The sequence below is a fragment of the Pseudoalteromonas sp. C8 genome (assembly GCF_011378685.1).
GTDB lineage: Bacteria > Pseudomonadota > Gammaproteobacteria > Enterobacterales > Alteromonadaceae > Pseudoalteromonas > Pseudoalteromonas arctica.
The window spans coordinates 1-57,671 of sequence record NZ_WTKT01000007.1; the positions used below are offsets into that span (position 1 = coordinate 1).

A 57,671-nucleotide genomic window follows, 5' to 3' on the forward strand; every position below is an offset into this window, starting at 1 on the left:
TAGGTTACAAACCTCGCGTCGCGATTTAATCGCCCCTAGATTGAACAAATTTCAATCCACAAAGATCAACACGCCCTGTTAATATATTCATGACTAAAGTAAAAAACGAGCCAAATTTGGCTCGTTTTTTTATTATTTTTTTAATAACTATACTTGGCGATAGTCTTTAAAAAAGCGCTTCATTTTTAACATCGCATCGGATAAATCATCTTTGCTTGGTAAAAATACCAACCTAAAATGATCCGGCTCGGGCCAATTAAACGCCCTGCCATGTACAAGTAATATTTTTTCGGCTTTTAGCAAATCGTACATCATCTTTTCATCATCTTTAACGTTAAAAAGTGCTGTATCAACTTTAGCAAACGCATAGAGCGCGCCTTTAGGTTTTTTACAACTAATGCCTTCAATAGCATTTAATCCACGCCATGCAATATCACGCTGCTCATATAAGCGCCCACCCGGGTTTATTAGACTATCAATTGATTGCACGCCACCCAACGCCTGTTGAATTGCATATTGTGCAGGTACATTTGCGCACAAACGCATAGATGAAAGTATTTCTAGGCCTTTGCGTAAATCATCCATTACCGAGGTACGACCGCTCAAAACCATCCACCCCATTCTCAGCCCCGCTGCACGGTATGTTTTTGCTAAACCATTAAAAGTAATAATAGGCACATCGTCGCAAAGTGAGCCGATTGAAGTATGCGTTATACCATCGTATAAAATCTTCTCGTAAATTTCATCGCTCAATAACAGTAATTTGTGTTCGCGTGCGATATCGATTAATTGCATTAACAAGTCGTCGCTATAAACCGCACCGGTTGGATTATTAGGGTTAATTAATACCAATGCTTTTGTTTTTGAAGTGATTTTACTTTTTATATCTGCAATGTCCGGAAACCAATCTTGCTCTTCATCACATAAATAATGTACCGGATTACCACCCGATAACGTGACCGAAGCAGTCCAAAGTGGATAATCTGGAGCAGGAATAAGCACTTCGTCACCATTATTTAATAGCGCTTGAGTGATCATTTGAATGAGTTCGCTTACGCCATTACCAATATAAATGTTATCTACATCTAAATTATGTAATCCACGTTGTTGGTAATGCTGATAAATAGCCACGCGGGCTGAATAGAGGCCTTTAGAGTCACAGTAACCTTGGGCTGAATATAAGTTGCGGATAATATCGCGGTGCATGTCCTCTGGCATATCAAAACCAAAAGCAGCCGGATTACCTATATTCAATTTTAATACTTTTTGACCTTCGTCTTCCATTTTTTTAGCTTGCGCTAAAACCGGCCCACGAATGTCATAACATACACCTTCTAATTTGTGACTCTTTTTAATATCAGACATTTTTACCTCTTCAGGGCGTATTGGCTTTATGGATTAAATTTGTTCAACCTAGGGGCGATTTAATCGCGGCGCGAGATTTGTAACCTAGTGGGCTAAGTAAAAATTGAGTAACAAAGAGAAAATAGCCCCTAGGAAGAACCCTCTGGGCAATGCGTGTTTGGATTTTATGTGTTGTTATCGCCTATTTATGTGGAAAAACCACACTGCATAGGCTCTGCCTAACCTAAAAACCAGACACTCGTTGCAAATTCAATCCCGAAAGATCAACACGCCCTAGTGAGTCTTTAGACTAACCTAGTAAAGGCGCAAAATGCCAGTGTATTTGATTACTTAGTACTGAAATAAATTCACGTTTCAGTTTCAATAATTAACGAGATGCTAACCATTCATTTAGCTTAGCTTGAGAGCCTGTTACTTGAGCCATTAAGCTATTAGATGCGTCGATGGCTTCAGCTAAGTTATCTAGGTTTAAATTTTGTTCAATAACGCGAGATACTTCAGCAAGGCTTGAAGCACCAAACTGCGCAGCGTTAGATTTTAAGCTATGAGAATGACGAATCGCCGCTTCTCTGTCTTTTCCAATGGTTGCTAAAACTTCAGAGCCTAAACGCTCAAACTCCGAGCAGCAAAAATCAAGTGTATCAGCAAACTGCTCACCCAATAACGATTCCATACTCTCTAATGCTGATGTATCAATATTTATTTCTGTCATATTTTAAGCCCTTAAAACAATCCATGTAAATTACAGTTTAATAGTACTACTTTATATTGATGCGTAAAAAAAACCAACTTAATTACCTTATAAATGTATAATTGTGAGGATCATACTGGCAACAAAAAGTTTATTAAATGGCACGCACACTTTGTAATCATTGTAACTTTGCACTTAACACTTGTATTTGCAGCGCAATTACAAATATAAACAACAAAGTTAAGGTTATTATTCTACAGCACCCAAGCGAAGAAAAAATAGCAAAAAATACCGCTAAACTACTCAATTTATGCCTAACTGATTGCCAAATAGTCAAAGGCGAAAATAATGACGACTTTTCTATTCTTAAATCACTGCCAGTAAGCTCAACTGTTTTGCTCTACCCTAACGAACATGCTGTAAATTTAGACGATAGCGCTGAGCAATCTAATATAAAAAACATCACCCATTTAATCGTGGTTGATGGTACATGGAAAAAAGCCTACAAAATTTTGCAGCTCACCACATTGCTAAATCAATTCAAAACGGTCAGTTTTAAACAGTTACCTAAAAATCGTTATGCTATTCGTAAAGCCCCTAGGGCCGACAGCCTATCCACACTTGAAGCCGTAGCGCATAGTTTGTTTTTAATAGAGCAGTTAAATCCTGCACCACTTTATAATGTGCTTGATGAATTAATACAAAAACAAACCCAACACATGCCCGAGCACGTAAAAGCACGTTACTTAGATTAAATTCGTTACTATATGAAACTTGCAATGCGTAACTACCCTAACAGGCTAAAACGTGGCTTTACTCGCCAAGGCCCCGACTATCGCTTTGACGACCAAGTCGACTTTAGCGATATAAGAGATACCTTTGGCTTTAGGTCAATGGTCGTCGGTAAATGGGTAACTAAAGAAGAGCGCTACATTAGCGCTAATTTAATTTACGATGCACTGGCCGACCTTGCACAAATACTGCATTTACCGCCCAAAGCTATTGGTCTTCGTGGCAAACTTAACTTTGCATTTGGTCATGGTGGTCAAAAAGGTGTGCAAGCGCATTATAATGCAGCCTCTCAAACACTTGCTCTTGCAAAAAATGCAGGCGGTGGTGCACTTGCTCACGAATGGTTTCATGCGTTTGATCATCATATAAGCGAGCATTTATTTGCAGCAAAACCGCGATTTGGTTTTGCCTCAAAATTATGGCTTTCAAACACGCCTAATTTATCGCATCCACTTAATAATGCTTTGAACACTTTTTATAAAAATGTATTTTTAGATGAAGATGGTATTGATGCAAATAGCTTTGTACAAACGTGTATAGAACACGATAAGGCTCACAATATGAATTATATGAGCATGCCAGAAGAACTTGCAGCACGTTGTTTTGAAGCCTGTATTGAGCAGCATTCAAATATAAAAAATAGCTTTTTAGTGGGGGGCTTACAAAGTAGTAATTTAATATACCCAAATGTTGAGCATATTAATAAAGCAAATGAAGCGCTTAACCAGTATTTTGAATTACTGGGCTATGCGCTTCATAAAATAGACGAGTAATGTCTATATTTGGTGATTACTTATCGTCACTAATACGACTTGCTACTGCACTGTTTTGATCTTTATATTTTGCATCTTTACGGATGTTGTATGGGTTTTCACACGGGCCCGATAGCATTTCAAAGCTCATAGCCCCAATTTTCATCAGTGGGCGAAGCGCCAGTGGTAATTTACCTGAGTTGTAAAACTCTAAAACAATATTACCGCTCCAGCCTGGGTCGATTCGGTGCGCAGTTACATGCACCATTAAACCTAAACGTGCTAGCGATGAGCGCCCATCTAACCACCCTACTATGTCTGCTGGCAGAGTTACTTTTTCGTGTGTTATAGCAAGTGCAAGTTCACCTGGGTGTAAAAAGAATGCTTCACCTTCATCAAGCACTATTTCTTCACTCATGATTGATTCCATGGCTTTATTTAGCTGATCTTTTGGACCGCTTAAATCGACGTATGCCGCGTTGTGTGCATTAAAAGTTCTGAATTTATTACCTAATCGCAAATCGGCAGTTACACCTGAAATCATGTCACTTGTTGGCGCAGGCTCAATAACAATGCGACCATCGCTTAGGTATTCATTAATATGTGTGTCTGAAAGTCTCATTATTTATTAATCTTCTGTAATCACAATTTCAATTGCATTGTGATGCTGTTGATAATAGAGCGTGCTGGCTATAAGCCTCGCTGCTGCGCTGTATGTTTTGCTTATCGCCGCGTCGTTATCGTTGGCAATAAGTTTTCCTTGCTCAGAATACTCACGTATATCTATTGCAAGTGGAATATGGCTAAGTACAGGTACGCCGTGCTTGTGCGCCAGTTTTTGTGCACCGTCTTTACCAAATACGTGGTTAGCTTCACCGCAGTGGCTGCAAATGTAATAACTCATGTTTTCAATTAAGCCCAGCACTGGCACGTTTACTTTATTAAACATAGCAATGCCTTTTTGCGCATCGGCTAGGGCTAAGTCTTGCGGTGTAGTGACAATAACAGTACCGCTCGCTGGTACTTTTTGGCTCATTGTTAGTTGAATATCACCGGTGCCCGGTGGCATATCCACAATTAAGTAATCAAGCTCACCCCAATCAGTCTCGTTAAGCAACTGGCTAAGTGCGCCTGACGCCATTGGTCCGCGCCATACAGTGGCGTCATCGCTTGGGACTAAAAAGCCAATTGACTGCGCTTTAATGCCGTTTGCATCAAAAGGCTGTAGCTGTTTGTTATCTTTAGTTACGGGCTCTGCGCCTACCAAGCCTAAAAGCATTGGAATAGATGGGCCATAAATATCAGCGTCTAAAATACCCACCTTTGCGCCTTCGTTTTTAAGGGCGCCCGCCAAGTTAACGGCAGTAGTCGACTTACCTACTCCGCCTTTGCCTGAGGCAATAAGCACAATATGTTTAATCGCCTTAAACTTAGCTGCCTCTTTAATGATAACCTTGGCGCTAATTGTTACAGGCACATTTAAGCTTTCACTTACGTGTTGCTCAACTAAAGGCATTTCTGATTGCCCAGCAAATGGCAGGGTTAATTTAATGTGTAGTGATTTATCGTCATTTTGAGTAATAGTATCAATGAAGCTTTCGTCAATACCGACGGCAAAAGCCGCACTACGATATGCCGCTAAGGCAGTAATAATCGGTTGTTTTTGCACCGATTTAGAAGAGAATAGTTTCGACAGTCCAAACATAGCAATTAAATAGCGTTTCTTTGATGAAAAGTGCCACGGAATTATGTAACATTCAGGGCATTAACACCAGTCAATTAATAAAAATCCATAAGCTGTGCGCACTCTAAGCAGATAGCTTGTAGATAAATTAATGATAATTGCCGTTTGTATAATAAAAACGGCGTTTTATCCTCAATTCGGAATGATTATGACGCAGCGAAAGATCCTGATTACCAGCGCATTACCTTATGCAAATGGCCCTACTCACTTAGGTCATTTATTGGAATATATTCAAACTGATATTTGGTCACGTTTTCAAAAACTACAGGGCCACGAGGCTTATTATGTTTGCGCAGACGATGCCCACGGCACGCCAATTATGCTTAATGCGCAAAAGCAAGGGATCACGCCTGAAGAAATGGTAAAACAAGTGAGCATAGAGCGCCAACGCGACTTCGCTGACTTTAATATCAAATTTGATAACTACCACAGTACGCATAGCCAAGAAAACAAAGAATTAAGCGAACTTATTTATAACCGCCTAAACGATGCCGGTCATATTAAAAAGCACACTATTTCGCAATTATTCGATCCAGAAAAAGGTATTTTCTTACCCGATCGTTTTGTAACTGGTACTTGCCCAACGTGTAAATCTGAAAACCAAAACGGCGACAGTTGTGATTCGTGTGGTGCTACATACAGCCCTACCGAACTCATTAATCCGCGTTCTGTAATGTCAGGTGCAGAGCCTGTACTTAAAGATTCTGAACATTACTTTTTTGACCTGCCAGCATTTGAAGGCATGCTAAAAGAGTGGTTACACTCGGGCACTATTCAACAAGAAATGGCTAACAAGCTAGACGAATGGTTTACCGATGGCCTGCAGCAGTGGGATATTAGCCGTGATGCGCCTTACTTTGGTTTTGAAATTCCAAATGCACCGGGCAAATATTTTTACGTTTGGTTAGATGCACCTATTGGTTACATGGCGAGCTTTAAAAACCTATGTGATAAAAAAGGCATCAACTTTGATGAGTTTTGGGCTGAAGGTTCAGACGCTGAGCTTTATCACTTTATTGGTAAAGACATCATTTATTTCCACAGCTTATTTTGGCCAGCAATGTTAGAAGGCGCTAATTTTAGAAAGCCAACTAACGTATTCGCTCATGGTTTTGTTACTGTAAATGGCGAAAAAATGTCTAAATCAAAGGGTACGTTTATTAAAGCGCGTACTTATTTAGATAACTTAAACCCAGAGTACTTACGTTACTACTACGCAGCAAAATTAAGCAGCGGTATTGTTGATCTTGATTTAAACCTAGAAGACTTTGCACAACGCGTAAATTCGGACCTAGTAGGTAAAGTAGTAAACATAGCGAGCCGTTGTGCTGGCTTTATTACTAAAAAGTTTGATGGCAAGCTAAGCAGCACTATTATGCAACCAGAGCTGTTAGCAGAGTTTCAAGCGGCTGCACCTAGCATTACAACACACTATGAGAACCGCGATTACAGCCGCGCAATTCGCGAAATAATGGCGCTTGCCGACAAAGCAAACCAATTTATTGATGGCGCAGCACCTTGGGTATTAATTAAAGACGAAACTAAGCAACAAGAAGCACACGAAGTGTGTTCTCTTGGTCTTAACTTGTTCCGCGTTTTAATTACTTACTTAAAACCAGTGCTACCAGAAATGGCCGACAACGTACAAGCATTTTTAAATGACGACCTTGCATGGGACGGCGTTCAAAATGCTCTCGTAAGCCACCCTATCAATAAATTTAAACCGTTAATGCAGCGTGTTGAAATGGATAAAGTAAATAAAATGGTTGAAGAATCTAAAGAAAGCTTAGCGCCAAAAGTAACTATTGACCCTAACAGCCCACTTGCAAAAGAGCCGATTAGCGACGAAATAGAATTTGATGACTTTGCAAAAGTAGACTTACGCGTAGCTAAAATTGCTAAAGCAGAGCACGTAGAAGGCGCTGATAAACTACTTAAGCTAACACTTGATTTAGGCGGCGAAACTCGCCAAGTGTTTGCAGGTATTAAATCAGCTTACGCACCAGAGGATCTCGAAGGTAAGTTAACCGTTATGGTCGCTAACCTTAAGCCTCGTAAAATGCGCTTTGGTATGTCTGAGGGCATGGTATTAGCAGCAGGTCCTGGCGGAAAAGAAATTTATATTCTTAACCCAGATGACGGCTCAGAGCCTGGTATGCGCGTAATGTAATATTACTCATACAATAAAAACCGCTGATACATCAGCGGTTTTTTTATGGGCAAAAGCAATGTTTAGTCGTATATTCAATACGAATGCCTCTGTATTAAATAAAGTGAATTGTAATTATGACCCAAATTTTAGATGCCAACAGAATAAAAGTAAGTAGCCAAATAAAACAACACAAATTAGTCGCCATACTGCGCTTAAAGCAACAAGGTGATGTAGCACCATTAATTGATTGTTTCGGGCCTGTTTATCTTTCGAGGTTAAATTTGCAGCAGACTGTTTGGTGTTTAGGCAAGGCAGAGCCTATGTAGTGTGGTTATTCCCCATAAATAGGCGATAACGCAGCATAAATGCCAAACATGCGCTGCCCGAAGGGTTCTGTCTAGGGGCAATTTACTCTTTGTTGCTCGGTTTTTACTTAGCCCACTAGGTTACAAACCTCGCGCCGCGATTAAATACCCCCTAGATTGAACAAATTTTAATCCTGAAAGGTCAACAGGCCCTAGTAATGCAGGCATAAACGCACTCGAAATCACTTCAAACACGCCGGGCTTTGAGCAAGAAATAGCAAAAGCTCGTGCAGCTCATAAAAACGCACTTATTGGTGCAGGCACAATAATTAACACCACCCTTGCTCAGCAAGCAATTGATGCAGGCGCGCAGTTTATTGTAACGCCAAATACCAACAAATCGGTTGTCGAACTTGCCCACCAGCACGGGTTACCAGTATTAATGGGCGCGCTAACACCTACCGATGTAGCAAATGCAATTGAATATAAGGCAGATATTATTAAGGTATTTCCTGCGGGCAGTATGGGCGTTGGTTACTTTAAAGCATTAACAGGTCCATTTTCAGAAGCACAATTAATACCTGTTGGTGGTGTGAATTTAGATAATTTATCACAATGGTTTGAAGCAGGTGCTTGTGGCGCGGCAGTAAGTGGCGATTTTTGTAAGGTATTAAATACCGAACAAGAGCGTAGCCACCTTACCAAGCTTGTAAAAAACTATATAAGTAAACTGCCTAAATAGGCAGTTTATTTTATTTATAAAATAGCCAAATGTGTGCTCATAAAATTTGATTGGGCGCTATACAAAATTAATTACTACTAATTAATTCAGCTTTTTCAATACGCGATCTTTTCTTGGTAGGTAATAATTATCGTAATCAAGTGACACTATAACGCGCTCTGCTTTTCCTAATAACTCGTTACGCGGAATTAAACCTATTACACGCGAGTCAGCGCTATTGTCGCGGTTATCGCCCATTGCTAAATAATAATCATCAGGAATTGTAATTGCATCAAACCCCGATAAACGTGAAGGAATATTTGCCACTCTTATCGAATGCTCTAATCCGTTTAAATCTTCAATTTTATCAAGCGAGTCTATGTTGCTTCGCTGATCTGCATAATTAAGTTTTTTACCATTAATAATGAGCTCATTATTTTCAAGCGCAACGGTGTCTCCTGGCACACCAATTACACGTTTAATTAAACGGTTATCGGCAGCTTGTGAGTCAAAAACAATAATATCACCAGCTTGTGGATCCGCTAATTTAAGTAATTTTATGTGCGTAAATGGGACGCGAATATCGTAGGCCATTTTATCGGTAAGTATTCTGTCACCTTCTTGAATGGTCGGTTTCATTGAGCCTGTTGGCACTTCGTACCAATCGGCAACAGCGCTTCTAAATACGCTCATCAGTGCAATAAATACGATAAGAGAGCGGTTATTTTTCCAAAACTTATAAACTAATTTCATGCCTATTCCCTTCAATTGAACAAGTCTTTAATTGAGTAACTATTTATATGACTTTGCTAATTAGCTGCAGTTCAATCAATGATGTAACAAAACATGTTGACTACTAATTTTAATTGATCGATTAAATTTAGAGCGTCGTAACATTTAACGAAACCAACGGGTATTAACTTAAAGGAAAATAAAATGTTTAAGAAAATTACTACTGCATTATTGTTTACAACTGCAAGCCTTGGATTTACTACAATGGCTTATGCTGATCATCATGGTATGAAAAAAGACGTTGTTGAAGTAGCCGTTGAAAATGGTTCGTTCACTACTCTTGTTGCTGCTGTTAAAGCCGCAGGTTTAGTTGAAACACTGCAAGGTAAAGGACCGTTTACTATTTTTGCACCAACAGATGCTGCATTTTCTAAATTACCTGAAGGCACTGTTGAAATGCTACTCAAGCCTGAAAACAAAGACAAGCTAACGGCGGTATTAACTTATCACGTAGTGTCTGGAAAAGTGATGGCAGCCGACGTAATGAAGGTAGATAGTGCGAAAACACTACAAGGCCAATCAGTTATGGTTAAAGCCGACAGCATGGGCGTAATGATAAATGACGCTAAAGTTGTAAAAGCTGATGTAAAAGCAAGCAACGGCGTAATTCATGTTATCGACACCGTACTACTTCCAAAAGAGTAGTCATAAAAGAATAAGCCAAATAAAAAAGCATAAGTAAATACTTATGCTCTTTTATTTATTTTTGTTTCATCACATAAAAAATTATTGATTTAGTTTTTCTTTCGCTTCTTTTACTTTTTCAAAATCTAAACCAAGTTCATCAGTCGCTTCTTTAATAAGGTGCGGTTGAGTCATTACGACTGCCATTAGCTGCTGTAGTTTTTCTGGCGGAATACCAAGCTCTTGAACAAGCGCCATTGCCATCATTGGGTTTTGAGTAAACGCTTCAAACAATGCTTTTACTTTTTCGTCGCTTACATTGTGCTCTTTAAGTATTGCTAGTATTGGATTCATTATTAAACCTTAAGTGTTTTTTATAGGGCTTAGTATATGGGCTAAACCCTAAAATTAAAGAGTTACTCTACAAGTAAAACAACTTTACCAGCATTTTCATTACGCTCTAAAATAGCATGAGCTTCGTTTGCGTCGCTCCAAGGCAATGTTTTATACAGGTTAAAGTCATACTTTTTAGTGGCAATATCATTGTAAAAACGCGCTACAAAGTCGTCGCGCACCTGGCGTTTAAACTCAATACTACGATTTCTAAGCGTTGAGGCATGAAACGAAATACGTTTGCGTAAAAGCGCGGCAAAATCAACTTCTGCAAAACGTCCATCTAAAAATGCAAGCATTACAATTTGGCAATCCATCGCTGCAATAGCGGCATTTTTATTTAAGTAACTCCCCGAAACAGGATCTACAATTGCATTTGCTGTTAACTCATTTGCTTTCATATATTCTACAAAGTCGGTGGTTTTGTAGTTAATTGCATGATCGGCACCGAGTTCTTTTGCGTGTCGGCATTTGTCATCCGTACCTGCGGTAATAACCACGGTAGCACCTGCGCTTTTAGCCATTTGAATTGCTGCACCGCCCACACCACTAGCACCTGCATGAATAAGCGCTGTTTGCCCTTTTTGCAATTTACCAAGCTCAAATAACGCGCCAAATGCTGTTAGGTACACTTCGCTTATTGCTGCGCCTTCAGCCATTGTTACATCATCGGGTAATTCCATAAGCTGCTTTGCATCAACGGCTACATATTCACTGTAAGCGCCACCAGAACACAAAGCAAAAACACGTTTATTAAGCCAAACTCTATCAACTTTACCACCAATATCGCTAACAACACCGGCACATTCTAAACCTAAAATAGGGCTATCTCCCGCAGGGGCCGGGTATTTACCTTGGCGCTGCATACTGTCTGCACGGTTTACACCTATTGCTGCAACTTTAACAAGTACTTCATGGCTCTTTAAAACCGGTTTTTCGGTTTCACTAAATGCAAGATTACCATCTTCATGAGAAATATATTTCATTGTTGCTCCAAGTTTAAAAACTGTAATAACATATAGATGGGGATGAACACAGATTCAAACAACCTCAAAAGCGCCAACTTTGTTTGTAAGGATAAACATCGGGTAGATAACCATTGTGTACTTGTTGCTGACTACCTTGCCAAAACGTCGCTAAAAACAAGTTACTGTGCTCATTATTAAAATAATTAAACGCAATCTCGTTGGCGCTAAAAAACACCTTAAATTGGCTCGGAAATATATCGTTTTCAGCTATATCAAAATACGAGTTACTACTTAGCTCTTCAAGTGCATTTTGGGTTTGTGGCACCTCTCTAAAGTTGCAATCGGTTAGTGGGCAAATTTCGTCAAAGTCGTAAAACACCACTCGCCCCCATCGCGTTACGCCAAAGTTTTTCATTAGCATGTCGCCCGGAAATATATTAGCACCGGCTAATTCTTTAATTGCTTTACCGTAATCATGCATAACTCTCTCTAAGGTTTTGTTATCGCATCGGGTAATATATAAATTAAGCGGGGTCATTTTACGCTCAACATAAACGTGCTTTAAAATAAGTGCCTTGCCAGATATAACCATGCTGCTACCAATTTGGCTTTTCATCTGCTCAAGCAGTTCGTCGCTAAAACGGCTTAAATCAAACGCTAAATATCTAAATTCGTGTGTGTCTACCAAACGACCAACCCTATCGGCTTGTTTTACAAAGTTATACTTTTCTTTCACTTGTGCTTTGGTGGCTGTTTTTGGCGCACTAAATTTGTCTTTAATTACTTTATAAACGTAATCTAGCCCTTCAATAGTAAATACCAGCATTACCATACCTGGCGTCCCTGGTGCTGTGACATACTTAAAGTTGGCTGGACTATTTTTAGTCGTATCAACCTTGTGTCGATAAAACTCAGTTTTGGCGTGCTTTATAAAACCAATGGCGTTAAATAACTCAAAGCGTTGTTTATGTGGCATTAACACACTTAAGTAATCTACATAACGAGCGGGCTTATCGGTATCAACCATAAAATAGGTGCGTGCAAAACCAAATAATAAACTTAATTGATCGGCGCCCATCATTACAGCATCAAGCTTTAGTCCCTCATCGGTATTTAAAATAGCGATAGCAAAAGGCATATTGTCGCCATTTTTAGCAATGCAGCGCCCAATTAAATAACAGGCTTTGTTTCTAAAAAATAATGAGTTGGCGTATTCAATATACCCGTCGTTTAAATTTATAAGTTCGTACACCTGTTTGCATTGCTGCTTAGCGCCTTGCATTAACGTACTTTGTAATGTGGCTACATCGCGTTCTAAATGACTAAACGGCACTCTAAATACTTGATTAGTGATAAGCGTTTTAACGGCGTTATTAAACCCATTATGTAGCGATACCCTGCTCACTAAGCTTTCATAAGAGCGCGGCTCACTACGATACTTTGCTTTTAATACAAACAAATGCACAGTACGAATTTTTTTATCGTCCCAAATTGCGCCAAACGTTGAGTTAAAAAAGGTATGCGCAATGGGTTTATTTTCGTGATTTTCTACCATATCGCCGTAAATATTTTTAGCTAACTGCCACGTTTGCGGGCAAGTAAGTTCAGCATAAGCAATAATTCTCACGGCTTCACTCACGTTTTTAACTTCGCGCTCATACACCTGTAAACGTTCACGCATAGCACTTTGTACACTGTGATACTGTCGTTGTTCAAAACGGCTTTGTGCACCCAGTGTAATATTTAAAAATTGCGAAAACATCGCCTCAAATCCAGCAAAAACAGATCGTGCAAGCTTACTGGCTACAACGTGTTGTAGCGCATTATTAGATTGATTTGTTAGCTTATTTTGCATAAATACAGCACTTATATTGATGCCAGTTATGGCGGTTATTTTTTATTAATTGTTTACACCTTAGCAAGCAGGCTTTAATTTAGATAATTAATAAAGCATATAAATAGAATTGATTCTATGAATATAAGAAATGTCGATCTTAACCTTCTCGTTTATTTAAATGTGTTAATAGATGAAAAAAGTGTTTCAAAGGCTGCCAATAAACTCGCGCTTACGCAACCTGCTATGAGTAACGCATTAAAACGTTTGCGCGATTTATTTGACGATCCGCTACTGGTGCGTGCCGCAGACTCTATGACGCCAACGGCAAAGGCACTTGCATTAAAGCCTGAAGTTGAGGCCCTATTAAAAATGGCTGAAGCTATTACGCAGCCTAGTGAGCAGTTTAACCCTGCAACTGCTGAAGTTACGTTTAGAATAATGGCAAACGACTATATAGAGTCGACCTTAATAGCCCCTTTTATAACGGCGCAGCTTAGTAAAAACCCCGGTATTAATTTTGATGTATTGAGCCCAAGCGACGTAAACCTACAAGATATGGAAAAAGGCACTATTGATTTAGCAATAAACCGCTTTAATGGCCTACCACGCTCGTTTCATCAAGCCAGTGTATGGCGCGATAACTACTGTTGTTTAACCCATCCTAAAAATACATTTTTACAACAATCAGGGTTAGACGACTACTTACAAAAAGAACATATTTGGGTAAACCGTGCAGGTTGGGGGCCGGAGGCCGCTGTTACTAATAAATCGGGAAAGCAAAAATTAGGCTGGGTAGACGAAGCGCTTTGGCAACTAGAGCAAACCCGTAAAATACGTGTTTTTACTCGCCACTACATGGTCGCAAGCCTGCTTTGCCAATCAGAGCAACTTATTGCCACCCTACCGCGCAGGCAGGCTAAATTGTTAACCTCTCATACTGATTTAGTAATCAGCCCTGTACCATTTCAAATAGTGCCTATTGAGGTAAAAATGATATGGAGCCCGCTACTACACCACGCGCCTGCACACCAATGGTTAAGGCGTGAATTATTAGCGTTTGCTAAAACGATTGCAGATAGGTAATTAAGAGCAAACCTTTGATTATTACTCAAGAGCCTAATGCGAGTGCCTGTGCTATGTAATGAATCATCTTATTTTGAGCTAATAGCTTGGTTAGCATTTTAAATACATTGAGTTAAAAACTACCTAATGAAATAGCTAGAACTCAAATACAATGTTCGCTAAAGAATTGAATCAAAATAGGTACTGCGTTATTCTTAATTAGTAATGTCAAGTCAATAACTTTAGATCCTCGTTATCAATAACCTAAGACATATTAAAAAATGGAATTTTATGTACCAATACCTATATTTGAAGTGTTCACTTATAATGAGCAAGGCCACTAAAATTAGCTTTCTTCCTTTCTCTAAAGTTGAAACTGATAATTTAAAAACCCTCTTATTTACTGCACGACTTTTTGTTTATATAGCTCTTGCATACTTTTTGAATGGGTTAGGTACTTTTTTATATGATGTTCATGAAGTTGTTAATTTATACAACTTTGAACAAACTTGGAGCGTAATATTTACAAATATTCATCAGACTCTACTATTGAAAAAATTATTATGGGAGATGTTATTTAGCGCTGCTATATTAGCGACTGGAGGTATATTGGCTGCAATAGTTTCATTCGAGTTTAAATATAAAAGTAAAAGTGACTAACCTCAAGTCTTTGCTACATTAAAATAAACTTAATCGGATTATAAAAATACCATTAAATAAAAACAACTTAAAAATCTTGCTGTGTAAATGTTATTTAAGAGCCTTTTAAGGAAGATTATTATAAATATTGATTACTCTGCTTATTCACTTAGTGAATTAAACGAAGCACTTGAAAGTATTGACTCACATAAATATCCAGAGAACTATAAACGACTTAAAGATGAATTAGCTAAACCAAATCGTAACGAGCCGAAATCTGCGCAACAAATAGTAATAGCTGAAAATAACACTAAGAAAATAAGTAAAGCGCTCCTGTGTATTGTTTTAGGTTTGTTTATTCTTTTACGCAGCTATTTTAATTACGAAAGTGGTGTCATTTATAAGAGATACAATGAGCCGGCAGTGGCATCTTTAGAAAGTAACCCGAAAAAGTTTTATTTATTTCTTTTTTTCACAATTGGTGCCGGAGGTTTTATTACGGCATATGGTATTCATACTTTATTTTCTAAAAAAGAATATAATGATAAACAAACTTAATAATAAGAATACTGCAAATATAATTTTTGCTGTCTTTCAAAAATCCTATGCTATTGAGGCTAAACTGATCGGCGCGCATAACTTTCCTCCTTTAACACGTAATACTGAAGATATTAAAAAGTCAGAAACAACCTTTTATGGCTACAGCGAAAATGAATGCTTAGCAGCAGTTATAGAAGTAGATATAAACAACGAGTTTTTAGATATTTGTAGTTTAACCGTTGATCCTAGCTATTTTAAAAAAGGTATCGCAAGTAAGCTAATAAATTATGTTCTAGCAATGGGTGATTTATCTCATGCAAGAGTTGAGACTGCAGTTGCTAATACTCCTGCAATAAATTTATATAAAAAGCATGGTTTCGTGGAATTCAAAAGATGGACTCCTTCACATGGTATTGAAAAACTGGCTATGTCGGTTGTAATTTAAATCAGTATTTCAAAATAGGTAATTTATAAATGGATAGTGCATCAATAATTGCGTGGAGTGTTGTGTTTGGCGGCATAGGTATTGGCTACCTTACTTACGGGCGAAGAAAAAAAGCCGTAGTGCCACTTTGTATTGGTTTGTCATTATTGGTTTTTCCGTACTTTATGACCAGTGTTAGCATGCTGTTGATTGTAGGCGGTATTTTAGTAGCTATTCCCTACTTTATTAAAATTTAACATTACTATTGTTATTGCTATTGTGACGGATAAATAAAATACACGCGAAAAATAAAAAAGCGCCACGGTATTCAACTTTGGGAAAATACCGTGGCGCTTTTGGAAATCGTCGATATAGGAATCTACCTACAGCGTATTATTAGCAAGCTTAGTACCAACTTCATAAAATAATTAAAATTCAATAAAAACAATTAACTAAAATTCCTTCTTTATTCCTTAACTCCTCCCCTTGTTCCAGTTTTGTGCACACTTTCACCGCATTGCACCAAATTAATTAGTATTATTTAGATATGTTTTCTATTTTTTATTTAGTTTTAAAACTTACTATTGATAAAATCAATATCAGTTATTGAAAACAACAATTTTATTAATAATACACTTAGCGCTAGAGTGAAGTTAAGCCAACAAACTAAGAGTAATTATTATGACAACAGCTTCTTTCACACGCCAAGACGGATTATTCATCGATGCTAACTTGCATCAGTTCATTGAAGAGCAGTTATGCACTAAGGCTAAAACCACTGAAACTTACCAAGCGTTAGCTACTTTAGTTGACGAGTTTGGTTGTAAATGCCGTAAAACAAAGCATCAACCAGATGATGTATTAGAAGTTGATACATTATTAAATGCATACCAACTTAAAAATCATCCACTTTGCCATGTTGATGCACAAACTACGGAAGCCGTTTTAGACGAGTATTGCTGCCAGGTTCCTGCAATTATTGTTGTTGCGTTAATGGATACGCTTAGTGGTACACAGTGCGATGAACCCCAAGCACATGAGATTTACCATCGTGCAGCGCAGTTAACCAACCGCCCTTGTATGCACAGAGTAAAAACTGCCTCAGCAGCTTAATAATGGATGTATTTAAAAGTGCTCGATAACCTTCTTTGCAAAGCCAGTACAAGTTAAGGTTGTCGAGTTATGAATACTTGAGTTATCGCTCTGCTCTTGCGCTAAATCAAAGGTTACTTCACCGCTTTTAAATGTTTGCTCTAACGCATTTTCTATGAGTAATGCGCCCTCGTCCCACCCCATAAATTTAAGCATTAATACCGCACTTAAAATACTACTACTGGGGTTTGCTTTATTTTGCCCTGCTATACGTTCAAACGTGCCATGTGTAGGCTCAAAAAATGCGACATCGTTATTTAAATTTGCAGCGGGCATTATGCCAACACCACCAACTTGTGCACTGAGCATATCTGCTAAAAAGTCGCCATTTTGGTTAGTCGTCACCACTACATCAAATTGCTCTGGATGCATTAAACATTGTTGCAGCATGTTGTCAGCTATGACTTCTTTAATAATTAAGGGCGCTTGGTGTGCTCGCTCTATTTGCAACCAACGCCCATTTTCATGTGCAGTGGCATTAAACTCGTTTTGTGCAAGTGCAAACCCCCAACGCTTAAATGCACCATCGGTAAATTTAAGTACATTACCTTTGTGCACTAGCGTTAATGATTCACTATTGTTTTTAAGTGCATAGTTAATTGCAAAGCGCATTAGTCGCTCAGAGCCTTCTTTAGATATATTTTTAATACCAATTCCGCACTCTTGTGAAAACCTTAGGCGGGTTACGCCCATTTCCTCACATAAAAAATCGAGCATTTTTTCGCTCTCTACACTGCCTGCTTCCCACTCAATACCTGAGTACACGTCTTCGCTACTATCACGAAGCACTGTTATGTTTGTTAAAAAAGGGTTTTTTAAAGGAGAAGGGAGTGCACTAAAACCTTTTATAGTGCGCATATTTACAAACAAATCCATTTCTTGCCTGAGTGCAACATTAAGAGATCGAAAACCACCACCTAGTGGTGTGGTTAACGGCCCTTTTATGGCAATTTTACAGGCACGTACCGCGTTAATTGTTTCTTGTGGAAACCAATCACCGTCATACAGCTTTGCGGCCTGCTCGCCATTATAAACCTGCATCCAATGAATTTTCCGTGCGCTTTTATAACAATGCTCAATTGCACTATCAACAACATGGCGCATTACCGGCATAACATCTAGACCCACGCCATCGCCATCAATAAAAGCAATGATAGGTTCTAACGGTATTTGCCAGTGTCCTTGTGCATCAATAGTGATATTTTGGCCGTGCTCAGGAACTTGAATATGCTGATACGTCATGGCTAAACCTAACTTAAAATAACGATTAATTGATTAAACCATGCTTAGCTAGGAGTGTCTGTATTTGTACTTTTATAGTTACTATCATTTTAAAAAATAAAGAATTAGGCGTGATTATTTATCCATTTAGTTGGTCTTGTATATTAGAATTTTCGTACCAATTATTAAATTACAGTGGAGCATTTTAATGAAATTCTTTTTTGTACTGCTACTATTAATCAGCTCTTTTAACGCATTAGCCGTTGAAGTAGTCATACATAACCTTAGCTCGCTCTCAAGTAATGCTCAAAATACGGTGTCTACATGGGTTAATCAAAGTGTTGAAAAAACACAAAATACACTGGGACCTTTAAAACAAACCACATTGCCTATTTATTTAAAACCGCAATACTTTGCTTTTGAGCCTGTACCTTGGGCTACAGTTAAGCGCAATAACCCCGATGGGCTTGAACTACATATAGATCGCTATGCCAGTTTAAATGCATTCACTAAAGATTGGACGCTATACCATGAACTTTCGCATTTATATTTGCCGCTACTTCCTTACTCCGGTTTTTGGCTAAGCGAGGGTTTTGCCAGTTATATGCAAAACGTAATAATGCGTAACAGCGGTATAATTACCCAGCCGCAATTTGTACAACGTTTAAATGCAGGATTTGATCGTGCCCGCATGCAAACTAAAACTAAAACACAGCCACTTAATAAGCTCTCTGCCGATATGTGGAAACAACGAGCCCAGCAACGTGTTTATTGGACGGGCGCAGCTTTTTTTGCACAGGCCGATTTGGAGCTACAAAAACAAGGTTTATCTGTCGCGGGTATAATAAAACAGTATCAAGTATGCTGTAGACCCGCTCGATCTAGTGCGAAAACCTTTATAAAAGAGTTAGATAAGCTATCCGGTAGTAGCGTTTTTACAACGCTATATGCAAAATATAATACCCGCACCGATTTTCCTGATATTAGTAAAGAGCAGCTAAACACGCTTTAACGGCTGCTCTGCTTTATATAGTTACTATATTCAACAAGCCCTTGCGCATTAAAATTGGTTGAGTACTCGTTCATAAAACCATGAAAAAAATTGGTTTTATAGCACTTAACATCCGCTTTGGTGCTTAAAGCTTTAATAACTTCATCAACATTAAAGTGACTCTCATTTGCTGGAAATATGAACTCACAGGGTACTTTTGCACTTAAATTTAAGTTGTGTCTAATTTGCGACGGATAAAAGCCAATTAACTTTTTAAGGTGTGTATTGCCTGTTAATAACTGTGCCCGCCATGCTGCACTTGCCCCTGCACTAAACGCAATACACGTCGTTGGCAGTTTTAAACTCTCAAAGCATTTTTGAAGTTTGTCGGTGTATTTATCATGGCCACACTGCTGTATAAAATTGTTGTAACTATCTTGTTCACTTTCAATAGCTTGAAACTTGTTATTATAAGGGTCAACAATAACTAAATTTGAACTAATTGCCTGTGATAACCTCCTTAAAGCAGGGGTTAAACCATAAATATCACTCACTATTAGGTAATTCATACTTATCCTTTGGTAACTAAAAATGGGCTTTGTAAGCAGTTGATAAGATTTATTATAAATATTTTTACAAAAATAGCTTGCACACAATTTATATATAAGTTACCTTCCCTCTCTGGTTTAAAGAAACCGCCGCGGTTAACCATTTACCCTGATCCAGTAAGCCCCGCAAAACGTATATTTGAAAGCTAAGTTATTGTACGGCGAGAACCCCTTGAATAATACCGAGATGATTTTTTACTATCATCGCAAAAGTGTCATAAAGATCGTCAACACTGTAATGAAGCTAAACACAACATCGTTAATTTATTAACTGCAATTTGCTATAAAAATATAGCGCAGAATAAATAACAAGAATAAAGTGAGTTTTATTATGTCTTATAAATATAATGGGTCTATGATCCAAATCGCACATCCAGTGCAATCAATTTCAGTAAACAAACATCGTGTAATCTTTAGTGATACACAAGGTTTAAAAAATGCATTGTTCCAAAAAGCGAGTGATGCACGCCAGTTTGTTAAGTGGCTAAAAGCTAACTAAGCAACACATAACTTTAATTGCCCTTTTATTATTGCAATTATTGATAAGATATTATGCCAGCCTCGTTGCTGGCATTTTACTTTTTAGCTCTTTATTGGTTACAATAGTTTTACAATAATAATTACTGGCAGCTGTTGTAATGCTCCGTATATTTTTAACTTTCTTACTTTTTTTCGGTCTGACCTCAATAGGCAATGCTAGAACCATAAACTGGCTAGCGCACGACTTTGCACCCTATTATATTTTAAATGGTCAATATCAACACCAAGGCCGTGACGAAAGCATAATTTCATTACTTGAAAAACAACTTCCTAATATTACCTTTAACCGCATGCTTATCCCCTCAGGTAAAGTAATCCAAGAGCTATCTAATACTTCAAATAATGTTTGTGCGTTATCGCTTTATAAAAATGATTACAGAAAAGAGCATATTTATTTTACAGAGGAGAGCTCAACAACGGGCCTCTCGCCTTCAATAGCAATGCACAAAAGACTCGCCAAAGCGCTAAATATAGCGGAATCAAAAGAAGTATCACTATTAGATTTAATACAAGATAAAAAACTAACTCTTGGGATCTCTATGAGCCGCTCTTATGGCCAAGAGATAGATACATTGATAAACAGTACGCCTAATATAGATTTAGTAATTAGACCCACTCGCGATAGCCTAGCGAGCCTCACATATATGCTTAACCTAAAACGAATTGATATTTTGCTGGGTTACCCAAGCGAGCATTACTATTTAGCTAAATCAATGCACTTTGAAGAGAACTTAACGCAGCGTCCATTAACCGAATCCCCAGCGCTCAGTTATGGCTTTATTGGTTGTACTAAAAACGAGCAAGGCGCAAAAGACATTGCTATTCTTAATGAGCAGCTTAAAGTTATTAAAAAAATGCAGGCTTATAATGATTTACTCATGCGCTGGTTGCCCGAGCATTTAAGGCCGCTATTACAGTCACGTATTAATAGCGCAAAATAAGCAAATTCGAAGTCGCTTAATTTGAGTTTCTGTTAAGCAAAAAAAACGCCACAGTAAGTGGCGTTTTTATATTTAATAATGGTATTACTGACGAACGCCTTCTATTGATAAAATAATATCAACATGGGTAGATGCAGGTCCTAAGTTGTAATCAATACCGTAATCGGTAAGTTTAAGGCTGGTTTCGCCCTCAAAACCTACGCGGTAGCCGCCCCACGGATCTTTACCTTCGCCCACTTTATCTATTTCAAAAGTAATAGTGTTTGTTACGCCGTGCAGCGTAAACTCACCGGTTACATCAGCCTCTTCGCCGTCTTCATCAAATTTAATACTCGTGCTTTTAAATGTCGCTTTTGGGTATTTATCTACATTTAAAAAATCTTTACCATGTAAATGCTTATCGCGCTCTGCATGGTTAGAGTCAAGACTTGTGGTATCAATGTTTACCATAATTTTTGACGCATCAGGGTTTTTAGCATCGTAACTAAATGTGCCGTCAAAAGTATTAAAACGACCATATAACCAGCTGTAGCCTAAGTGTTTAATTTTAAAGTTAACAGATGCATGCCCGCCTTTTGTATCAATTACATAATCAGCTGCATTGGCGGCTGTTGCCGATAACATCATTGCAGCCGAAACGGCTGTGCTTACTAATAATTTTTTCATTTTAATCATCCTTTAATGGTTTGATCATTCTAATTAAGGTTTTATCTTTATCGATAAAGTGATGTTTTAACGCCCCTAGTGCATGCAATACTGCAAACCCGATTAATGTGCACGCGCCGTAATAATGTACTTTTCCTGCAATATCGGCTTGGTCATCAAAGGCAAAATCAAGCGCTGATACGTTAAATAAAGTAAATACTTCTATTGGACGCCCGTCTGCGGTTGATATTAAATACCCTGCAACAACAATAACAGCCAAAATAATATACATAGCAATATGCGCCGTATGCGCTAATTGGTTCATGCCTTTACTCTCACCTAACGGTTTAGGTTGTGTAGATAAAGCACGCCATGAAATTCTAAATAAAAATACGGCCACAAGCGTAATACCAATACTCTTATGTAAATCGAGTGAACCTTTATACCAGCTATCGTAATAAGTAAGCTCAACCATATATAAACCTAAACCAAACAGGCCAAAAATAGTCAGCGCCATGAGCCAATGTAAAATAATGGCGACAAGTCCGTAAGATGAAGGTGTATTTTTAAACATGTGTAAGTTCCTATAATGCTATGACGTTACAATATAGTGCACAGCCGTAAATGAAAATAACATTTACAAACACTTTACGTGCGTATACGCACAGAACTTTATTATTTAAAGTCAGTTTTGCAAAAAACACCAATCTGCTTGTATACGGGGTCTATTTAACGTTAAGAAAATTACGCTAGAACGAGGCAGAAATTTTTGTATCTAGTTGTTCTCGGCAATTGCTCCCTGCATTGCTCTACCTCCTGCATCCATGCAGTCGTAAATAAAAAATTTTTAACAACGTAATAGTGCAATTTAATTCGTTAAATTGCTCAAATATTCATGCAGGTTGGTATGAGATGATTAAACAGATAAGTTTTATAGGGTGGATTGTTCGCTTAAGCTGACATAAATTAAGCTCTCAGGGCTTACTTGCAAACAGGTAACAAGTCCTTCTTTAATAAGCTCAAGCATAGCTATAAAACTAACCACTACACCACTTCGCCCTTCATTTGGGGTAAAAAGCGCATTAAATACCACTGCCGAGTTTGCTTGCGATAGTTGCTGTAATATTTGGCTCATTCTCTCTCGGGTTGAGAGTACTTCAGCAGTAATTTGATGATGCTCAAACGTTTTTGCGCGCGCCATTACATCACTCAGCGCCAGCATTAAGTCTTTAAGTTCAATATCGGGGAGATTTTGACTTGTATCTTCACTTATTGGCATAGCGGCATGCGCTATAAAAATATCACGACCAACACGAGGAATATCGTCGAGGTTTTCGGCGGCTTGTTTAAACAGCTCATACTCTTGCAGGCGTTTAATAAGCTCAGCGCGAGGATCTTCTTCCTCTTCAAGCTCTTCGTGTACAGGTAATAATAAGCGCGACTTAATTTGCGCAAGTAACGCAGCCATTACTAAATATTCGCCAGCAAGTTCGAGTTGAAACTCGGTCATCATTTCTACATAACTTACGTACTGCTCTGTAATACTAAAAATAGAAAGTTCGAGTACATCAAGCTTATGCTTTTTAATTAAATAGAGCAGTAAATCGAGCGGGCCTTCAAAGGTTTCTAATATTATTTCGAGCGCGTCAGGTGGAATGTATAAATCTTCAGGTTTGTCTACAACCGCTTTACCATGCAAAAAAGCCAGTGGCAGCTTTTGCTGCACTGGCTTTTCACTATTTTTTGTATTCGCAGTGCTTTCGCTCACTCGCTATTACTCAAACGGGCTTGTATCACCACAGCCAACACGCAAAATCTTGACTTCATCTTCCGACAAATCGATTACCGTGGTTGCTTGCTCGGCTAAGTGGCCACCGTGAATAATTAAATCAACGTGTTTATCTAATCGCTCTAATATTTCATCAGGATCTGATTCTGTAAACTGCTCACCTGGTAAAATTAAAGAACACGACATTAACGGCTCACCAAGTTCGGCAAGTAACGCGCAAGCTATTGGGTGCTCAATTACACGCATGCCAATGGTTTTTTTCTTGTCGTTTAATAAACGTTTAGGGACTTCTTTTGTGCCTTTAAAAATAAAGGTATATGGCCCTGGCGTATTATTTTTTATTAACCTAAATAGCTGGTTATCTACGCGTGCGTAAGTAGATAGCTCCGATAAATCACGGCAAACTAGCGTAAAATTATCGTTTTTTTCAATACCACGAATACGCTCTATGCGCTCTTTGGCTTGCTTATTACCAATGTTACAACCGATGGCGTAGCCCGAATCTGTTGGGTAAACAACAACGCCGCCTTGTTTAATAATATCAACGGCTTGACTAATCAGTCTCGGTTGCGGGTTATCAGGATGAATATGAAATAATTGACTCATGTTAATGCCCCTTCTTCTCCTTCCCAAGCTTGCCAAACACCTTGGCAGTCTTTTGGTAGGTATAAATTTTTGCCAAGCTCTAAATAGCTTGTCGGAAAATGAAAATCAGACCCTTGCGAGCAAAGTAGTTCGTACTCACGGCTGAGTTCACCTAAAAATTGACGTTCGCTTGGCGCCTGTTGAGGTTGTGCAACTTCCATTGCGTCCCCTCCTACACTTTTAAATTCTACTAATAATTTGCGTAGCCACTTGTTTGACATTTGATAGCTACTTGGATGCGCTAGTACAGCAACACCACCAGCGGCATGTATGGCCTCAATAGCGGTTTGCATAGTGCACCAGCAACTTGGTACGTAGCCTGTTTTGCCACGCCCTAAGTACTTTTTAAAAACACCCGGGAAATTTTTAGCAACACCGCGCTCAATAAGGGCGCGTGCAAAATGTGCACGCGTTATTTGCGCGTCTTTTGCCAGCTCTTTAGCTTGCTCGTAAATGCCATCAAAGCCATTTTTTGCAAGGCGAACACCAATCTCTAGTGCACGCTCTTCTCGCTTTTGCTGCTGAGCTGATAATAAAGAGGTAAGGTCAATATTATTAATATCAATATTTAAACCTACAATATGAATTTCGAAGCTTTCCCATTTAGTAGACACTTCGGTACCCGTTATTAATGAAAGCGGTAAATTTTCGGTTTTAATAAATTGCTGCGCAGGCTTAATAGCCGCCACAGTGTCATGATCGGTAATAGCAAACACATCAATATTTTTATCAACAGCGCGATGCAATAATTCTTCAACCGTTAAACGCCCGTCTGAATGTGTGGTATGGCTATGTAAATCATATTTTATCAAAAGAAAACTGCTTAAAATTAAGGGTTACTGGTGTTTATGTAAGTATAACAACTTTTTTGACTAAATTGTTTTAAATAAACACTTGACACAAAAGCATAAGATACGTTTTACTGTAGCCACTTTCAGACACATTAAGAATTAACAATAATGATCAATTCAAACTTAAACACTATTTGGTGGTGGCACTCGTAATTATCGGGTGATGAATTGTCGTGTCTAACAAAAATTCAAAACCCGCAACTATGCGGGTTTTTTTATAACTAAATTTTACGAAACGTATACGTTAAAAATATTTAACAAATTTTGAGGCAGAAAAACATGAATAACGGTCTTACTCTTACACATCGTTGGTGGTGGCGCCTGATATAGCGGGACGGTAATGATCTGTTTGTAATTTAGATATCGTTATTCAAACCCCGCACTGCTAAAGCATTGCGGGGTTTAATTTTTTGAGGGAATGAGGTTTGATTTTTAGTCATATAACTACCACACCAGGCGAAGTAACAAGCATTACGCAAGTACGCGACTATATTAGTAGTCCTCTTGCATTATACGCGGCACTTGATAAGCCTAACTCACTACTGCTTGAATCGGCTGAGATTGATTCTAAAGACAGTGTAAAAAGTTTAATTTTAGTCGACTGTGCACTGCGCATTGTATGCCAAGGTAAAACAGTTACTATTACTGCTCAATCTAATAATGGGCAACAGCTTCTAAGCTACTTGCAGGCAAATGTTAAAAGCTGTGACGCTACTTTAGACGGCGCAACACTTACCCTGTGTTATTTAGACACTAGCGGCGATACTGACGAAGCGAGTAAACTAATTGCAGATAACGCATTTAGCGCTCTGCGCACTTGTATTAACAGTATAAAAAGCACAACTAACAATCCATTTTCGTTATTTTTAGGCGGTGTATTTGCCTACGATATGGTAGCAAACTTTGAGCAGTTAAGTGATGTACCTGATGGCGAAAATACGTGCCCAGATTACGTATTTTATTTAGCCGAAACCTTAGTTGTTATTGATCATCAAAAACAAACAACCGAACTCATTGGTAATGTATTTAACGGCCCAGACGTACACGCTAACTGCTTTGAAGTAGGTAAAGAATTAGAGCGATTAAATACACTGTGCGATAACGCCTCAGAATTTAGTGCGGATATGCAAAGTGGCGAATGTGAGGTAAGCGTTGATATAGACGATGACACTTACTGCGAGCAAGTGGTTAAGCTTAAAAAGAATATTGTAGATGGTGATATTTTTCAGGTAGTGCCGTCGCGTACATTTTCACTACCTTGTCCTGATCCTCTGCACGCTTATAGCCAGCTTAAAAAGCAAAATCCAAGTCCGTATATGTTTTATATGCGCGATGAAGACTTTGCTTTATTTGGCGCATCGCCTGAATCAGCACTTAAATACACAGTGCAATCTCAGCAAGTTGAAGTATACCCAATTGCTGGCACTCGCCCACGTGGCAAATTTGCTAATGGGCAAATAAATCCAGACCTAGACAGCCGCATTGAGCTTGAACTTAGAAACGATCAAAAAGAGCGCGCCGAGCATTTAATGCTTGTCGATTTAGCCCGTAACGACGTAGCCCGCATTAGTGTTGCAGGTACTCGTTTTGCCAAAGAGCTATTAAAAGTAGACCGCTATTCACAAGTAATGCATTTAGTGTCACGCGTTGTTGGCACACTAAAACCCGAGCTTGATGCACTGCATGCTTACCAAGCGTGTATGAACATGGGCACGCTTGTTGGTGCACCAAAGGTTCGTGCTGCTGAGCTTGTTCGTCAAACTGAAGGTAAGCGCCGTGGCAGCTATGGCGGCGCAGTAGGTTACTTAACCGGTGATGGCGCAATGGATAGCTGTATTGTTATTCGCTCAGCTTTTGTTAAAAATAACAAAGCGTATGTGCAAGCAGGTGCCGGTGTGGTGTTTGACTCAGATCCTATTTCAGAAGCAAACGAAACTCGCGCTAAAGCACAAGCGGTTATCACCGCCATAAAATCTACGTATAAGGCGGTATAAAATGAGCAAAGTAAATCCTATTAAAATCTATTTTTTAGATAACTTTGACTCATTTACATATAACTTAGTTGATGAGCTAACGATGCTTGGCTGCGAACTGGTTGTTTACAGAAACAACATTAGCGCTGAGGTTATCTTTAACAAAATGCGCCAAGAGCAAGGCCAAGTGCTATTAGTACTTTCGCCTGGTCCTGGAACACCAAGCGATGCAGGCTGTTTAATGGAGCTTATTGAGCTCTCTAAAGGTCACTTCCCAATGCTAGGCATTTGTTTAGGCCAACAAGCATTAACACAAAGTTACGGTGGAGTAATCGGTCACGCGGGTGAAACCGTACATGGTAAGTCTTCAATTATTAATTTAGGCGAGCATCCTGTATTTGATGGTATGGGCAATACAATGCCTGTTGCACGTTACCATTCATTAATGGCAACAAAAGTGCCTGATAATATTGAGGTTATTGCCCAGTACGAAGATATCCCAATGGCTATTTATCATCATGGTGACAACGCATTGGGTTACCAGTTTCATCCAGAATCAATACTAACGCCAAACGGCGCAATGCTACTCCAGCAAAGTGTCGCTTACTTAACACGCGCTAAATAAAAGAGGACATTATGAGTACACAACCAGAACAACCCATAAATGTTCAACACGCGATTGAGCAACTAATTACTGGGCAATCATTAAGCTACGCAGACGCCAAAGCGCTGTTTGATGAAATAATGCAAGGTAATATGAGTGAAATTGAGCTAACCGCCCTACTTATAAGCCTTAAAATTAAAGGCGAAGTAAGCGACGAAATTGCAGGCGCTGCAGCCTCAATGCGCGAAAACGCCGTTGCTTTTACTACCAGCAGTACACAACTTGCCGATAGCTGTGGCACTGGTGGCGATGGCTCAAACACAATTAATATAAGTACAACGGCTGCAATTGTTGCCGCTGCTGCCGGTATTAACATGGTAAAACATGGTAATCGCAGTGTATCCAGTAATTCAGGCTCAGCCGATTTACTCAAAGCCCTGGGCATTAATATAGATATGAGCCCAGAGCAAGCAGCAAAATGTCTTGAGCAAACCAATTTTACCTTTTTGTTTGCACCGCACTATCACAGTGGCGTACGCCATGCGATGGGCGTACGAACATCGCTTAAAACACGCACTATTTTCAATATTTTAGGTCCGCTTGCTAACCCTGCTGCACCTGAAGTGCAATTACTCGGCGTCTATAACGAAGCATTGTGTATGCCAATGGCACAAACACTTAAAACCCTTGGCACAAAGCGCGCTATGATTGTTCACGGCTCGGGCACTGACGAAATAGCCCTACACGGCCCAACAACGGTAGTTGAGCTAAATAATGGCGAGATTACGCAGTACACACTAAACCCAAGCGACTTCGACCTTGCAAACTATTCACTTGAACAACTCGCTGGTGAAGGCCCACAATACAACGCAAATGCTAGCCTCGCCATCTTGCAAGGCAAAGGCACAGATGCACATAATGCTGCTATTGTGGTTAACGTAGCTGCCCTTTTATACCTAACAGGTAAAGCAGAAACGTTAAAAGAAGGGGCAAAACAAGTACAAACATTATTAAGTTCAGGGCAAGCCATGAACACACTAAGTGCAATTATTGAGGTAAGTAATGGCTAATGTATTAGACAAAATTGTTGCTGATAAAAAATTAGAACTAATTGAGAGAAAAGCTGCACGTCCGCTTGAAAGCTTTAAGTATCTTGCAGTGCCTACAAGTCGTAGCTTTTATAAAGCACTTGCAGCACCTGGCACTCAGTTTATTTTAGAGTGTAAAAAAGCATCGCCTTCAAAAGGGTTAATTAGAAACCCATTTGATTTAACTGAAATCACATCAGTTTATAAAAAATACGCTACCTGCATGAGTGTGTTAACTGATGCTAAATATTTTCAAGGCAGTTTTGATTATCTTGAATTTGTGCGCAGCCAAGTAGAACAACCGCTTATCTGTAAAGACTTTTTTATAGATGAGTACCAAGTGTACATGGCACGTATTTATGGCGGTGATGCTATATTACTGATGCTTTCGGTACTCGATGACGAAAGCTATAAAGCACTGCATGCTGTTGCCGATTCACTTAATATGTCGGTGTTAACCGAAGTAAGTAATAAAGAAGAAGTACACCGCGCACTTGCGCTTGATGCACAAATTATTGGTATTAATAACCGCGATTTACGCGATTTAAGCACCGACTTAGCCACTACTGAAAAACTACGAAAGCTTATTCCGGCTGATAAAGTGGTTATTTCGGAATCGGGTATTTACACCCATCAAGACGTAAAACGTTTAGCTCCATTATGCGATGGCTTTTTAATTGGCAGCTCACTTATGGGCGAGCGTGATTTAGAGCAAGCATGTCGCCGTGTTATTTTAGGTGACAATAAAGTATGTGGTTTAACACGTAGCCAAGATGCACAAGCGGCATATCAAAACGGTGCTGTTTATGGTGGTTTAATTTTTCATCCTAAATCGCCTCGCTATGTCGATTTAGATTGTGCAAGAGAGCTGAGCCAAAGCGCACCACTTAACTTTGTTGGTGTATTTGTAGATGCCCCCATTGAGCAAGTTGCTCAATACGCAAGTGTGCTAAAATTAGCTGCAGTTCAATTACATGGCCAAGAAAGTGACGATTACATCGCCGCTTTGCGTACACAGTTACCAACCGGCTGCGAAATTTGGAAAGCCCAAGCAATAAAAGATGCATTGCCAACGCCTGTAAATGGGGTTGATCGACACCTTTACGATACGCACAGTGATACACAAGCTGGCGGTACTGGTAAAGCATTTGATTGGTCGGTGCTTAGCGGCGCAACTACACCATTTATGCTCGCTGGAGGCTTAAATCCAGACAATATTAAAGATGCGCTTTTTAAAGGTGCCTTAGGCCTTGATTTAAACTCAGGCGTTGAAGAATCTGCGGGTAAAAAGTGCCCTAACAAATTACATAATGCTTTTACAAGCATCAGAAATTATTGAGGTTAAAATGCAAAATCCAGCTTATTTTGGCGAGTTTGGCGGTATGTTTGTACCTGAGTTACTTGTCCCTGCGCTTAAGCAGTTAGAAAACGAATTTAACAAAGCACAAAAAGATCCTGAGTTTCAGGCAGAGCTAAGTAAATTATTAAACGAGTATGCGGGTCGTCCTACCCCACTTACTTTAACGCGCAATTTAGTTAAAAACCCAAAAGTAAAACTGTATCTAAAGCGTGAAGACTTACTACACGGCGGCGCACATAAAACGAACCAAGTACTTGGTCAGGCGTTACTTACTAAGCGTATGGGTAAAAAACAAGTTATTGCTGAAACAGGTGCCGGTCAACACGGTGTTGCAACAGCGCTTGCATGTGCCTTACTGGGTTTAAAATGTCGTATTTATATGGGCGCAAAAGACGTTGAACGTCAGCAACCTAACGTATTTAGAATGAAGTTAATGGGCGCAGAAGTTATTCCGGTAACAGCGGGTTCTGGCACATTAAAAGATGCAGTAAATGAAGCGCTGCGTGACTGGTCAGCAAACTACCAAGACGCACATTACCTACTAGGTACAGCTGCGGGTCCTCACCCATTCCCAACAATTGTACGCGAGTATCAAAAAATTATTGGTGAAGAAGCCAAACAACAAATACTTAAAGCAGAAGGTCGTTTACCTGACGCTGTTATTGCCTGTGTTGGTGGTGGTTCAAACGCGATTGGTATGTTTACCGACTTTATTGACGAGCCAGGCGTTAAATTAATTGGTGTTGAGCCTGCTGGTAAAGGGCTTGATACAAATGAGCACGGTGCAACAATTTGTAAAGGCACAAAAGGTATATTACACGGTACTTATACGTACATTATGCAAAATGATGATGGCCAAATTGAAGAGTCTTACTCTGTATCAGCGGGTCTTGATTACCCAGCTGTTGGTCCTCAGCATGCATTTTTACACGAAACTGGTCGCGCTCAATACGTTGGCATTACCGATACAGAAGCGCTTGATGCGTTTCAATCGCTTGCTAAAAATGAAGGGATTATTCCGGCACTTGAATCAAGCCATGCGTTAGCTTATGCGCTTAAGTACGCAGAGGAGCTAACCGAGGAGAGTGTTATAGTGATTAATTTAAGTGGTCGTGGCGATAAAGATTTAGCACACGTTCACAATGTACTAACTGAAAGAGGTCAGCTATGAGCCAAGTAAAAACGGATCGTTACGGCAAAATGTTTGCAGCGCTTAACGAGCAAAAACAAGGTGCATTTGTACCATTTGTAACGATTGGCGACCCAGGTAAAGAGCAAAGTATTGCGATTATTAAAAGTCTAATTGACGGCGGCGCTGATGCGCTTGAGCTTGGTATTCCGTTTTCAGATCCAATTGCAGATGGTCCAGTAATTCAAAAAGCTAATATTCGCGCGCTCGATGTGCACATTAACACACAAGATTGCTTTGATATTATTAAAGAAATACGTGAGTATAACGCCGATATTCCAATTGGCTTATTATTGTATTCAAACCTTGTGTTTAAACGCGGTATAGAAGCATTTTATAAAGATGCAAAAGCGGTAGGCGTAGACTCAATTTTAGTGGCTGATGTGCCTCTGCATGAATCTAAAATGTTTAGAAAGTCAGCAATGGATAACGGCGTAGACCCAATTTTTATTGCAACACCAAATGCCGATGACGACACACTTCGCCAGTGCGCCTCTTACGGTCGTGGTTACACGTATTTACTATCGCGCGCAGGTGTTACCGGTACCGATACTAAGGCACAAATGCCAGCGGGTAACATTGTTACTAAATTAAAAGAATACCATGCAGCGCCTGCTCTTTTAGGGTTTGGCATTTCAACGCCAGATGATGTAAAAGCGGCTCTTAATGCAGGAGCAGCCGGTGCTATTTCAGGTTCTGCCGTGGTTAAAATTATTGAAGCTAACCTTAATGATTTACCAACAATGACCGCTCAGCTAAAAGCATTTGTAGCTGATATGAAAGCAGCGACATCGCTTTAAGCTAACTAAGGCGTGTTTTATACGCATTAAAAAAGGGCATTTAAAATGCCCTTTTTTGTTTTTTAAAAATCAAACGCTATAGCAATATCCAAACGTTTTAAAAAAATTAGTGAGCTTGGTGTTTACCCTCTAAAATCTCTTCAATAAATTTAGCATTAAATGCTTCTAAATCGGCTGGGCTACGGCTTGTTACTAGGCCTTTATCTACACATACTTCTTGGTCAACCCAATTGGCACCTGCGTTAATTAAATCGCTTTTAATACTTGGAAAAGAGGTAATGGTACGGTCACGCAGTTTATTAATTTCAGCTAACAGCCACGGCGCATGGCAAATAGCAGCAACGGGTTTGTTTTTTTCTGCGCCAAAAAAGCCATCAATAAAGGCTTTAGCATCTTTATCTTGACGTAAACTGTCTGGGTTAAATAAACCACCAGGGAGCATAAGCGCGTCGTAATCAGCGGGGTCTGCGTTTGTAACTAGTTTATCTACTGTTACTTTATCGCCCCACTTGTCTTCATCCCAGCCCGTAATTTGACCTTCTTTAATTGATACTATTTCGATGTTTGCACCGGCATCAAGTAATGCGCTGCGTGGAGATAAAAGCTCACTTTGCTCAAATCCATCAGTGGCTAAAATTGCAATTTTTTTGCCCTGTAAACGTGTGCTTGTTTGTAATGTACTCATTGAGATCTCCTTATATTATACCAACCTGCATAAATCTTTGAGCAATTTAACGAATTAAATCGCACTATAACGTCGTTAAAAACCTTTCATTTAGAACAACTAAATACGAAAAATTTTTGCCTTGTTCTAGCGTGATTTTCTTAACGTTAAATAGACCCCATATATAAGCGGACTGGTATTGTTTAAAAATATGTTCGAAACACACAGTTAAACAGCATAATGCATGCCGATAACAAGTAATTGAAAATAAAGGATTTAATGTAAGTGGGGTTTATAATACCATGTAAATCATTTAGAGATTATGAATAATCTACATAGGTGCGAATTTACTTCGCGCTCATGTAACTTATCTATCAATACGGGGTTTAAAACCTTAAATAAATTTAAAGTAGATCTTTTAACGCCTTAGCCGGTTTAAAAACCGCTTTATTAGCGCCTTCTATTTCAATTGCTGCACCTGTTTGCGGGTTACGCCCAGTACGCGCTGGGTAGTAACTTAGTGCGAACGTACCAAAGCCATTAATTTGAACCTGATCGCCCTCAGAAAGTGATTTAGTAATTACTTTTTGCAAGCTTGAAAGTGCCGCTTGAGAATCTTTTTTTGTTAATTCACTTTTGTGTGCAATGGCAGCAACGAGTTCTGCTTTATTCATTTTAGGCTCCTAAATACACGCCAAATCAGTGTTGGTTAAGCGTGGGAATATGATGATATAAAAAATACCAAACCAAATTGGCAATAAAGCCACGCAGGCTAAGGGTTACAGGGCAACAAGTCAACCTTGTAGTTGCTAAGCTTTATGTGGTAAAAAGCCTTTGACTCTTTTTTGTATAATTTAGGTAAGCTATGCACGCATTAATTGAATACATCCCACTCATACTGTTTTTTGCAGTTTTTAAGCTAGTCGATATTTACTGGGCTACCGGTTTATTAATGGCCACTACGCTCATTCAAGTTGCTTATAGCTACTTTAAACATGGCTCTGTGCCAACTCGTCAGTGGATATTTTTTGGCATTGCTGCTGTGTTTGGCACGTTAACGCTGGTACTTCATGATGAGCAATACATAAAATGGAAAGCAACACTCATATACGCAGGTTTAAGCTTAACGTTACTTGTTAGCCGTTATGTACTTAAGAAAAATCTCGTTAAAAAAGCGCTTAGCTCAATCCTCGAAAATGCTAATGATACAAAACAAGCCATTGTAGTCCCAGAACCATTATGGGATAAGCTTAACCTAATGTGGGTTGCTATAACTGCTGGCATCGCAGCACTAAACATTTATATTGCATATAATTTTTCGCTCGACTTTTGGGTTAATTTTAAAGTGTTTGGTTTAATGGGTATTACCTTTGTGAGTATTTTTGCCACTATTATTGCCTTGTACAAATACCTCCCTAGTGAAGAGGAACCAGCAAAGTAAGCCCCCTCGTCATAAAAATGTCGTCTTAGCTTGATAGCTTATTAAAAAAACAAGTTGAGACGACCTTGAACGCCAATCAATATCGCTGGTTTGAATTTACCCTCATTTTTGTGTTACTACCCTTGTTGGGTTTTGTATTACGCGAGTATTTAGCTAACTGGCTTATTCCTGCGCTTATTATTTTAATGAGCGTGTGTTGTATGTTGCTACTGGGCGATCCCCATTTTAAACGTTTTAGGCTTACAAGCCTTGGGCAATTTTCTGCTGTTAAAAAACGTGTGTTTAGCTTCTTTTTTTTAGGTGCACTGTTCTCGGGTATGTTTTACGGGATTATTCATCAGGGCAACTGGTTTACCCTTCCCCGCAACTCGTTTAATGATTGGCTTTTACTGTTGTTGCTCTACCCAATACTGTCGGTTATTCCTCAAGAGTTAATATTCAGAACGTATTTTTTTCATCGTTATAAACGCATCATGCCCAAAAAAGCAGTGCGTATTATAGTTAGTGCGAGTGTATTTGCATTGGCGCATATTGTGTATGCAAATTGGATTGCAGTAGCCTTAGCATTTTTAGGTGGCTTACTGTTTGCTTATACCTATGCACAAAGCCGCTCAACCGTCGTGTGTGTTATTGAGCATAGTTTATGGGGGATATGGATGTTTACACTCGGGATCGGCAGCTACCTTGATTCAGGCGCATTTAACTAATATAACAAGCATTAAAAAATCCGATACTAGAAAACTAATATCGGATTTTGAATATTTCTAAAACCACTTAACTAATGGTTAAAATAACGATTCAAACTCACCATTTGGAAATAGAACACCAGGAATACCACGTACTGCAGTAACATCAGCTAGTTTAGTATCACCAAAATATAAACCGCCACTGTAATTACGGCCCTTTTGCTTTACATCTAACCAACGTCCATTTTCGCCTTTCGCTATTAGATTAATGTTGCCACTAACATCACGAATACGTAAATCTAACGCACGGTTTTTTATGCTAACAAATATATCTGTAGAGGTAAGTTCTGATAAGTTTTCAACATCGCCCACGTAAGCAAACTTAAAATCGCTTGCACCACTCAACGGAAAATCTAATTCAAAAGTAAATGCTAAATCGTCATTATCTTCACCAATAAAAGGCGAAGCCTCTACTGCAGTGATATGAAATGCAGTGTCTTGAATGTCACTTACGTAATCACCATTAAAATCAAAAGTAGATAACGTCGTAGACTCTTCACCTAATGAATTAACAAAGCGATTTAAGTTTAGTGATAAGTCACCTTCAAGTTTACCAGCGGCTTTATTGATAATTACATTGGTAGTTACATGTGTAATACCTGTGTCGGCTTCTGGATTTAATTCACTTTGAGCATCTATACCATCAAACTGAATTAGCAACTCACTTACATCTACACTTAATACCGTAGCACCATTTGTGACCGTTGCACTCATTACACCTTCAATTTTATTACCTAATACACCACTTACTCTAAATGTTGGAATTGATAAATCAATTGTTATAGGTAAATCATCATATGTGCCAGTTATAGCCCAAGTATAAGGTGATTGGCTGTAATCAATATCTAAGTCACGAAGTTTATATTGTCCTGATGGTGTAGAGCCATCAGCTAGTGGTGAATAATTTGTAATAACTTCGTTTAAAGCATTAGTAAGTGCATCAAGGGTTCTTTGTGTGTCTTCATCAAACGCACTTTCAAGCTCAGCAAATTTTACGTCTAATTCATCAGAATAGCTTTTTTCTTGAAGTCTTGCAGCACCTATAATATTTCGTGTATCAACAAGTAACTCTCTTGAATCTAAGCTTTGAACTTCTGTTGAGCGAGCCTGCCAATTTGTAAATGTAGTTACACTTGCAATCGTTTGCTTAACTTGACCAGCTACATTTTGCAGTAAAGCATTACCTTGGTCGCTAAATAAGTTATCTGTAACATACTGCGCTGCTAAATCGCTATAATCTTGCCATGCCTGTTGGTCAGTCTCTAAGTTAGTAAATGCATTAAAAGCACTTTCAACACTAAACGAACTATCAGCAACACCAGCTAAAATTGCCGCGTAAGTAAATGCATTAGTAACCATTTCTGCTTCAACACTTGCATTTAAATTGCTGTGCGTTAAATGATAAAAAGGCGTGGCTGATAAACTAGCTTGCGTAGCACTAAAGCCTTCATCTGTAATTGCTTTACTCAATGGCGATAAATAAACCGTATTTACACCCGGTGCACTAAATGCATCTGCTTTGTAATTAAGAGTAACGGCTGTCAATTCTTGGTAGTCTATTAAACGGTTTGCGTTTAAGTCATTTACATCACCACGGACTGTTCTGCCACAACCTGTAAAGCGCGGACAAGGAAGAGCAGTATCACTCGGTATAAACTCAAAACTATTAAAAGTAAGTGGAGTTACACTTACACTCGCAGTATTGATGTTTTCGACTTCAATTGATTCTTGCACCACCCCATCGCCATCTAAAACATTAAGCGTGCCCTGTGGTGATTGCCAATTAGATACATAAAAATTCACAGAAGAAGATGTAGCAATCTCACTCACTGCAACAGATTCTGAACTGTCACTGTCTGATGAAGAACCACAACCTACCAATGCAATAGCTACCCCTAAGGGTATAATTTGTTTTAACATCTTCATTCCTTAAAACTTAATGTTCACGTACCAATTCACATTAGCATAATAGGCTTTATCTAAATCTAGGCTATCAGTTTGTAAATTAAGACCAAAATACTCGTTTTCTATACCAACTAAAAATGCTTCACTTTTTGTCTCGTAGCCTGCCTGTACTTTCCAATGATCCCAAAAGTGTATACGGCCTTTTAATTGGCTGAACGTGTCTTTGTCGTAACGTTTTAAAGTTAACTGAGTCGAAAATCGGTCGTTTATTCTGTAATCGGCAAATGCTTGTAGTCGCATTTCCATTTCTAAATCATGAGATACCGTATTTCCAAATGCAGATGTTTTTAATGAAACTGTTGGCTGAGTAATAATATCGCCGTTGTCATCTTCGCTAAATGGAATTTCAGTAGTTTGACCCTTTACAGAGCCGCTGTCTTCGTACTCTGTTTTATAGAGCAAATCTTTTACGCTAAAACCAACTTGAAGCTCATCATTTACTTGCCAATCAGCAAAAATATCTAGGCTATATCCAAGTCCTTCAGGTTTTTGTGACGGTGAAAACTTTTTAAATAATATGTCTTTTGAAAAATTGTAATCAACAGTTACAGCGCCTTCAACTTCATCACTATAAATTTCACCATTTACAGTGGCATCTTGATAGTGTGAGCTGGCAAAAACAGAAAGTTTAGGTGTTATTGTTAATGCATTTTTATCTAAAAATTTAAAATCATAAGATACAAATACACCGTTAGACGTTGCTTGTTTAGCATCAAGGTAATATGTATAAAATCTATCTTCAAACTCTAAATCATTTTTTTCAGTATGAGTATATTTAGCTGTATCAGGATCAAAGTTAAGGACATAGTCGTAACGACTTTGTAAACCTACCTTAAAATTACCGTAGCCAACACCTACTTCAAATATATTATAGGTAAATGCACTGTCACCCGATTTTAATGGAGCATCAAAATCATCTACAAAAGCTTGTACTGGTTGTGCTTCTGTATAAATTTCTGCGTCAAAATGAGTAAAAATTTGAAATTGGTTATCTGCGGAAGCAAGAGGAGAAATAAAAGCTGTTGAAAATCCTAACAAGAGAATTTTTTTTTTCATAATTTAATCGCTTTCTATAAAAAAAGGGAAAAGCGCTGCTTTCCCCTTTTATAGTTTAAATATTACTTAGATGAATCAATTAAATCAACATCAGTGTAATCAACTACGTCACCATCAATGTAAGTAATTGAAAGACCGTTTGTTGTTTTAGCTGCAGTACCAAAAGACATCATCATCTCATTGTACATAGCCATAACGTCACCAGTGTAACCTGCACTTTCATTACCAGTAATAGACAACGTGTAACCCATTGCATTATTTACTGTAATATCTAGAGCACTTGCTTCTTCCATGTCGCTGTCAAGGTATGTAGTCATTACTTTAAAGTCTACATCACCAGAAACACCCTCTAATGTAATAGAGCCTGAATCTGTTGCATCATCCGCTGTAATACTTAACATACCAGTGAAGCCAGAATCACCATCAATGATTTCAACATGGTTAGTCGTTTCAGTCATTATGATTTCTGCATCATCTACATTATCAGCAGTCACTGCACCATCAAAAGTAAATACTAAACATGAATCGATTTGAGTAGCATCAATTGTACCTGCTGCGAAATCAACACAATCTGTAAGCGCTAGTGTTTGTGTATCAGCAGTAACAAGTTCAACAGATACGTCGTTCTCACCTTTTAGCGTAGCACCCCAAGCAACAACAAGCTTGTCGCCTTCATAAGAAGCCGCTGCATTAATCATCTCACCTGTAGTAGCATTGCTAAGCATTAGCGTAAGATCATCTAAGCTGTAAGCATAGTCCCAATCAGCATTGCGTGTTGATGTACCTGTACCTGAGTTATTACCCATTTCAGCTAATTCATCAATTACGTCTGCAAGAACGTCTGCTGCATCAGCAACTGCATCTGCACCAGAGCCAGTAAGCACAGTCATAGTCGATAATGACTCTGAAGTAGCTTTCACAGAAGTTAGCACTGCAAGTTTTGCAATAGCTTCTTCTGCTTGAAGTTGTAGTGCATAAGCAATTACAAATTGTTCAGCAGCAAGCTCTGCTTGAGCCTGAGCAGCGGTAGCCATTGATTTAAGCGCTTCAATTTGTGCTGTTGCAGCATCTATATCTTCTTGAGTTACTGCAGCTGCTAAATAAGCTTCTGCGGCTTCAAGTGCTTGAGCGATTGCAATTTCAAGTGCATCAACTGCAGCTGCAAATTCAGACGCAGCTGTAACCGCAGCCATTGCAAGTTCTAGAGCTTGAGCTGCACTTTCTGCAGTATCAATAGTTGCACTTTCTGCATCTGCAAGAGCTGAAGTAGAGGTTGTTTCAACTATTGCTGCTAAATTTTGTTTCTCATCAGCAACTGCTGCCGTATCTAAAGCAACTTGTTCTGCAGCTTCAACTACAAGATCAAATTCAATCACTGCATCTGCAGCTTGGGTAACAAGCGCAGCTAATGCAGTATCAAATGCGACTGTGTTTTCAACTTCTACTAAAGAACCTTGGCTTAAGGCTTCGGAATCATCTAGTAGTTGTTGATAGCTTGTATTGTTAGCAACTAGAGTTTGAGCAGTTGTTACATAACCTTGAGATTTAACATATAAGATATTTGCGCTAACAGATAACGCTGCTGTAGTTGCTTCGTTTTGTAAAAGCGTTACTGCGCTAGCGAAAGCAACAGCGTTTTCAGCAGTCACATCATCAGCAAGTGCTTGTACTTCAGCTAAGTCAGCTTCTGCTGAATCAACCATATCTTGCAATTCTGTAAGTTGCAGTTCAGCAGCGTCAACTTCTGCTGTCAGTGCAGCTGCTAACTGTGCGTATAAAGTATCACCAATCGTACAAGCATCGCCTGTACAACCTAGTTTTTCTAATGCTTTTTTAACTTTGACAGCTATTTGAGCTAAACTTTCGTTTGTTGCAGCACCATTTGCGATTGCTCTATCTTTAGCTTCTTTAGCTTTAGTTGCAATGCCCACTGAATTTGCAGTGAACGCATCAATCTCTGTTTGTGTCGCTGTTGGGTTATTTAACTTATATGCAGTAACAAGTGCCGCTGCAATTGCAGTTTCATCACCTGTCGCAATAGCAACAAATATATTTGACGTATTAGTTACTGCTGTTTGTAAAGCAAGTACTACAGCTGCAATATCTACATCTGTGCTACCACTTAACTGATTAGCCTGAATGCCTGCTTTTAACTGAGCAAATACGTTAGCCAAAGAAGGTAAACCTTGAATCGATGAAGATAGTTGAGCAATTGCAAGTACAGCTTCAGACAACTCTTCATCACCATCAACATTACTTAAATCAACTGCACCAGCAGTAGATAAGTCGGCAATCATTGGCGCAAGTAAAATAGCTGCATCAGGGCCAAAGATTTGAATAACTGTACGCAAACTTGTATTTGCTATACCAGTTTCGTCAACAGAGCTACCGGCATCAATTAATAATTGAGCTACCAAGCTAGTTAAAAATGTTACGTTCGCAGTATAAGACATATCTACATTATCTGAGCCAGCAACACCGCTTGCACCAGATGCATCAGATGCTTGTGCTGGAACAAATTTAACAACTGAAAGTTCTAGATCAGTTTTGTACCATTCGCCAAATTCAATTGCAGTATCGCCATCATTTACGTCATCTTCTTCTGGCGCTACATCGTAGTCGCCACAACCTATATAAGCATCACAGCGTAAAAAGCTATCATCGCCTTCAGCTGATGTTTTAACTGTAATGTAAACTGGACCAGTAAAATCACCATCTAAGTAGATGCTGTAACGACCGTTTTCATCAGTTAGCACTTCAGGGTTAGCAGCAATTTTACTTGCTTCTACTGCAGCATCTGCAGCATCTTGTGATAATGCTTCTTCAGAAAAAGACTCTGCTTCTGCTGATGCAGCTGAGCGAAATGCAACAGGAACGCTTAGACCAGATGCATCTAAAGTCATTACAGTTACTACTGCATTTTTCATTGAACCTTTAACAGCTTTACCCGTTACTTCAATATTAAATTGTGCATCGCCCGTTGCAGTAAAAGATTCCACAGGTGTAACAGGAATGTTTCTGTCATTGTCCGAACCACATGCTGTTAAGCCTAATGTAAGTGCAACTGAAGCTGCAATAGGTGTAAATTTGATCGTACGCTTTACCATTTATTTCTCCTTGATAGCCTGGAATGAGTATCAGAAATTAGTTTAGTTGATAGTGGCTTGTGTAAGCTTTTATGTTTAAAAAGCATTAAAAAAGTACACAATCATAACCTTTGTTACCAGAACATTAAAAATACCATTAAGCTATATAGTTATGCTACATATTTATACGTTTTATAGAAGTATTTATCTTTATTCTATGAGCTACTTCTTTATCAGCATCTCTATTATTCAATAACCTATAGACACTCATAAAGAACCAGCACATATTGATACAATATATTCACTTTATTAAATGAATATTACATACAATCTAGTTTGTTAATTATATTCTTCAAGTAAATGCGATGGATGAGAGCTAAAAAAGAGGATAATTCGAAAAATTAATGAAAAAGGATTGTTTATAATGAATGTTAGTAGGTTTTACTTTAGCTAAGCAAACGTTTATAAAACTTGTTTACTTACCTAAAGTAAATGTTTAGTAATTACTGAGGGACTCTTACAACCCCTTCCATTAATACGCGTGCACTTCGGCTCATACTTGCTTTGGTAACTAGCCAGTTGCCTGCATTATTTTTAGCCTCAGCACCTACTTTTAGCGTGCCCGACGGATGACCAAAGTTAACTTCACTCAATTCGCCTCCACCAGCAGCTATATTTACGAGTGTGCCTTCGATTGCTGCGGCCGTGCCAATAGCAACAGCAGCTGTCCCCATCATGGCATGGTGCAGTTTACCCATCGACATAGCGCGTACTAACAAGTTGATATTTGCAGCTTCAATAATTTTACCGCTAGATGCTTTGTAATCTAAAGGTGATGCAACAAACGCAACTTTAGGCGTATGTTGGCGAGCTTGCGCTTCACTAATGTTAGTGATTAAACCCATTTTAACAGCGCCATAAGCACGAATGGTTTCAAGCTTTTCAAGCGCTGCAACATCGTTATTTATATCGTCTTGCAGCTCTGTGCCGGTATAACCAATATCAGTGGCGTTAATAAATATGGTAGGAATACCTGCATTTATCATTGTTGCTTTTAAAGTACCAACACCCGGTACTTCTAAATCATCAACTACATTACCAGTTGGAAATAACGCGCCATCGCCATCAGCGGGGTCAATAAATTCAAGTTTTACTTCAGCTGCTGCAAATGTAACGCCATCGAGCTCAAAGTCGCCGGTTTCTTGCACTTCGCCATTGATCATAGGGACATGCACTAATATGCTTTTTTTAATATTAGCCTGCCACACACGCACGATAGCAACACCGTTATCGGGTACTCTGCTTTTATCGACCAAACCATTACTAATGGCAAAAGCACCCACTGCTGAGGTTAAGTTACCGCAGTTACCGCTCCAATCTACAAAAGGTTTATCTATCGCCACTTGACCAAACAAGTAATCTACATCGTGGTCAGTTTGCTCACTTTTACTTAAGATTACGGTTTTACTGGTACTTGATGTAGCACCACCCATGCCATCCGTTTGCTTAGCATACGGATCGGGGCTGCCAATAACACGCAGTAATAAATTATCCCGCGCCTCGCCTGCTACTTGAGCAGGCTTTGGCAAATCAGTTAAATTAAAAAACACACCTTTACTGGTGCCGCCACGCATATAGGTTGCAGGCACTTTAATTTGCGGTTTAAACATAGTGTTTGCCCTTATGCAGATTGTGCTGCTTCTAAAAAGTCTTGTGCAAAGCGTTGTAACACACCACCAGCTGCGTAAATAGAAAGCTCTTCTTGGGTATCGATACGGCACTTCATAGGCACAGTGAGTACTTCATCGTCTTTACGAGTAATACTTAAATTAACGGTGGCACCTGGTTTTAAATCGCCCGCTACATCGTACGTTTCACTGCCATCCAGCTTTAGAGTTTTACGCGTTTTGCCCGCTTTAAACTCAAGCGGTAAAACACCCATACCAATTAAGTTAGTACGGTGAATACGCTCAAAACCTTCAGCTGCTATTACTTCAACGCCTGCAAGTCTTACGCCTTTTGCTGCCCAATCGCGCGACGAACCTTGCCCGTAATCGGCACCGGCTACAATAATAAGCGGTTGTTTACGCTCCATGTAGGCTTCGATTGCTTCCCACATACGGGTATTAGTGCCTTGTGGTTCTAAGCGTGCGTAAGAACCTTGTTTAACGTTGCCGTTTTCATCAAGCACCATTTCGTTTAGCAGCTTTGGATTAGCAAAGGTTGCGCGCTGCGCTGTTAAATGATCGCCCCGGTGCGTTGCGTACGAGTTGTAGTCTTCCTCTGGCACGTTCATTTTGGTCAGGTATTCGCCAGCAGCGCTGCTTGCCATAATTGCGTTTGATGGCGATAAATGATCCGTTGTAATGTTATCGCCAAGAACTGCAAGCGCACGCATACCGGTCATTGTGCGCTCACCCGCAAGTGCACCTTCCCAATAAGGAGGGCGACGAATGTAGGTGCTTTCTGGGCGCCAGTCGTAAAGTGGGTCGTTATCTTCACCGTAATCTACGGTTAAATTAAACATCGGCTCGTATACTTTTCTAAACTGCTCTGGCTTAACGCTTTGCTTAATTACTGCATCAATCTCTTCATCCGATGGCCATAAATCTTTAAGCGTAATATCGTTGCCTTGTTGATCTTGCCCTAGTATCCCCTTTTCAATATCAAAGCGAATAGTGCCTGCAATAGCGTACGCAACAACTAAAGGAGGTGACGCTAAAAATGCTTGCTTAGCATAAGGATGAATGCGTCCATCAAAGTTACGATTGCCAGAAAGCACCGCTGTAGTGTATAAATCGCGATCGATTACTTCTTTTTGAATAACAGGGTCAAGGGCACCGCTCATACCATTACAGGTAGTACACGCAAAACCAACAATGCCAAAGCCAAGTTGCTCAAGCTCTGTTAGTAGGTTTGCATCTTCAAGGTATGATTGCACCGCTTTTGAGCCTGGTGCTAATGAGGTTTTAACCCAAGGTTTGCGCATTAAACCCTTAGCATTTGCGTTACGGGCAAGTAGTGCAGCGGCAATTACATTGCGTGGATTACTCGTATTAGTACAGCTAGTAATCGCGGCAATAATACATGCGCCGTCTGGCATTAAGCCTTCTTCATTTTCAACAACGCCCGAAATACCTTCTTTAGCTAAATCGCTTGTCGATACACGGCGGTGCGGATTAGATGGACCCGCAATATTGCGCCCCACACTTGATAAATCAAACTTAAGTACGCGCTCGTATTTTGCGGTTTTTAAGCTATCGCTCCAAAGGCCTGCCGTTTTTGCGTAGTTTTCTACAAGAGCAATTTGTTCTTCTTCACGGCCTGTTAATCGCAAGTAATCTATTGTTTTATCATCGATATAAAACATGGCTGCGGTTGCACCAAATTCAGGCGTCATGTTCGAAATGGTTGCTCTGTCGCCAAGTGTAAGCGCGTCGGCACCTTCACCGTAAAACTCTAAATAAGTAGAAACAACACGTTGCTCACGTAAAAATTCAGTAATGGCCAACACAATATCGGTTGCGGTAATACCGGGTTGGCGCTTGCCTGTAAGCTCAACACCTACAATATCAGGCAAACGAATATAAGAAGCACGGCCAAGCATTACGCTTTCAGCTTCAAGCCCGCCTACGCCCACAGCAATAACACCTAGCGCATCGACATGTGGCGTGTGGCTGTCGGTACCAACTAGTGTATCTGGGAATGCAATGCCATCTCGGTTTTGAATAACCGGCGACATTTTTTCAAGATTAATTTGATGCATAATGCCGTTACCCGGTGGAATAACGTCAATATTTTTAAAGGCAGTTTTTGTCCAGTTGATAAAGTGAAAACGGTCATCATTTCGTCTGTCTTCAATCGCGCGGTTTTTGTCAAATGCGTCAGGATCAAAACCGGCATGCTCTACCGCTAACGAATGATCAACTATTAACTGCGTGGGTACCACAGGATTCACTTTTGCCGGGTCACCGCCTTTGGCTGCAATTGCATCACGCAAACCTGCTAAATCAACAAGCGCTGTTTGCCCTAAAATATCGTGGCATACTACGCGCGCCGGATACCACGGGAAGTCTAAATCTTGCTTGCGCTCAATTAGCTGATTAAGTGCATCAGTTAACATGGCAGGGTCGCATCGGCGTACTAGGTTTTCGGCAAAGACACGTGATGAATAAGGTAGTGTGGCGTATGCACCTGGCTTAATTGCATCTACGGCTTCTTGCGTATCGTAGTAGTCGACATTTGAGCCCGGTAGAGGTTTACGGTATTGGGTATTATTAATTATGGTCATAATAAGGGTTCGCTAATTTGGTGACGGATGTAATACCAATTTTATGGAGGGTGCAATTGGTATTTTTCAAAAAAGGCTTTAGGTTTGTAGTTGTTTTTATTATATAAAGCATTAAAGCCATAAAAGGTGAGCCATTGGCTCACCTTAGTTAAAAATAATTAACTTCTTGATTCGATTGGTGTGTAACTACGTGCATCAGGCCCTGTGTAATCGGCACTTGGGCGGATAATACGGTTGTTAGCGCGTTGCTCTTTTACATGTGCAGTCCAACCAGTAACGCGGCTCATTACAAATATTGGCGTAAATAATTTAGTCGGAATATCCATAAAGTGATAAGCAGATGCATGGAAAAAATCGGCGTTACAAAACAGTTTTTTCTCGCGCCACATAATCTCCTCACAACGAACAGACACAGGGTAAAGCACGGTATCGCCCACCTCTGCCGCTAGTTTTTCAGACCATTTTTTAATAATTACATTGCGTGGATCCGATTCGCGATAAATCGCGTGACCAAAGCCCATAATTTTGTCTTTACGTTCAAGCATGCCCATTACTTCTTGCTCAGCATGTTCAGCACTTGTAAAGCCTTGAATCATATCCATAGCTGCTTCGTTAGCACCACCATGTAATGGACCACGCAGCGTGCCAATCGCACCTGTTACACAAGAGTGAATATCAGAAAGCGTTGATGCACACACACGACCCGCAAATGTAGAAGCATTAAACTCGTGCTCTGCGTATAAAATTAGTGATACGTTCATCACTTGTGCAAATAAATCACTAGGTGCTTTGTCATGTAACAGTGTTAAAAAATGTGCGCCAACAGAGTCGTCATCTGTTTGTGTTTCAATGCGTACGCCATCGTGTGTAAAGCGGTACCAGTAACAAATAATACTTGGGAACACAGCAACCATACGGTCGATTGCATCATTGGCTTGGTTAAAATCAAGCTCCATTTCAAGGTTACCCAACATTGAGCAGCCCGTGCGCATTACATCCATTGGATGCGCGTCTTTAGGAATATTTTCAAGCACGGTTTTAAGTGCATCTGGTAAGCCGCGTAAGCTTTTAAGTTTAGCTTTATACTCAGCCAGTTCACTGGTTGTAGGTAACTCACCGCGTGAAAGTAAAAAAGACACTTCTTCAAACTGCGCTTTTTCGGCAAGTTCGCTAATATCGTAACCACAATACGTTAAGCCAGAACCACTTTGTCCTACAGTGCACAATGCTGTTTGACCAGCTACTTGTCCGCGTAAACCCGCGCCGCCTAATGCTTTATCTACCATGATTTTCTCCTATCTTAAATTTGTGTGTGATTTAGGGCGTATTGAACTTTGTGGATTGAAATTTGTTCAATCTAGGGGCGATTAAATCGCGGCGCGAGGTTTGTAACCTAGTGGACTAAGTAAAAACCGAGCAACAAAGAGATAATCGTCCCTAGAAAGAACCTAAAGGGCAGCGCATGTTTGGTCTTTATGCTGCGTTATCGCCTATTTATGTGGAATAACCACACTTCATAGGCTCTGCCTTGCCTAAAAGCCAAACACACTGCTGCAAATTCAACCACCAACGTTCAACACGCCCTTATTTTATAGTTTTTATTTGTCAGCTTTTGATGAAAAAAGGGTGTCGAGTGTGTTCTCGTACGTGTGGTAATCTAAAAAGTCGTAAAGCTCAGAACGCGTTTGCATATTTTCAATTTGGCTTTGTTGCGAGCCTTCATTTAAAATTGCTGAATACACGTTAAGTGCTGCTTTGTTCATGGCTCTAAATGCACTGAGTGGGTAAAGCACCATTTCAACACCTACATCGCTTAGCTGCTCTTTTGTGTAAATAGGTGTTTGGCCAAACTCAGTAATGTTTGCCAAAATTGGAACGTTAATCGCTTTTGCAAATGCTTGGTAATCAGCAAGGTCGTGCACGGCTTCTGCAAAAATAGCGTCAGCACCGGCTTCAACACAGGCTGCTGCACGGTCAATAGCGGCGTTTAAACCTTCTTTTTGAAAGGCATCGGTACGCGCCATAATATAAAAATCGCTATCGGTTTTTGCATCAACCGCTGCTTTAATACGGTCAACCATTTCACCTTGGCTTACAATTTCTTTATTTGGGCGATGACCACAGCGCTTTTGCGCTACTTGGTCTTCTATATGAAAACCCGCCGCACCCGCTTTAGTCATTTCTTTTACTGTGCGTGCAATATTAAATGCCCCACCCCAACCGGTATCGGCATCAACAAGTAGTGGTAAATCGCTCGCACCCGTAATACGACGAATATCTTCAAGCACGTTATCAAGGCTCGTCATACCCAAATCAGGCATACCAAACGAAGCGTTTGCAACACCGGCACCTGAGAGGTAAATAGCTTGGTGACCCATTTTTTCAGCCATCATCGCTGTGTAGGCGTTAATAGTACCTACTACTTGTAACGGACGGTTATTGGCAATAGCGTGTTTAAATTTTAATCCTGCTGACATTACTTTCTCCTCACTTTGAACGGTTGCTACGTGGAGTAACTTATAGTTTTAATATGTAATTGTGACTGTTTAACTGCTCTTGCTAGCTTTTAGCAGCTTCTTTTTTTGCGACTAATATCAATCTGTATGGGTATGAGGTCTATTTAACGATAAGAAAATCGTTCTGTAACTAGGCAATAATTTTTATGTTTAGTGGTTCTAAATAAAAAATTTTTAACGACGTTACGGAGCGATTTAATCCGTTAAATTGTTCGAATACTCATATTGATTGGTATACATCAAATTTGGTTTGAATATTTGCTTGCGATGCACTGATGTGGCGCTTCATTAGCATTTCGGCCAGTTCACCGTCGTGGTTTTCAATGGCGTTAATAATAGCTAAATGCTCATCAAACGCTTTTGATACACGCGGCCCCACCATGCCCATTTGTACACGGTACATCCGTATTAATTGATAGAGCTCATTACACAGTAAATGAATTAAATGCGCGTTTTTACTGCCTTGAATAATACGGTAATGAAAATCTAAATCGCCGGCTTCTTGATAGTAAGATTCGCCCTCTTTAACACGTTGTGTTTGTAAGTGCTGATTAAGTAATTGCTTTAAGCCTTTTACTTCTTCGGGTTCCATATTGTCGGCAGCAAGCCTGCATGCCAAACCTTCAAGTGAGCTGCGAACTTGATAAACTTCAATCAAACGCTCAGCAGTAAGGGCAACTACTCGGCAACCTACGTTAGCTTTACGCTCAACAAGGTAGCAACTTTCTAGGCGGTTTAATGCCTCTCTAAGCGTTGCACGGCTTACACCATAACGTTTGGCAAGCTCAGGCTCTGATATTTTACTGCCTTGAACTATACTGCCTTCAACAATCTCACGGCGCATATCTACAAATACTTGATCTGATGCGGTAGTTATAGGCGCTTCGTTTAAAAATGTGTGTGTCATAAGTTACTTTTAGATTGTCGACAATTAATGTCGTTACTATGGGCTTATTAAAAAATCATGTCAACCCTTAAACCTATCAAAATGGCTAAAAAACACGCTCATTATCGACACTATTAACCTAAAGTCGCATAAAAATGGTTTTAAAATAGACTAAAACAGTGAAGTGTCGACAGGGCAATAAATCAGATGTTACGTCTTTAAGCGCTGAAAATGCATTATATAAATGCTATTATCGCGCTTTATTTTTATAGTATGAGCTAACGCGTGAACGCCAACACTTTTATCCCTGAGCACTTTATTGATGACGTAAAAACCTATTTACCAGCGCATCTAAACTTAGATGACTTTTTAAATGCGTGTCGCAGGCCGCTCAGAAAATCTATCCGCGTTAATACATTAAAAATTAGCATTGAAGAATTTGTAGAACGTGCAACTGAAAAAAATTGGCTGCTAACCCCAATCCCTTGGTGCAGTGAAGGCTTTTGGCTAGAGCGCCCAAACGATGAAGAACAAAACCTAGCCCTTGGTAATACCGACTTACATCTAAGCGGGGCTATGTACGTGCAAGAAGCAAGTTCAATGCTGCCCCCTATCGCATTAAAGCAAAGTATTGAACTCGCAGACTCTCAAAATAACACCATACTTGATATGGCATCAGCGCCAGGTTCTAAAACATCGCAGCTAGCAGCTCTTATGGATAACCAAGGCGTGCTTGTTGCAAATGAGCTTTCGTCATCTCGTTTAAAGGTACTTAGCGCAACGCTCAAACGTATGGGGGTTGGTAACTGTGCGCTCTCGCATTTTGATGGCGTTATATTTGGCAACTACATGTTTGAATGCTTTGATAGCATATTGCTAGACGCGCCATGCTCTGGCGAAGGTACTGTGCGTAAAGACGCCGACGCACTAAAAAATTGGTCAATAGAATCAAACATTCAAATAGCCCAAGTGCAAAAAGACTTAATTAAAAGCGCATTTTACGCATTAAAGCCAGGTGGCACGTTAGTGTATTCAACCTGCACACTTACCCCGCTCGAAAACCAACAAGTGTGCGATTATTTACTCAGTGAATTTGGCGACTATATAGCGCCTGAGTCACTCAGTGATTTATTTGAAGGTGCAAGTAAAGCCACCACAAGTGAAGGCTATTTGCATGTATGGCCGCAAACATTCGACAGCGAAGGCTTTTTTATTGCTAAATTTAAAAAACACGCAAGTTGCGATAATCCAAATCAAACTGTTAAAAAAGGCGCGTTTCCGTTTAACGAGTTTGATAAAAAACAAAGCGTCGCGTTTATGCAATCGCTTAAAAAACACTTTGGGTTAACTAACCTACCTGGCAACTTAATGCAGCGCGACAAAGAGCTGTGGTTATTTCCTGAGGGATTTGAAACTGTGCAAAATAAAATTAAGTACGCACGCTTAGGTATTCAAATTGGCATCATCCATAAAAATGGCGTAAGGCTAACGCACGAGTTTGCAACCGTATTTGGCAATGAGTGTAAAAACAATGTATTTGCTTTAAATAACGAGCAAGCAAATGATTATTTTCAAGGTAAAGATATACGCTTAGCTGAGGCAACTCAAACAATAGGTGAAGTGGTATTAACGCTATGTGGCTGCCCTATTGGGCTAGGGAAATGGCAAAAAAATAAGATCAAAAATTCACTACCACGCGATCTTGTCCAAAATACACAGTTAATAAGCTGGGTACCACTAGTTTAATGTTTTATTGAAACACTGAATGCAATATTATGTGTAACCTAAATATTTTTTAAGGGAATAAAATGAAAAAAAGATTCGAAGCTCTAGACGCATTTAGAGGACTGTGTGCAATATCAGTTGTTTTGTATCACATGCATATTGTTGGTTCGATAACTGAGCTAAAGTTCTTTCAAGGAAGTGGAGTGTTTGTAGAGTTTTTCTTTATACTAAGTGGCTTTGTTCTTGCTCACGGCTATGGTTTTAAAGAAAGCTTAAACTTCAAGTCGTATTGTAAAGCTAGGTTCTTTAGGATATATCCTCTACACTTTTTTATATTAATGGTATTTATCGCTTTCGAACTGATGAAATTATTAGCCACTAATTTTGGTGTATCATTCAACGGAGAGCCTTTTTCAGACAAAACAGCGGTATCTGCAATCATTCCAAATTTACTTCTTATACAGTCTTGGACGCCATATACAGAACACCTTTCTTTTAATTTTCCTTCATGGAGTATAAGTATTGAGTTTTACATTTACTTCTTATTCTTCTTCACAGCCACTCTATTTAGCAAATTTAAATTACTTACATGGTTAACTGCATCCCTATTTGCGTTTACACTTATCTACTTTCACTCAGAGTTACTCACTAAACAAGTCCTAAGTGGACTATCTTGTTTTTTTGGAGGCGCCATCGCCTACAGTGTTTATAGGAACATTTCTCACATAAAAATCCCATATACCTTGGGAAGTATTTTTGAGTGTGCATTGTTAGTAAGTATTGTGTTTATTGTTCAGGCACAATTTGAATTAAAGCTTATTGTCGCTCCATTACTTTTCTTGATTACAGTATTGCTCTTTTCCTTTGAAGCTGGTGTTGTATCTAAGATTTTAAAAATAAAACCACTTCAACTTACTGGGCAACTTTCTTACTCAATATACATGACCCACGCAGCAATATTATTCCTTGTAGCAGCAGGAACCCTTGTTTTTAAAAAGCTTACGGGGATTGAGATCGTAAAAACTATAAACTCTTTAAAATATATAGATGTTGGTAATACATATATAAACAACTTAATAGTTTTAATAATTTTAGCAACAGTCATCATTACATCGAAATTTACTTATAAATACATAGAACTCTGGGGATTAAATTTAAACAAGAAACATAAGACGTAAGACAGTAAAATTACTAAGCCTTATTTTATGTATAATATGGCTTAGTAATAATTGAGAAACAAAATGTTGAAGTGTACTCATTCTATTTACGATTTTATCAAAATACTAAAAAGTCTTTTGGCAAATGATCACCATCACTCCAAAAATGTATTCGCACGTCATAAAATCGAATTATAGAAAATTTTTTTGCTCTATTCCTTAAAATTAAAACAGCACTTAAAAACACCGAAACCCATAATCAATCCAATCCTTTGTTATCAAATGTAACCAAATGGAAAAATTAGTTATGCATCTTTTAAAAGCTTTACTATAGTTTAACTACTTTCTTCTTCTCCCTAAGAATCCAGAAAGTGTTTTTTTGTTAGCGCATGGCTCTTAGTGAGCCAATCTATAGCCCAGAGTTTTTTTATAAGCCTCTGGGCGTTTTTATTTACAGGTTTGTTTGTAAATATAACGCTGTTTAAGTTTTTTATATGCAGCGCCAAATTGTAGTGACATACACAAAGTCGGTAGTTGATTTAATTGTTCAGCAATAGCGTAAATGCGGTTAAATCGATAACCATACTGGGCAGCCATGCTTAAAGAGTTTACATACAGTGCCTTATACTCAGGAGGTAAGTGCTGCCAATTTGCTAACGAAATTTCTATAATACCTAAATGCACATCAAGTTTGTAAGGGCCTACCTTTTTAGCCTGCTGAATATACTCATAAACACGTTCGCTTGGCCCTTCTTGGTAACTAACAACTTGTGCTAGTGCAATCCAGGTTTCTGGCCAGCTTTGGCGCAGCGCTACCGACTGTAAAAGTAATTGCTCTACCTGTTGGTAAATTGCTAAAACATCGGTGGTTTTATCTGTATCAGCGGCTAATTTAAGTATTTGCACATGCGCCATTAACTGCAGATAGTGCGGATGTGTGTGCTCAAGCGAACTGGCAAGGTTTATAGCATCTTGTGCTGATTGTAAATTTTGCGGGGAGTAATTATTAGCACTGCCTTTTAACGTATTAACAGCATTAAAATACCAAGCGTTAGCGCGCATGCTTTGAAAGCTTGAAAAACAAATCGCTAATGTAATTAGCACAAGCACAACTATTTGAACCTGCTTAATAAGCTTATTGGTGTTATTCATCAAATAATGACGCTGTTAAATTAAATGGATTTGTTACAAACAACTCATGGGCTTTATCTGCCCCCATTAAATCACTCACAATTTGCCTAGCTTTACTTAAAATAGGTGGCCTGCGTTTAACCGAATGCGCGTCGCTCGCAACATAGCTGACTAACCCATTTTTAAGCATATCAACACTAATAGCTTTTGCTTGTTCGCCCCACTCGCCTTCAATACTTGACGCGGTTAACTGAAATTCACAACCTAATTGCTTTAAACGCTCTATGTAAAAGGGTTTAGCTTGTATATCGCGGTTACGTTCTGGATGCGGAATAATTGTTTTAATATTTTTTTTATCAAGCCACGTAATAAACTTATCGTACCCTTGCGATACGTGTGAATGCGGTAGCTCCAGTAATACATAATTAGCACCATTTACATTACCAATAAACGGCAGTTTTTTGCTCATAACCAAGGTCATTAGCTCTACATCAAGCCTAACCTCTGCTGCAACAGCTAGTTTAATACCAATATTATTTACTAATGCCTGTGCTTTTAAAATAGCTAGGTCGTCATAAATATGGGAAGCCGCGTTATTAAATCGGCCTAAATGAATGTGCGGAGTAGCTACCATGTGGGTTATACCATCGGCTTGTGCAATTTTTAATAGCGCTAAAGACTCCGTTAAGTCTTTAGCGCCATCGTCAAGCCCTGGTAGTATATGAGAATGTATATCTATCATTCGTTTTAAGCTGTTGGTTGCTCAGGTTTTTGTGAGTAATCATGGTAATCGTAGTAGCCGTAGCTATGTTCATCGTTAGACTTACTCATATCCACCTGATTAAGCACCACACCGGCTACATGTACTTTTATCTCAAATAACCGTTCAAGGCCAGCCTTAATTGGTTTAATACGGGTAACATCTGATTTTACAACATATATTACCGAATCAGCACTTTGTGCTATTACTAATGCATCACTCACGGCTTGTGTTGGTGGTGTATCAATAATTATATGGTCGTACTGAGTTTTAAGGTGTTCGATTAACTGTGCAAACTTAATGTTTGATAATAACTCAAGTGGGTTACTTGGTATTTGCCCGCTTGGCATTATTACTACACCTGATTTTTCATCAATGTGAACACACTCGCTAAGCTCTTCTGTACCTACTATTAAATTTGTTAAACCAGGGTGATAAACCGGTATTTCAAATCGCTTAGCGATAGTTGGCTTACGTAAGTCACCATCAATTAGCAATACTTTACCCATTTGAGCTAAGGATATTGCTAAATTAGAAGATGTTGTTGTTTTACCTTCACCTGGCGATGTAGAAGTAACAGCAATTATTTTATGCTGTTTATCAAGCTGAGTTAAAAGTAAACTGGTACGAAACGTTCGTACTGATTCAGCAAAGCGCCTATATGTTTCGTCAAGATATGCATGCATAGGCAATACACTTTTTTTAGGTAAGCTTACCTGTGGTAATAGGCCGAGCATTCGCTGAGCTAATTTGCTTTCAACGTCTGGTTTTGTTTTAACGGTATCGTTAAGGGCATCAAAGATTAAGCTCATAACTATTGCAAAAATAAAGCTCGCTACAAACGCAAGCACAACAATAAGCTTTTTATTGGGTTTACTTGGGTTATTTGGAGCATACGCTCGGTCGGTAAAGCGTGCTGCAGCAGAGGTAAAATCGCTTGTTACTTCGGTTTCTTTAGAGCGTGATAAAAACGTATTAAATATATTGCGGTTTGTTTCTACTTCACGTTTTAGCTGGTTATATTGAGTTTCTTTACGGGTAATATCTTGGTAACGCGCTCTGATATTACTTAAATCATTTTCGAGTGCACTCACTGTTCTTGTGACCCTATTAAGCTCTTTTTCTATACCCGTAATTAGGCCTTTAATTTGCTTATTAAGGTTATTTTTAACAGTAATAAGCTCAGCACTGGCCGATATTATTTTAGGGTGTTTAGGGCCATAAACCTCACTTAACTCGCTTAACTTACGTTCAACGGTAACTACATCACGTTTCACGTTTTGAATAACATTATGTGATGTTATTTCAGGCATACTACCTAATAACTCAAGATTGTTATTACCGTATTCGGCTATAACTCGGTTAATGCTCTCAAGCTTGTTTTTTCCGTTGCGCGCTTCAATTAACTGAGCCGATATTTGCTCAAGCTCTTGTGTTGCAAGGCCTGCGATACCTTCAATATCGATAAGATGCTGATCTTCTCTAAAATCTTGCAAGCGCTCTTCTGAGTTATCGAGCTGAATACGAAGTTGCGATAACCTCGAGTTTAACCAACTAGAAGCCTGTTGAGTTATCCCCATTTTTGCTCGCATTTGGTTATCAATGTAAACTTCACCTATAGTATTAGCAACTAAAGCGGCTAAGTCAGAATCGCTCGACTCAAAGCTTATGTTTACTAGTTGGGTATTTCTGATAGGTTCAATACCTAGCTTAGATTTGTAAATACTCAGTAAAAAAAGCATTTTTTGATCTGCTTTTTCTTCTGCAGATAAATATCTTTCTTCGTTTTTATTTAAAAAAGGCAGTAAACCTTTTACATAACCTTTAACCTCGCCCATTAAGCTAGGCTTAGGAATAAAATCGCCGTGTTCTTCTAAGTTAAGCTTGGTAATTACTTCTCGGCCAATACTGTCAGATTTAAGTATTTCGAATTGCGTTAAGTAATACTCTTTTTTTGTGGTATCAAGGCCATAAATTTCTTCAAAACTAACCGCTTTAGATTGCTCTGATTCAATAAGTAAAGTAGCAGAGGCCGTATATTGCGGGATCAGAGTTAAAGCAAACATTATTGTTAACAACGTAACGACTACCGAAAAGCCAATAATACGCCATTTAGCGCGTTGTATAACTTTTAGATAAACAGTGAAATCAATAACGTCTTCGTTATCAATTGAATTATTTTCGAACTTATTCATTATTTACTGCCTTTAAAACTGCTTAAAACAAGCGTTGTTCTATTTTTATTGTATCGCCTGCTGCAATTTGGCTATTAAGGGTGCCTTTTTGTTGCTGCTGCTTAGTTTGCTCTTTAAAAATATAAATTTTATCAGTTGATGCCCGCTCAGTTAAGCCGCCCGCCAATGCAACGGCTTGATTAACTGTCATAGCTGGCTGATAAGGGTAAGCACCAGGAGATTTAACCTCACCATGTATATAAAAGGGTCTGTATTCAACAACCTGCACATATACACTAGGAACTTTTAAATAATCAGGCTGTAAGCCATTAGCAATGGACTTTTCGACCTCAAAGGTAGTTAGCCCGGCAAGTTTAAGTGCCCCTAAAAATGGGTAATTAACCTCACCACTGTTACCTAGCAATGCAGTTACCTCTAAATCGGGCTCACCAAATACTTTTATTACTACTTTATCACCTGGGCCCAATACATAATCTTGTGCCGCTTGTGCAAAACAAGTTGTACTAAATAAAAAGCACAATGCACTAAAAAAAAGTTTACAGTTCATTAATTAGCCTTTAAAGCAAACGTAAAATTAATACCAATTTTTACACGATCAAACTCGATTAATGGCTGATTCGAGTTTTTATCAATAAAATCAACATAGGTCGAAATTAAACCAAAGTTATTAGCTTGGTAATTTAAGCCAAGCCGAGCGCTTTTTGTTTCATCGTTACGCCCAATATCGCCAGTATATTGTTCATCTATATAGCTTATACTCGCTACTGAGGCTAAATAATCACTCCAATCGTGCGTCCAATTTATGCCATAGGTGCTTTCTTTGATGTAATCGCCTTCTAGCAGTGGATCGGTCGCCGCTCGACTGGTTGTTAAATCAAATGTAGAGTAAGTTAAAGGTTGCCAAGTAACCCCAGCCTCCCAGCTTAACCCACTAAAGCTCTCACGCTGATTATCGTCAAAGTCTTTATTTTGGTAACCAAGTTTAAAGGTGCCAGAGGTAAGTGACGTTGCTTCCCACTCCATACCAAAAAGAACTTTAATATCATCAGAATTGCGAGAAACACCACTAGACTCTAAAACGTCGTAGCGGTAGTCATCGCGGGTTACTTCTACAAACAATCGTGTTGCCGCTTGCGTGTTATAATACCCTTTTGCCCCAATTAACGTTTTATCGTAATCGCGGTATTGTGATGTAGCTCTAAAATTTTGATATTTTTTACTGTAAAAGCCAGAAACCAACTCTAATTGTGCCTTAGATGTTTTCGAACCAAATCTATAAGTACCAGTAATATCTTGTTGTTGGTACTGTATTAGCTCGTCAACAATATCACCCAAGCCCTGCGTTAAACCCAAGCCACGTGGCTCATACAACCAATCAGCAGTGCCGTTAATATCAAAAACGTGTCGGCTCGTAAGTTCTTTATGTACACCTGCACCCAAATTAACTTGAGTAAAGTTATCAACAGGATTTTTATTATATAAAGAGCTACTGGTGCCAACGTTTAGTTTGTAGCTGTCGGGGCCATCGTCTATTACCGCTGCAACACCTGGTGAAATAGTCCAAATTACACGCGACTCTTCGTCGGTTGGTGTATTAAAAATGTTGTCGTTAACGCTTAGGCCTGTTTGCAAAACCGGAGTAATTTCGGCACCATCTTTGGTCATAAAGCTGCCTGGCGTAAATTCGGCCGATGCAGGAGCAGACAACGTTGCCGACAGTAAAACTACAGCACAAGGTATAACTGATTTTTTAGTATGCATTTGCATTCTTAAATCCCTTAAAAATTGTCATAAAAATAATTTTAACATCTAACCATAAAGACCAATGCTTTATGTAATGTAAATCGTATTCAA

The 57,671-nt window shown here is 39.2% G+C and carries 56 protein-coding genes (1 of these 56 running past the window's edge); 25 read left to right on the forward strand and 31 right to left on the reverse strand.

What is annotated here, in order from left to right:
- Positions 1–147 precede the first annotated feature (147 nt).
- On the reverse strand, positions 148–1,365 hold the full coding sequence (locus GQR39_RS08195) for a pyridoxal phosphate-dependent aminotransferase (RefSeq protein ID WP_024608138.1): 1,218 nt from the start codon (positions 1,363–1,365) through the stop codon (positions 148–150).
- A 367-nt stretch (positions 1,366–1,732) separates the two neighbouring features.
- Complete coding sequence (locus tag GQR39_RS08200) at positions 1,733–2,077, reverse strand: Hpt domain-containing protein (protein WP_007582543.1); 345 nt, start codon at positions 2,075–2,077, stop codon at positions 1,733–1,735.
- Positions 2,078–2,214: 137 nt separating this feature from the next.
- On the opposite strand from GQR39_RS08200, the gene GQR39_RS08205 reads away from it, so the two are divergent.
- Together GQR39_RS08205 and GQR39_RS08210 are read left to right on the forward strand one after the other, a co-directional pair.
- Positions 2,215–2,811 carry a tRNA-uridine aminocarboxypropyltransferase gene (locus GQR39_RS08205; protein ID WP_010554237.1) on the forward strand — a complete coding sequence of 199 codons (597 nt, stop codon included), beginning with the start codon at positions 2,215–2,217 and terminating at the stop codon, positions 2,809–2,811.
- A gap of 24 nt (positions 2,812–2,835) precedes the next feature.
- The gene (locus GQR39_RS08210; RefSeq protein ID WP_165735430.1) at positions 2,836–3,621 is read left to right on the forward strand and encodes a CLCA_X family protein; all 786 of its coding nucleotides are present in this window, start codon (positions 2,836–2,838) and stop codon (positions 3,619–3,621) included.
- 16 nt (positions 3,622–3,637) lie between these two features.
- Here the strand turns inward: GQR39_RS08210 and dcd are convergent, their stop codons facing one another.
- Positions 3,638–4,222 carry a dCTP deaminase gene (dcd, locus tag GQR39_RS08215; RefSeq protein WP_007582539.1) on the reverse strand — a complete coding sequence of 195 codons (585 nt, stop codon included), beginning with the start codon at positions 4,220–4,222 and terminating at the stop codon, positions 3,638–3,640.
- 6 nt (positions 4,223–4,228) lie between these two features.
- On the reverse strand, positions 4,229–5,305 hold the full coding sequence (gene apbC, locus GQR39_RS08220; protein WP_033026641.1) for an iron-sulfur cluster carrier protein ApbC: 1,077 nt from the start codon (positions 5,303–5,305) through the stop codon (positions 4,229–4,231).
- Between the two features lie 187 nt (positions 5,306–5,492).
- On the opposite strand from apbC, the gene metG reads away from it, so the two are divergent.
- The 3 genes from metG (at position 5,493) to GQR39_RS08235 (ending at position 8,543) form a co-directional block, all read left to right on the forward strand.
- Positions 5,493–7,514, forward strand: a complete 2,022-nt coding sequence (gene metG / locus GQR39_RS08225; protein ID WP_007582537.1) for a methionine--tRNA ligase — start codon at positions 5,493–5,495, stop codon at positions 7,512–7,514.
- A gap of 116 nt (positions 7,515–7,630) precedes the next feature.
- Positions 7,631–7,822, forward strand: a complete 192-nt coding sequence (locus GQR39_RS20280; RefSeq protein ID WP_029753733.1) for a hypothetical protein — start codon at positions 7,631–7,633, stop codon at positions 7,820–7,822.
- A gap of 205 nt (positions 7,823–8,027) precedes the next feature.
- On the forward strand, positions 8,028–8,543 hold the full coding sequence (locus tag GQR39_RS08235; protein WP_165735431.1) for a bifunctional 4-hydroxy-2-oxoglutarate aldolase/2-dehydro-3-deoxy-phosphogluconate aldolase: 516 nt from the start codon (positions 8,028–8,030) through the stop codon (positions 8,541–8,543).
- A gap of 81 nt (positions 8,544–8,624) precedes the next feature.
- Here the strand turns inward: GQR39_RS08235 and lepB are convergent, their stop codons facing one another.
- Positions 8,625–9,275, reverse strand: a complete 651-nt coding sequence (gene lepB, locus GQR39_RS08240) for a signal peptidase I (protein WP_007582535.1) — start codon at positions 9,273–9,275, stop codon at positions 8,625–8,627.
- Positions 9,276–9,458: 183 nt separating this feature from the next.
- On the opposite strand from lepB, the gene GQR39_RS08245 reads away from it, so the two are divergent.
- The gene (locus GQR39_RS08245; RefSeq protein WP_007582534.1) at positions 9,459–9,959 is read left to right on the forward strand and encodes a fasciclin domain-containing protein; all 501 of its coding nucleotides are present in this window, start codon (positions 9,459–9,461) and stop codon (positions 9,957–9,959) included.
- 81 nt (positions 9,960–10,040) lie between these two features.
- Here the strand turns inward: GQR39_RS08245 and GQR39_RS08250 are convergent, their stop codons facing one another.
- The 3 genes from GQR39_RS08250 to aceK form a co-directional block, all read right to left on the reverse strand.
- A complete protein-coding gene (locus tag GQR39_RS08250) occupies positions 10,041–10,292 on the reverse strand; it encodes a DUF2999 family protein (protein WP_007582532.1) in 252 nt (83 codons plus the stop codon).
- Between the two features lie 62 nt (positions 10,293–10,354).
- On the reverse strand, positions 10,355–11,317 hold the full coding sequence (locus GQR39_RS08255) for a zinc-binding dehydrogenase (RefSeq protein ID WP_010554229.1): 963 nt from the start codon (positions 11,315–11,317) through the stop codon (positions 10,355–10,357).
- Positions 11,318–11,381: 64 nt separating this feature from the next.
- The gene (gene aceK, locus GQR39_RS08260; RefSeq protein ID WP_165735340.1) at positions 11,382–13,154 is read right to left on the reverse strand and encodes a bifunctional isocitrate dehydrogenase kinase/phosphatase; all 1,773 of its coding nucleotides are present in this window, start codon (positions 13,152–13,154) and stop codon (positions 11,382–11,384) included.
- Positions 13,155–13,271: 117 nt separating this feature from the next.
- On the opposite strand from aceK, the gene GQR39_RS08265 reads away from it, so the two are divergent.
- The 6 genes from GQR39_RS08265 (at position 13,272) to GQR39_RS08290 (ending at position 16,914) form a co-directional block, all read left to right on the forward strand.
- Complete coding sequence (locus GQR39_RS08265; protein ID WP_165735341.1) at positions 13,272–14,219, forward strand: LysR family transcriptional regulator; 948 nt, start codon at positions 13,272–13,274, stop codon at positions 14,217–14,219.
- A 306-nt stretch (positions 14,220–14,525) separates the two neighbouring features.
- On the forward strand, positions 14,526–14,858 hold the full coding sequence (locus tag GQR39_RS08270) for a hypothetical protein (RefSeq protein WP_165735342.1): 333 nt from the start codon (positions 14,526–14,528) through the stop codon (positions 14,856–14,858).
- Between the two features lie 87 nt (positions 14,859–14,945).
- A complete protein-coding gene (locus GQR39_RS08275; RefSeq protein ID WP_024590425.1) occupies positions 14,946–15,395 on the forward strand; it encodes a hypothetical protein in 450 nt (149 codons plus the stop codon).
- Complete coding sequence (locus GQR39_RS08280) at positions 15,379–15,822, forward strand: GNAT family N-acetyltransferase (protein ID WP_024590424.1); 444 nt, start codon at positions 15,379–15,381, stop codon at positions 15,820–15,822. Before GQR39_RS08275 ends, GQR39_RS08280 begins: the two co-directional genes overlap by 17 nt.
- 29 nt (positions 15,823–15,851) lie before the next feature.
- A complete protein-coding gene (locus tag GQR39_RS08285; protein ID WP_165735343.1) occupies positions 15,852–16,058 on the forward strand; it encodes a hypothetical protein in 207 nt (68 codons plus the stop codon).
- Between the two features lie 424 nt (positions 16,059–16,482).
- Complete coding sequence (locus GQR39_RS08290) at positions 16,483–16,914, forward strand: hypothetical protein (protein WP_165735344.1); 432 nt, start codon at positions 16,483–16,485, stop codon at positions 16,912–16,914.
- A 12-nt stretch (positions 16,915–16,926) separates the two neighbouring features.
- Here the strand turns inward: GQR39_RS08290 and icd are convergent, their stop codons facing one another.
- A complete protein-coding gene (gene icd / locus GQR39_RS08295) occupies positions 16,927–18,195 on the reverse strand; it encodes an NADP-dependent isocitrate dehydrogenase (protein ID WP_165735345.1) in 1,269 nt (422 codons plus the stop codon).
- Positions 18,196–18,382: 187 nt separating this feature from the next.
- Here icd and GQR39_RS08300 point away from each other — a divergent pair, with 187 nt between their 5' ends.
- Positions 18,383–19,186 (forward strand): hypothetical protein, encoded by an 804-nt coding sequence (locus GQR39_RS08300; protein WP_165735346.1) that lies wholly within the window; start codon positions 18,383–18,385, stop codon positions 19,184–19,186.
- Here the strand turns inward: GQR39_RS08300 and GQR39_RS08305 are convergent.
- Positions 19,183–19,734: a hypothetical protein gene (locus GQR39_RS08305; protein ID WP_165735347.1), complete on the reverse strand. Its 552-nt coding sequence runs from the start codon at positions 19,732–19,734 to the stop codon at positions 19,183–19,185. The genes GQR39_RS08300 and GQR39_RS08305 overlap by 4 nt on opposite strands.
- 370 nt (positions 19,735–20,104) lie before the next feature.
- Between GQR39_RS08305 and GQR39_RS08310 the strand changes: the two genes are divergently transcribed.
- Positions 20,105–20,272, forward strand: coding sequence for a hypothetical protein (locus tag GQR39_RS08310; protein ID WP_002961566.1), 168 nt, complete (start codon positions 20,105–20,107; stop codon positions 20,270–20,272).
- Positions 20,273–20,411: 139 nt separating this feature from the next.
- Positions 20,412–21,254, forward strand: a complete 843-nt coding sequence (locus tag GQR39_RS08315; protein ID WP_165735348.1) for a transporter substrate-binding domain-containing protein — start codon at positions 20,412–20,414, stop codon at positions 21,252–21,254.
- An 84-nt stretch (positions 21,255–21,338) separates the two neighbouring features.
- Here GQR39_RS08315 and GQR39_RS08320 read toward each other — a convergent pair whose 3' ends face one another.
- From GQR39_RS08320 to GQR39_RS08340, 5 genes are all read right to left on the reverse strand, one after another.
- Entirely contained in the window at positions 21,339–21,920 is a 582-nt protein-coding gene (locus GQR39_RS08320) for a YceI family protein (RefSeq protein ID WP_007582505.1), read from the reverse strand.
- Between the two features lies 1 nt (position 21,921).
- On the reverse strand, positions 21,922–22,473 hold the full coding sequence (locus tag GQR39_RS08325; protein WP_165735349.1) for a cytochrome b: 552 nt from the start codon (positions 22,471–22,473) through the stop codon (positions 21,922–21,924).
- Between the two features lie 357 nt (positions 22,474–22,830).
- Entirely contained in the window at positions 22,831–23,667 is an 837-nt protein-coding gene (locus GQR39_RS08330) for a ScpA family protein (protein WP_010554218.1), read from the reverse strand.
- A gap of 6 nt (positions 23,668–23,673) precedes the next feature.
- Positions 23,674–24,294, reverse strand: a complete 621-nt coding sequence (locus GQR39_RS08335; RefSeq protein WP_024590418.1) for an L-threonylcarbamoyladenylate synthase — start codon at positions 24,292–24,294, stop codon at positions 23,674–23,676.
- Entirely contained in the window at positions 24,291–25,145 is an 855-nt protein-coding gene (locus GQR39_RS08340; protein WP_024590417.1) for a PHP domain-containing protein, read from the reverse strand. The genes GQR39_RS08335 and GQR39_RS08340 overlap by 4 nt, the downstream gene beginning before the upstream one ends.
- A 464-nt stretch (positions 25,146–25,609) precedes the next feature.
- Here GQR39_RS08340 and GQR39_RS08345 point away from each other — a divergent pair, with 464 nt between their 5' ends.
- Genes GQR39_RS08345 through trpA form a run of 6 tightly spaced genes read left to right on the forward strand, consistent with a single transcriptional unit; the run spans position 25,610 to position 32,198 of the window.
- The gene (locus tag GQR39_RS08345) at positions 25,610–27,178 is read left to right on the forward strand and encodes an anthranilate synthase component 1 (protein WP_024590416.1); all 1,569 of its coding nucleotides are present in this window, start codon (positions 25,610–25,612) and stop codon (positions 27,176–27,178) included.
- Between the two features lies 1 nt (position 27,179).
- Complete coding sequence (locus GQR39_RS08350) at positions 27,180–27,782, forward strand: aminodeoxychorismate/anthranilate synthase component II (RefSeq protein ID WP_165735350.1); 603 nt, start codon at positions 27,180–27,182, stop codon at positions 27,780–27,782.
- 11 nt (positions 27,783–27,793) lie between these two features.
- Positions 27,794–28,831 (forward strand): anthranilate phosphoribosyltransferase, encoded by a 1,038-nt coding sequence (gene trpD, locus GQR39_RS08355; protein ID WP_007582496.1) that lies wholly within the window; start codon positions 27,794–27,796, stop codon positions 28,829–28,831.
- Positions 28,824–30,188: a bifunctional indole-3-glycerol-phosphate synthase TrpC/phosphoribosylanthranilate isomerase TrpF gene (trpCF, locus tag GQR39_RS08360; protein WP_165735351.1), complete on the forward strand. Its 1,365-nt coding sequence runs from the start codon at positions 28,824–28,826 to the stop codon at positions 30,186–30,188. Before trpD ends, trpCF begins: the two co-directional genes overlap by 8 nt.
- A 7-nt stretch (positions 30,189–30,195) precedes the next feature.
- The gene (trpB, locus tag GQR39_RS08365) at positions 30,196–31,380 is read left to right on the forward strand and encodes a tryptophan synthase subunit beta (protein ID WP_165735352.1); all 1,185 of its coding nucleotides are present in this window, start codon (positions 30,196–30,198) and stop codon (positions 31,378–31,380) included.
- A complete protein-coding gene (trpA, locus tag GQR39_RS08370) occupies positions 31,377–32,198 on the forward strand; it encodes a tryptophan synthase subunit alpha (protein ID WP_024590411.1) in 822 nt (273 codons plus the stop codon). Before trpB ends, trpA begins: the two co-directional genes overlap by 4 nt.
- Positions 32,199–32,304: 106 nt before the next feature.
- Here the strand turns inward: trpA and GQR39_RS08375 are convergent, their stop codons facing one another.
- Together GQR39_RS08375 and GQR39_RS08380 are read right to left on the reverse strand one after the other, a co-directional pair.
- Positions 32,305–32,883 (reverse strand): type 1 glutamine amidotransferase domain-containing protein, encoded by a 579-nt coding sequence (locus GQR39_RS08375; protein ID WP_007582489.1) that lies wholly within the window; start codon positions 32,881–32,883, stop codon positions 32,305–32,307.
- Positions 32,884–33,266: 383 nt separating this feature from the next.
- A complete protein-coding gene (locus GQR39_RS08380; RefSeq protein ID WP_007375441.1) occupies positions 33,267–33,536 on the reverse strand; it encodes an HU family DNA-binding protein in 270 nt (89 codons plus the stop codon).
- Between the two features lie 191 nt (positions 33,537–33,727).
- Here GQR39_RS08380 and GQR39_RS08385 point away from each other — a divergent pair, with 191 nt between their 5' ends.
- Together GQR39_RS08385 and GQR39_RS08390 are read left to right on the forward strand one after the other, a co-directional pair.
- The gene (locus GQR39_RS08385) at positions 33,728–34,303 is read left to right on the forward strand and encodes an inner membrane-spanning protein YciB (RefSeq protein WP_165726114.1); all 576 of its coding nucleotides are present in this window, start codon (positions 33,728–33,730) and stop codon (positions 34,301–34,303) included.
- A 65-nt stretch (positions 34,304–34,368) separates the two neighbouring features.
- A complete protein-coding gene (locus tag GQR39_RS08390; RefSeq protein WP_165735353.1) occupies positions 34,369–35,010 on the forward strand; it encodes a CPBP family intramembrane glutamic endopeptidase in 642 nt (213 codons plus the stop codon).
- Positions 35,011–35,088: 78 nt separating this feature from the next.
- Here GQR39_RS08390 and GQR39_RS08395 read toward each other — a convergent pair whose 3' ends face one another.
- From GQR39_RS08395 to GQR39_RS08430, 8 genes are all read right to left on the reverse strand, one after another.
- Positions 35,089–36,969: a hypothetical protein gene (locus GQR39_RS08395; RefSeq protein ID WP_165735354.1), complete on the reverse strand. Its 1,881-nt coding sequence runs from the start codon at positions 36,967–36,969 to the stop codon at positions 35,089–35,091.
- A gap of 9 nt (positions 36,970–36,978) precedes the next feature.
- Positions 36,979–38,070, reverse strand: coding sequence for a hypothetical protein (locus GQR39_RS08400; RefSeq protein WP_024607186.1), 1,092 nt, complete (start codon positions 38,068–38,070; stop codon positions 36,979–36,981).
- A gap of 62 nt (positions 38,071–38,132) precedes the next feature.
- Positions 38,133–41,177 (reverse strand): hypothetical protein, encoded by a 3,045-nt coding sequence (locus GQR39_RS08405; protein WP_165735355.1) that lies wholly within the window; start codon positions 41,175–41,177, stop codon positions 38,133–38,135.
- A gap of 482 nt (positions 41,178–41,659) precedes the next feature.
- On the reverse strand, positions 41,660–42,826 hold the full coding sequence (gene prpF, locus GQR39_RS08410) for a 2-methylaconitate cis-trans isomerase PrpF (protein ID WP_165735356.1): 1,167 nt from the start codon (positions 42,824–42,826) through the stop codon (positions 41,660–41,662).
- 11 nt (positions 42,827–42,837) lie between these two features.
- The gene (acnD, locus tag GQR39_RS08415) at positions 42,838–45,447 is read right to left on the reverse strand and encodes a Fe/S-dependent 2-methylisocitrate dehydratase AcnD (protein ID WP_165735357.1); all 2,610 of its coding nucleotides are present in this window, start codon (positions 45,445–45,447) and stop codon (positions 42,838–42,840) included.
- Positions 45,448–45,605: 158 nt separating this feature from the next.
- Positions 45,606–46,733 (reverse strand): 2-methylcitrate synthase, encoded by a 1,128-nt coding sequence (gene prpC, locus GQR39_RS08420; RefSeq protein ID WP_165735358.1) that lies wholly within the window; start codon positions 46,731–46,733, stop codon positions 45,606–45,608.
- 312 nt (positions 46,734–47,045) lie between these two features.
- Entirely contained in the window at positions 47,046–47,924 is an 879-nt protein-coding gene (gene prpB / locus GQR39_RS08425) for a methylisocitrate lyase (RefSeq protein WP_165735359.1), read from the reverse strand.
- A gap of 259 nt (positions 47,925–48,183) precedes the next feature.
- The gene (locus GQR39_RS08430) at positions 48,184–48,870 is read right to left on the reverse strand and encodes a GntR family transcriptional regulator (protein ID WP_007582477.1); all 687 of its coding nucleotides are present in this window, start codon (positions 48,868–48,870) and stop codon (positions 48,184–48,186) included.
- A gap of 264 nt (positions 48,871–49,134) precedes the next feature.
- On the opposite strand from GQR39_RS08430, the gene rsmF reads away from it, so the two are divergent.
- Together rsmF and GQR39_RS08440 are read left to right on the forward strand one after the other, a co-directional pair.
- Positions 49,135–50,595 (forward strand): 16S rRNA (cytosine(1407)-C(5))-methyltransferase RsmF, encoded by a 1,461-nt coding sequence (gene rsmF / locus GQR39_RS08435; RefSeq protein ID WP_165735360.1) that lies wholly within the window; start codon positions 49,135–49,137, stop codon positions 50,593–50,595.
- Between the two features lie 62 nt (positions 50,596–50,657).
- Entirely contained in the window at positions 50,658–51,752 is a 1,095-nt protein-coding gene (locus GQR39_RS08440) for an acyltransferase (protein ID WP_165735361.1), read from the forward strand.
- 426 nt (positions 51,753–52,178) lie between these two features.
- On the opposite strand, the gene GQR39_RS08445 is transcribed toward GQR39_RS08440, so the two are convergent.
- The 6 genes in view from GQR39_RS08445 to GQR39_RS08470 are tightly spaced (at most 22 nt apart) and all read right to left on the reverse strand, a layout consistent with a single transcriptional unit that may run on beyond the window.
- Positions 52,179–52,883, reverse strand: a complete 705-nt coding sequence (locus GQR39_RS08445) for a VpsP family polysaccharide biosynthesis protein (protein ID WP_165735362.1) — start codon at positions 52,881–52,883, stop codon at positions 52,179–52,181.
- On the reverse strand, positions 52,876–53,604 hold the full coding sequence (locus GQR39_RS08450) for a CpsB/CapC family capsule biosynthesis tyrosine phosphatase (protein ID WP_165735363.1): 729 nt from the start codon (positions 53,602–53,604) through the stop codon (positions 52,876–52,878). Before GQR39_RS08450 ends, GQR39_RS08445 begins: the two co-directional genes overlap by 8 nt.
- A 5-nt stretch (positions 53,605–53,609) precedes the next feature.
- Positions 53,610–55,817, reverse strand: a complete 2,208-nt coding sequence (locus tag GQR39_RS08455) for a polysaccharide biosynthesis tyrosine autokinase (RefSeq protein ID WP_165735364.1) — start codon at positions 55,815–55,817, stop codon at positions 53,610–53,612.
- Between the two features lie 22 nt (positions 55,818–55,839).
- Entirely contained in the window at positions 55,840–56,364 is a 525-nt protein-coding gene (locus tag GQR39_RS08460) for a polysaccharide biosynthesis/export family protein (protein WP_165735365.1), read from the reverse strand.
- Positions 56,364–57,584: an outer membrane beta-barrel protein gene (locus tag GQR39_RS08465; protein ID WP_165735366.1), complete on the reverse strand. Its 1,221-nt coding sequence runs from the start codon at positions 57,582–57,584 to the stop codon at positions 56,364–56,366. The genes GQR39_RS08460 and GQR39_RS08465 overlap by 1 nt, the downstream gene beginning before the upstream one ends.
- On the reverse strand, positions 57,568–57,671 hold the 3' end of the coding sequence (locus GQR39_RS08470) for an undecaprenyl-phosphate glucose phosphotransferase (RefSeq protein WP_165735367.1). Its footprint extends 1,300 nt past the window's final position; only the last 104 of its 1,404 coding nucleotides appear in the window; its start codon lies off the right edge, out of view — the gene reads right to left on this strand; the stop codon is at positions 57,568–57,570. The genes GQR39_RS08465 and GQR39_RS08470 overlap by 17 nt, the downstream gene beginning before the upstream one ends.

Bases quoted from the DNA above. Each gene is read 5' to 3' on its own strand.
- GQR39_RS08385 (WP_165726114.1), top strand. From the start codon at position 33,728: ATGCACGCATTAATTGAATACATCCCACTCATACTGTTTTTTGCAGTT.
- GQR39_RS08325 (WP_165735349.1), bottom strand. From the start codon at position 22,473: ATGTTTAAAAATACACCTTCATCTTACGGACTTGTCGCCATTATTTTA.
- acnD (WP_165735357.1), bottom strand. From the start codon at position 45,447: ATGACCATAATTAATAATACCCAATACCGTAAACCTCTACCGGGCTCA.
- GQR39_RS08255 (WP_010554229.1), bottom strand. From the start codon at position 11,317: ATGAAATATATTTCTCATGAAGATGGTAATCTTGCATTTAGTGAAACC.
- apbC (WP_033026641.1), bottom strand. From the start codon at position 5,305: ATGTTTGGACTGTCGAAACTATTCTCTTCTAAATCGGTGCAAAAACAA.
- GQR39_RS08320 (WP_007582505.1), bottom strand. From the start codon at position 21,920: ATGAAAAAATTATTAGTAAGCACAGCCGTTTCGGCTGCAATGATGTTA.
- GQR39_RS08395 (WP_165735354.1), bottom strand. From the start codon at position 36,969: ATGTTAAAACAAATTATACCCTTAGGGGTAGCTATTGCATTGGTAGGT.
- GQR39_RS08280 (WP_024590424.1), top strand. From the start codon at position 15,379: ATGATAAACAAACTTAATAATAAGAATACTGCAAATATAATTTTTGCT.
- GQR39_RS08305 (WP_165735347.1), bottom strand. From the start codon at position 19,734: ATGAATTACCTAATAGTGAGTGATATTTATGGTTTAACCCCTGCTTTA.
- GQR39_RS08200 (WP_007582543.1), bottom strand. From the start codon at position 2,077: ATGACAGAAATAAATATTGATACATCAGCATTAGAGAGTATGGAATCG.
- GQR39_RS08290 (WP_165735344.1), top strand. From the start codon at position 16,483: ATGACAACAGCTTCTTTCACACGCCAAGACGGATTATTCATCGATGCT.
- GQR39_RS08430 (WP_007582477.1), bottom strand. From the start codon at position 48,870: ATGACACACACATTTTTAAACGAAGCGCCTATAACTACCGCATCAGAT.
- GQR39_RS08375 (WP_007582489.1), bottom strand. From the start codon at position 32,883: ATGAGTACATTACAAACAAGCACACGTTTACAGGGCAAAAAAATTGCA.
- GQR39_RS08405 (WP_165735355.1), bottom strand. From the start codon at position 41,177: ATGGTAAAGCGTACGATCAAATTTACACCTATTGCAGCTTCAGTTGCA.
- GQR39_RS08380 (WP_007375441.1), bottom strand. From the start codon at position 33,536: ATGAATAAAGCAGAACTCGTTGCTGCCATTGCACACAAAAGTGAATTA.
- prpC (WP_165735358.1), bottom strand. From the start codon at position 46,733: ATGGTAGATAAAGCATTAGGCGGCGCGGGTTTACGCGGACAAGTAGCT.
- GQR39_RS08440 (WP_165735361.1), top strand. From the start codon at position 50,658: ATGAAAAAAAGATTCGAAGCTCTAGACGCATTTAGAGGACTGTGTGCA.
- prpB (WP_165735359.1), bottom strand. From the start codon at position 47,924: ATGTCAGCAGGATTAAAATTTAAACACGCTATTGCCAATAACCGTCCG.
- lepB (WP_007582535.1), bottom strand. From the start codon at position 9,275: ATGAAATTAGTTTATAAGTTTTGGAAAAATAACCGCTCTCTTATCGTA.
- GQR39_RS08335 (WP_024590418.1), bottom strand. From the start codon at position 24,294: ATGAGTCAATTATTTCATATTCATCCTGATAACCCGCAACCGAGACTG.
- dcd (WP_007582539.1), bottom strand. From the start codon at position 4,222: ATGAGACTTTCAGACACACATATTAATGAATACCTAAGCGATGGTCGC.
- GQR39_RS08445 (WP_165735362.1), bottom strand. From the start codon at position 52,883: ATGAATAACACCAATAAGCTTATTAAGCAGGTTCAAATAGTTGTGCTT.
- trpB (WP_165735352.1), top strand. From the start codon at position 30,196: ATGCAAAATCCAGCTTATTTTGGCGAGTTTGGCGGTATGTTTGTACCT.
- GQR39_RS08460 (WP_165735365.1), bottom strand. From the start codon at position 56,364: ATGAACTGTAAACTTTTTTTTAGTGCATTGTGCTTTTTATTTAGTACA.
- GQR39_RS08350 (WP_165735350.1), top strand. From the start codon at position 27,180: ATGAGCAAAGTAAATCCTATTAAAATCTATTTTTTAGATAACTTTGAC.
- GQR39_RS08450 (WP_165735363.1), bottom strand. From the start codon at position 53,604: ATGATAGATATACATTCTCATATACTACCAGGGCTTGACGATGGCGCT.
- trpA (WP_024590411.1), top strand. From the start codon at position 31,377: ATGAGCCAAGTAAAAACGGATCGTTACGGCAAAATGTTTGCAGCGCTT.
- GQR39_RS08205 (WP_010554237.1), top strand. From the start codon at position 2,215: ATGGCACGCACACTTTGTAATCATTGTAACTTTGCACTTAACACTTGT.
- GQR39_RS08465 (WP_165735366.1), bottom strand. From the start codon at position 57,584: ATGCAAATGCATACTAAAAAATCAGTTATACCTTGTGCTGTAGTTTTA.
- GQR39_RS08195 (WP_024608138.1), bottom strand. From the start codon at position 1,365: ATGTCTGATATTAAAAAGAGTCACAAATTAGAAGGTGTATGTTATGAC.
- prpF (WP_165735356.1), bottom strand. From the start codon at position 42,826: ATGTTTAAACCGCAAATTAAAGTGCCTGCAACCTATATGCGTGGCGGC.
- trpD (WP_007582496.1), top strand. From the start codon at position 27,794: ATGAGTACACAACCAGAACAACCCATAAATGTTCAACACGCGATTGAG.
- GQR39_RS20280 (WP_029753733.1), top strand. From the start codon at position 7,631: ATGACCCAAATTTTAGATGCCAACAGAATAAAAGTAAGTAGCCAAATA.
- trpCF (WP_165735351.1), top strand. From the start codon at position 28,824: ATGGCTAATGTATTAGACAAAATTGTTGCTGATAAAAAATTAGAACTA.
- metG (WP_007582537.1), top strand. From the start codon at position 5,493: ATGACGCAGCGAAAGATCCTGATTACCAGCGCATTACCTTATGCAAAT.
- GQR39_RS08400 (WP_024607186.1), bottom strand. From the start codon at position 38,070: ATGAAAAAAAAAATTCTCTTGTTAGGATTTTCAACAGCTTTTATTTCT.
- GQR39_RS08250 (WP_007582532.1), bottom strand. From the start codon at position 10,292: ATGAATCCAATACTAGCAATACTTAAAGAGCACAATGTAAGCGACGAA.
- GQR39_RS08265 (WP_165735341.1), top strand. From the start codon at position 13,272: ATGAATATAAGAAATGTCGATCTTAACCTTCTCGTTTATTTAAATGTG.
- GQR39_RS08275 (WP_024590425.1), top strand. From the start codon at position 14,946: ATGTTATTTAAGAGCCTTTTAAGGAAGATTATTATAAATATTGATTAC.
- GQR39_RS08270 (WP_165735342.1), top strand. From the start codon at position 14,526: ATGAGCAAGGCCACTAAAATTAGCTTTCTTCCTTTCTCTAAAGTTGAA.
- icd (WP_165735345.1), bottom strand. From the start codon at position 18,195: ATGACGTATCAGCATATTCAAGTTCCTGAGCACGGCCAAAATATCACT.
- GQR39_RS08455 (WP_165735364.1), bottom strand. From the start codon at position 55,817: ATGAATAAGTTCGAAAATAATTCAATTGATAACGAAGACGTTATTGAT.
- GQR39_RS08300 (WP_165735346.1), top strand. From the start codon at position 18,383: ATGAAATTCTTTTTTGTACTGCTACTATTAATCAGCTCTTTTAACGCA.
- GQR39_RS08315 (WP_165735348.1), top strand. From the start codon at position 20,412: ATGCTCCGTATATTTTTAACTTTCTTACTTTTTTTCGGTCTGACCTCA.
- GQR39_RS08285 (WP_165735343.1), top strand. From the start codon at position 15,852: ATGGATAGTGCATCAATAATTGCGTGGAGTGTTGTGTTTGGCGGCATA.
- aceK (WP_165735340.1), bottom strand. From the start codon at position 13,154: ATGCAAAATAAGCTAACAAATCAATCTAATAATGCGCTACAACACGTT.
- GQR39_RS08210 (WP_165735430.1), top strand. From the start codon at position 2,836: ATGCGTAACTACCCTAACAGGCTAAAACGTGGCTTTACTCGCCAAGGC.
- GQR39_RS08245 (WP_007582534.1), top strand. From the start codon at position 9,459: ATGTTTAAGAAAATTACTACTGCATTATTGTTTACAACTGCAAGCCTT.
- GQR39_RS08310 (WP_002961566.1), top strand. From the start codon at position 20,105: ATGTCTTATAAATATAATGGGTCTATGATCCAAATCGCACATCCAGTG.